Below are 56,233 nucleotides of genomic sequence, written 5' to 3'. Positions count from 1 at the left end.
GGAGGGCAAGACCCGTGATAAGCCAGATGGCAATCAGCGCCTGGACGATCAGCTTGGCCTTGTCCTGCGGGGTACGTTGTGCGTCTTCGTCGCGCTCGTAGGATTCCATGATGTGACGCACGGGCTCGGGCAAGCGGGCGCCATAACCGAACCAGCGGAATTTTTCGACCAGGATGCAGGTCAGCAGGCCGCAGATGAAGACCGGGATGGTGACTGGCGCCATGCGAATGGCAAATTCACCGAAGTGCCACCCCGCCTGTTCACCGATGATGAGGTTCTGGGGTTCACCGACCAGGGTGCAGACGCCCCCCAGGGCGGTACCGATGGCGGCGTGCATCATCAGGCTGCGCAGGAAGGCACGAAACTCGTTCAGATGCTGGCGGGAGAGCTCGTCAATCTCTTCGTCATCATGATGCAGATTGCCGGACTCATCCCGAGAGGCCACCTTGTGGTAGATGGCGTAGAAGCCGGTTGCGACGCTGATGACCACGGCGATCACGGTCAGGGCATCAAGGAACGCGGAGAGGAACGCAGACACCAGGCAGAAGGCGAGAGAAAGCAACGTCTTGGAGTGGATGCGCACCAGCATCTTGGTAAAGACGTAGAGCAGCAACTGCTTCATGAAGTAGATGCCGGCCACCATGAAGACCAGCAGCAGGAGTACTTCGATATTGGCCACCAGCTCATGTTTTATCTGGTTGGCGGAGGTCATGCCGATGAGCACGGCTTCGATGGCCAGGAGTCCGCCCGGTTGCAGCGGATAGCACTTGAGGGCCATGGCCAGGGTGAAAATGAACTCGACAACCAGCAGCCAGCCGGCCAGGAAGGGATCAACGTAGAAAATGACCGGGTTGATCAGCAGGAATAGAACGATGGCAATTTTGTACCATCGCGGAGCATTGCCCAAAAAGTTCTTTGTAAACGCGCGCCCTAGGCTGATTGGCATAATGATGGTTCTCTGTTCTGTTGTTGATATCTGCGTCTATGCAGTCGAGCCCGACCCGAGCCGAACATCCGGATATTCACCTGTATCAGATTGATTGCACATGATTTTAATCAAGGGAGCGATAACTATAAATAAGCTCGCTGAACTTGCCCAGCGAGCAAACGCTTATATCCCCATCATTTGGTGTTGGTTGACTCCCCACTTGTTGGCGCATACATATTTTTAACAAAAAGATCGGGGTAATGTGAGCAGAGGACCGACCTTCTGCTTGCCAGCATGACCGGCTTTGCTATTATTCGGGGGCCTTTTTACGCACTACAACAGAGTCATTACATGGTCATTAAAGCGCAAAGCCCTGCCGGGTTTGCCGAGGAATACATCATCGAGTCCATCTGGAACAATCGCTTTCCTCCTGGATCCATTCTGCCGGCGGAGCGCGAGCTGTCCGAATTGATCGGCGTGACTCGCACTACCTTGCGTGAAGTGTTGCAGCGCCTTGCCCGTGATGGCTGGCTCACCATCCAGCATGGCAAACCGACCAAGGTCAACAATTTCTGGGAAACCTCCGGTCTCAACATTCTGGAGACCCTGGCGCGTCTCGATCAGGACAAGGTGCCGGATCTGGTGGCACAGTTGCTCTCCGCCCGGACCAACATCTGCACCATCTTCATCCGTGGCGCCATTCGTAACAACCCGGAACAGGCCGCCGAGATACTGCGTGGTGCCGATGATGTGGAGAACACGGCCGAGGCCTATGCGGACTTCGACTACCGTTTGCATCACCAGCTTTCGTTTGCCTCGGGCAACCCCATCTATGCCTTGATCCTCAATGGTTTCAAGGGCTTGTACAGCCGGGTTGGCCGCTACTACTTCTCGGACAAGCAGGCGCGCGAAACCGCAGATGCCTACTACAAGACGCTGCGCAAGCTGGCCGAAACCAAGGATCACGAAGCCGTGTTCATGACGGTACGCCAGTACGGCATCGAGTCTGGCAAGCTTTGGACCCGTCTGCGTCAGGACATGCCAAGCAACCTGTGTGACAACTGATTGCCCTGACCCAAGAAAAACGCGCCTGATGGCGCGTTTTTTTATGCCCGGTACTGACGTCAGGTCATGCTCTTGCGGTCCGGACAACGGCCGATGATATCTGCGGATAGCTCGCCATTGTCCTGCTCCAGCACCACATCGAAGCCCCACAGCTGATGAAGATGCTTTAGCACCTCGTGGCGTGACTCGCCAAGGGGGATGCGGTTGTGGGGAACATAGCGCAGGGTCAGGGAGCGATCGCCTTTCACTGCCACGTTGTAGACCTGAATGTTGGGCTCCAGGTTGCTCAGGTTGTATTGAGCGGACAGGGTGCTACGCACCAGCCGGTAGCCCTCTTCATTGTGAATGGCGGACACTTTGAGGTAGTTCTTCAAATCGTCGTCATCGATGGCAAAGAGCTTCATGTCGCGCATCACCTTGGGACTGAGGAACTGGCTGATGAAGCTTTCGTCCTTGAAGTTCTGCATGGCGAAATGCAATGTCTCGACCCAGTTGGTGCCAGCGTAATCGGGGAACCAGTATCTGTCCTCCTCGGTCGGGTGCTCGCAGATGCGACGCAGGTCGGTGAACATGGCAAAGCCAAGGGCGTAGGGGTTGATCCCCGAGTAATACCGGCTGTTGTAGGGGGGCTGATAGACGACGTTGGTGTGGCTGTGCAGCACCTCCAGCATGAAGCGATCGCTGATTTTTCCCTCGTCATAGAGGTGGTTGAGAATGGTGTAGTGCCAGAAGGTGGCCCAGCCCTCGTTCATCACCTGCGTCTGCTTCTGCGGGTAGAAGTACTGACTGATCTTGCGCACGATACGTACCACCTCGCGCTGCCAGGGCTCGAGCAGGGGGGCATTCTTTTCGATGAAATAGAGGATGTTCTCCTGAGGCTCGGCAGGATAGCGCCTGTCTTCCACCCCGGCAATCTTGTGCTGCTTGGGCAGGGTACGCCACAGCTCATTGACCTGGGTTTGCAGATAATCTTCCCGCGCCTTCTGGCGTCGCTTCTCCTCGGCCAGAGAAATCTTCTGGGGCCGCTTGTAACGATCCACCCCGAAGTTCATCAGGGCATGGCAGGAGTCGAGCAGTTTCTCCACCGCATCGATGCCGTGTTTTTCCTCGCACTCGGTGATGTAGTTCTTGGCAAACAACAGGTAGTCGATGATGGAGGAGGCATCGGTCCAGGCCTTGAACAGATAGTTGTTCTTGAAGAAGGAGTTGTGACCATAGCAAGCGTGGGCCATGACCAGCGCCTGCATCGGCATGGTGTTCTCTTCCATCAGATAGGCGATGCAGGGGTCCGAGTTGATGACGATCTCGTAGGCCAGTCCCATTTGGCCGCGCTTGTAGTTGCGTTCGGTGTGGATAAAGCGCTTGCCGAATGACCAGTGTTGATAACCGATGGGCATGCCCACGCTGGAGTAGGCATCCATCATCTGCTCTGCAGTGATCACCTCGATCTGGTTGGGATAGGTGTCGAGCCGATAGAATTTGGCGACCCGGGCTATCTCCTGGTGATAAAGCTCCAGCAGATCGAAGTTCCAGTCAGGACCATCGTCCAGCGGCGCTATCTTTCTTGCGGTTTCTACCATATGTGATCCCTCAAGCCGCTTGCTTCTTGAACAATTCCCGGAACACCGGATAAATGTCCTCGACCTTGCGAATGTGCTCCATGGCGAAGTGGGCGTATTGCTCTGCCACCGCCTCATATTCGTGCCACAGGGTCTGGTGGGCGCGGGTAGTGATCTCGATGTAGGAGTAGTAACGCACCCGCGGCATGATGTCGCGCATCAGGATCTCCCTACACTGGGGTGAGTCATCGGCCCAGTTGTCACCATCAGAGGCCTGCGCCGCATAGATGTTCCACTGGTTGGCGGGATAACGTTCGTTGATGATGTCGTTCATCATCTTGAGCGCACTGGAGACGATGGTGCCGCCGGTCTCCTGGGAGTAGAAGAACTCGTGCTCGTCCACCTCCTTGGCCTGGGTGTGGTGGCGGATGTAGACCACCTCGACATTCTTGTAAGTCCGGCTCAGGAATAGATAAAGCAGGATATAGAAACGCTTGGCCATCTCCTTGGTAGCCTGATCCATGGAACCGGAGACGTCCATCAGGCAGAACATCACCGCCTGGCTCGAGGGGACGGGCCGTTTGACAAAGTTGTTGAATTTGAGGTCGAAGGTGTCGATAAAGGGGACCGCATCGATCCGCCGTTTCAGCTCCCTGATCTCTTTTTCAAGTTGCGCCATTTCGGCGAAATGGTCGTTGGGCTCGCAAGCCAGCTGGGCCAGGCGCTCCTCCAGTTCACGCAACTGACGTTTCTTGCCTGCCTGCAGCGCCATGCGCCGCGCTAGCGAATTTTGCAGGGAGCGCACCACGTTGATGTTGGCAGGCACCCCGTTGGAGGTGTAGCCGGCCCGGTAGGTCTTCATCTCCATCAGCTGGTTGAGCTGGGTCTTTTGCAGCCGTGGCAGTTCCAGATCCTCGAACAACAAGTCCAGATACTCGTCTTTGGAGATCTGGAAGACGAAATCATCGACGCCCTCTCCTTGATCCGAGGCCTGGCCCTCGCCACTCCCCTGGCCGCCGCCACCCCCTTTGGGCCGGTCAATCTTGTCACCGGAGACAAACTGGTCGTTGCCCGGATGCACCATCTCCCGTTTGCCGCCATGACCCTGATGAAAATGGGGTTCCCCGATGTCCTTGGTCGGGATGCTGATGCTCTCGCCCTTGTCCACGTCCTGAATGCTGCGCTTGGAGACAGCATCCGAGACCGCTTGTTTTATCTGCTTCTTGTAGCGGCGGATGAAGCGCTGCCGATTGACAGCGCTTTTGTTTTTGCCGTTGAGCCTGCGGTCGATAAAATGCGCCATAACTCCCCCTTGAACACGGCAGGGTCAGGATGACTTGCGTACCCTGAGATACCACTCGGAGAGCAGCCGCACCTGTTTACGTGTGTAGCCTTTCTCCATCATCCGTTCGACAAAGTTATCGTGCTTCTTCTGCTCCTCAGCCGAGGTTTTGCTGTTGAAGGAGATAACCGGCAGCAGCTCTTCCGTGTTGGAGAACATCTTCTTCTCGATCACGGTGCGCAGCTTCTCGTAACTGGTCCAGTTGGGGTTACGGCCTGCATTGTTGGCCCGGGCACGCAGCACGAAGTTGACGATTTCGTTGCGGAAATCTTTCGGGTTGCTGATCCCGGCAGGTTTTTCAATTTTCTCCAGCTCGCTGTTGAGAGACGCTCTGTCAAACAGCTGGCCGGTTTCTGGGTCACGATACTCCTGATCCTGGATCCAGAAGTCGGCGTAGGTGACGTAGCGATCGAAGATGTTCTGACCGTACTCTGAATACGACTCGAGGTAGGCGGTCTGGATCTCCTTGCCGATGAACTCGACGTAGCGCGGAGTCAGGTAACCCTTGATGAACTCCAGATAGCGATCGTGCAGCTCTTGCGGGAACTGCTCGCGCTCTATCTGCTGCTCCAGCACATAGAAGAGGTGCACCGGGTTGGCTGCCACTTCCGCGTGGTCGAAGTTGAAGACACGGGAGAGGATCTTGAACGCGAAACGGGTGGAAAGGCCGTTCATGCCCTCGTCAACCCCCGCATAATCCCGGTACTCCTGATAGCTTTTCGCCTTGGGATCCGTGTCTTTGAGACTCTCGCCGTCATAGACTCGCATCTTGGAATAGAGGCTGGAGTTTTCCGGCTCCTTGAGCCGCGACAGCACCGAGAACTGGCCCAGCAACTCCAGAGTACCCGGTGCGCATTTGGCCTCGGTCAGCTCGCTGTTGAACAGCAGTTTTTCATAGATCTTCACCTCTTCCGAGACGCGCAGGCAGTAGGGCACCTTGACGATGTAAACACGGTCGAGGAAGGCTTCGTTGTTCTTGTTGTTGCGGAACTGCTGCCACTCGGATTCGTTGGAGTGGGCCAGCAGGATGCCGTCGAAGGGGAGGGCGGAGAGCCCCTCGGTACCGTTGTAGTTCCCCTCTTGCGTCGCCGTCAGCAGCGGGTGCAGCACCTTGATGGGGGCCTTGAACATCTCGACGAACTCCATCATCCCCTGGTTTGCCTTGCATAGCGCACCGGAGTAGGAGTAAGCATCGGCATCATCCTGGGCGAAGTGTTCCAGCATGCGGATATCGACCTTGCCGACCAGGGAGGAGATGTCCTGGTTGTTGTCGTCCCCCGGTTCGGTTTTGGCGATGGCGATCTGATCGAGGATGGAGGGGTTCACCTTCTCCACCTTGAACTTGGTGATGTCGCCGCCAAACTCGTGAAGGCGCTTGGCGACCCAGGGAGACATGATGGGGCGCAGATAACGGCGAGGGATGCCGTACTCCTTCTCGAGGATTTCGCCATCTTCGTCGATGTCAAACAGGCAGAAGGGGTGATCATTCACTGGTGAGCCCTTGATGCGATAAATGGGCACTTTTTGCATCAGGGATTTGAGTTTCTCTGCCAGCGAGGATTTACCGCCGCCAACCGGTCCGAGCAGATAGAGGATCTGTTTCTTCTCTTCCAGACCCTGAGCGGAATGTTTGAGATAGGAGACAATCTGTTCGATGGCTTCTTCCATGCCATAGAAGTCTTTGAAAGCGGGATAACGCGCGACGACGCGGTTGGAAAAGAGACGGCTGAGACGTGGATTGGTCGAGGTGTCGATCATTTCCGGCTCGCCGATGGCGGTCAGCAGACGTTCGGCGGCAGAGGCGTAGCAGGATTTGTCCTGTTTGCACATATCCAGAAACTCCTGGATGCTGTACTCCTCCTCTCTGGCCTTCTCATACCGCTGTTGATAGTGCTCGAAGATGCCCATAACTTAGCCCTCGTTATAGTCGCTTGCCCTGAAAAAGAGTGGATCACTACTTTTGTTCTGTTTACCTCTTAAGCCTAGTCAACAGCCCCCAGTAATCCATCGCCATCATTGGTTTAAGTTTGTGCGGGAGCTTCCCGATCCTCGTGCGGGAAGAAGCAGTAAGTGACATACCTATGTTACTGACTGTTAAATTATTTTTGCCACGACAGTGATGCAAATGTCAAAGACATAAAAAATAAATCTTTGTGTGCCAGAGGGAGAAAATGGTGACGCTCTGTTTTGTCAGGGGGCGGTGCCAGCAAGGGCAAGGGCGGCAGGGAATAGAGGGTGAAAAGGCATATCGCTTACGTCAACGTAATGTCATTTGTTTGGTGTTTTTGCTCTAATTTTTACATTGACGCTACATTCTGACTGCTCTAGATTGGCCCTGTGTCGAGCAGTCATCGCTTTAGCAAGAGAGTGGGTGATTGTGCAGATACTAAGCTCTGTTTAAGCACGTTTCCGTTGGCTTGACCCTCGCATCCGCGAGGGTCTTATTTTTTCAGCGCCTGAACGGCGCCAAACCTGCAAGCTCAGGATCCGGCGGGATAGAGGGCTGACACCGCCGCCAGCACCTCGGCGAAGGGATGGTCCGCCAACTGGCCAAAACCGGCCAGATCCCTGGCCTTGAGACGGGTGGTCAGCGGGGTGGCGATGCCACACAGGAAACGGGTCAGGATCCTGGGATGGCGCTGATGGCACAGGGCGATCAGCGGATCGCACCAGGCGCGCAAACCGTGCTCGTTGGGCAAGCCCGGTGATGCAAGCGGCGGCAACACGGCGATCTCTCCCCGGCAGACGGAACAGTGCCCGCACCGCTCGGGGGCCGCGTCGTCGGCAAAATAGCGGGCAAGCTCATGGCTGAGGCAGGTGGTCGAGGTGAAAAAGGCCAGCAGCGCCTGAAGGCGGGCCAGCTCGCTCTGCTCTTTCTTTTCAAACAATTCATGCAGCTCTTCGGCCAGGGTCGCGGTATCGATTTGCTGGCTCAGCACCCGATAGACCTCGGTCATCTGCTTGCTTTCAAGCTCGATCCAACCCTGCTGCTGCAGGTAGTCCAGCGCCGTCGCGGCGCGCTGGCGTTCCCCCTGGTATCCCTGCCACAGCGCTTCGAAGTCCATGGTGCACCAGGTGCGCGCCTGTGGCGCGCAGGCAAAGACCTGCTCCAGGAACTGGCGGCGTTCGGAATTGAAACGAGCGAGGATCGCCTGTTTTTCCAGTACGAACCTGAAACGGTACTCGGCAAAGTAGCTGTAGGCCGGTGCAATGATCCCCGCCATCTCCAGATAGACCAGCAGGGTCTTGAGGGGCAGTTGGCGAATGTTGGTCTCGTTGGAGAGGCGCAGCAGGCTGAATTCCCACTCGGCGCCGCTCTGGCGCACGATATCGAGCAAGTGCGCGATGGCGTCCCTGTCCGGCGTATCCCCATAGACGAAGTTTTCCAGTACCGGCAACTGGGCGCGGCTCGCCAGCACGGTGCAGCGGGAGGGAAGCCCGTCACGTCCGGCGCGGCCTATCTCCTGGCTGTAGTTCTCGATGGATTTGGGCAGGTCGTAGTGAATGACCCGGCGAATGTCGGCCTTGTCGATGCCCATGCCAAAGGCGATGGTGGCCACGATGCAGTCGAGTCTGCCAGCCATGAAGTCGTGCTGGATCTGGCTGCGCAGGGCGGGATCGAGCCCCGCATGGTAGGCGCATGCCCGGATGCCGCTGGCCTGTAGCTGCGCGGCGCACTGCTCTGCGCTGTGTTGCAGAGTCACGTAGACGATGGTGGGGGCGGCCGGATCCCGGTGCAGCTCCTCGCGCAGCCAGGTATCGCGGGCACTGCCGGCCAGCGGGAGGACGGCCAGATCCAGATTGGGTCTGTAGAAACCGGTGACCACCAGATCGTCCCGGTCTATGGCAAATTTTGCCTGCATGTCCGCCATGACGGCCGGGGTGGCGGTGGCGGTCAGCAACAGCACCTGGGGAATGGCCAGTTCACGGCGATGATCCGGCAGCTTGAGGTAGTCGGGGCGAAAGTTGTGGCCCCACTCCGAGATGCAGTGGGCCTCGTCCACCACCAGCAGTGACAGGGGGATGTGGGCGATGAAGCGGCGAAAGCGCTCATTTTTGAGGCGCTCCACCGAAATCATCAGGATCTTGAGCTGGCCATCGCTGGCCTGCTGCATCACGCGCCGGCTCTCTTCCGCTGTCTGGCTGGAGTCCAGAGTGGCGGCGGCGATCCCCTTGCTGCGCAAAAAGGCGAGCTGATCGTGCATCAGGGCCAGCAGGGGAGAGATGACCAGGGTCAGGTGGGGCAGTGCGAGGGCGGGCAATTGATAACAGAGGGATTTCCCCGCGCCAGTCGGGAAGATGGCTGCGGCGCTCTTGCCAGCCAGCAGACGACTGATCACCGCTTCCTGCCCGGGCCGCAAGCGATCAAAGCCGAAGTGTCGGGTCAATAAAGAGGTGATCATGGCAAGGCTCCCTGAAAAAGGGCGTCATCATATCACTTCTGGCCCAGTGGTGGCCGATGATCGGACTGGTTTGGTGACATTTTGACCGTGGTTGATATTGTGTTATCACATTGTTGTAGATTTTTTGTGAGGTAACCCTGATATTTTTCAGTGATTATGTGGAAAAAAACCATGGCAGATGGGATATTCCTGTCCGCAACCCCACGCGAACGGGACAGATCCACCAGAAGAGCTGCCCACGGCGTCACCGTCAACGGACCGGTGCCAATGCGCGGGGCTGGTTGCCAACAGGACTAATGATTCACGCACCATGAGTGCACAGGGACTACTTGATGACACAACAACACCCCCTCATTCGACTGGTCAACAGCACCAGTCTGGTTAGCCAGATCCTGGTCGGTCTGGTATTCGGTATCCTTCTTGCGATGTTCATGCCCGAGTGGGCCAAGGCGGCGGGTCTGCTCGGCAGCCTGTTCGTCGGCGCCCTGAAGGCCGTGGCGCCGCTGCTGGTCTTCGTGCTGGTGATGTCGGCGATCATCGGCCACAAGCAGGGCCAGAAGACCAACATGAAACCGATCCTGCTGCTCTATGTGCTGGGTACCTTCCTGGCGGCTGCCGTGGCAGTGGTGGCGAGCTTCCTCTTCCCCTCCAACCTGCATCTGGTGGCAGGCGCTACCGAGATCACGCCGCCAGGGGGCATCACGGAAGTGCTGCAGACCCTGCTGTTCAACGTGGTGACCAACCCGGTGAAAGCACTGCTGGAAGCCAACTATATCGGCATCCTGGCCTGGGCCATCGGCCTTGGTATCGCCATGCGTCACGCCAATGAGAGCACCAAATCACTGATTTCCGATGTGTCTCACGGGGTTTCCGCCATCGTCAAGGCCGTGATCCGTTGCGCTCCGCTCGGCATCCTGGGCCTGGTTGCCTCCACCCTGGCTGAAACCGGCTTCGATGCGCTGTTTGGCTATGCCCAGCTGCTGGTGGTACTGATCGGCTGCATGCTGTTCATCGCCTTCGTGGTCAATCCGCTCATCGTCTTCTGGAAGATCAAGCGCAACCCCTATCCCCTGGTGCTGACCTGCCTGAAAGAGAGCGGTGTGACCGCCTTCTTCACCCGCAGTTCCGCCGCCAACATTCCGGTCAACATGGCCCTGGCCGAGAGGCTGCGCCTGCCGGAAGACACCTATGCGGTCTCCATCCCGCTGGGGGCCACCATCAACATGGCCGGCGCCGCCATCACCATTACCGTGCTCACCATGGCGGCGGTGCATACCCTGGGGATGGAAGTGGACATGGCGACCGCCATTCTGCTCTCCGTCGTCGCCACCATCAGTGCCTGTGGCGCTTCCGGTGTGGCGGGCGGCTCCCTGCTGCTGATCCCGCTGGCGTGCAGCCTGTTCGGTATCAGCAACGACATCGCCATGCAGGTGGTGGCCGTTGGCTTCATCATCGGGGTGTTGCAGGATTCCGCCGAAACGGCCCTCAACAGCTCCACCGACGTGCTGTTCACTGCGGCTGCCTGCATGGCCGAGGATGAGAGCCTGCTGGATGCCGCCCCGGTCCCCAGCCGCGAAGCTTGATCCCCTCAGACGTTCCGCTCTGCACAGGCGCCCTCTTTGGAGGGCGCTTTTTATTTGCGCGCGCGTCAGGCGCCCTGCACCTTCTCGCCGTGTCATGGCACTGACAGTGCTCGGATCCCCCTGTGTGATTTCCCGGGAGGGGCCCGTTGGCCGCCTTACGTGTTCTCGCCACCGCCAACAAGCCATTCCCTGTACCCGCGTGCCCGGCACTGCATTCGGCAGGGCATATCGGGCTGTTTGTGCTGTCAGCATGGCGGCCTGTGGCATCCCCTCTGGTGACCGAAGGGGTCATCTGCTCTTCGGACGCTGTACGGGAAGCCCAGTCAAGGTCCTCTTGGCGGTTTTTGCCTGCGCCCCTGTGGCCGGTGCTTTCCTTGAGTGCCTTGAAGGAAGGCCCCATTGGGTGGGGGCCTGGACTCTTTGGGCGAAACCCCGAAGAGCGGGCGTTCCTGGCAAGGACAAGGGCTCTGGTGTTCTGCCTGGCAAGGCCGATGGCGTGCGGCAGATGACGGGATAACGCAGCACGCCTTGGTCGTGTGCCATGGGGAAAGGAATATGAGCGGCAAGCTGTCACCAAGGAGAAAGAGAGTGGGTGAAAGGGCTGTCTCTGATCTGAGGACTCTGATCATCTTAGCTCAGTGCCTGATGATCATAACGAACACAGCCCGGCAGAGGAGATCTGCCGGGCTGTGGGAGGCGTCGGGCCAGATGCTGGTCCGACGGTATCGCAGGAAGGCTTAGCCGACCAGTTGATAGAGGATGGCGGAGATGGCGATGAGGCCCATGGTCGCCACGAAGACGTTGCTGATCTGGCCCTGGTATTTCGCCATGGCCGGAACGCGCTTGATGGCGTACATGGGCATGAGGAACAGGATGGTGGCGATGATGGGGCCACCCAGGGATTCGATCATCCCGAGGATGGAGGGGTTGATCACGGCCACGCCCCACAGGGTCAGAATGAAGAAGGCGATGATGAACAGCTCCACCTTCTTGTGGTTCGGTGCCTTGCCGGAGTTGCGCATGTTCTGGACGATCATCCCTTTCAGACCTTCACGGGCACCCAGATAGTGGCCGAAGAAGGAGGAGACGATGGCCACGAAGGCAACCAGCGGACCGAAGTAGGAGATGATGGGGCTCGCATGCTGGTTGGCCAGGTAGGAGAGCACGGCGATGTTCTGGGACTTGGCTTCTGCCAGCTGGGCCGGCGTCAGGCTCATCACGCAGGAGAAGACGAAGAACATCACGAAGCCCAGCAGAATGATGGCGGTGCGCTTGAGGATGGCGTCGGACTTGGCGACGGCATGCTCACCGTGATCACGGCGCTGAGCCAGGGCGAAGCTGGAGATGGCCGGGCTGTGGTTGAAGGAGAAGACCAGCACCGGGATGGTCAGCCACAGTGTGGTGGCGAAGTCCTTGGTGCTCGGCATTTCATTCAGGGCCGCACCGGTCCAGTCCGGGATCAGGTACAGGGAGATGCCCGCCAGAATGGCGATGAGCGGATAGACCAGGAACTCGGTCACTTTCAGCATCAGCTTCTCGCCAGCCAGCATCACGGACATCATGGCCATGATGAGCACGATGGAGAGGATCCAGCGCGGGGGCGGCGTCATCTGCAACTGGTTGACCAGGAAGCTTTCCACCGTGTTGGTGATGCCCACACCGTAGATCAGCACGATGGGGTAGATGGCGAAGAAGTAGAGCAGGGTGATCAATTTACCGGCACCCACGCCGAAGTGTTCTTCCACCACCTGGGTGATGTCGGCATTGGGTTGCTTGGAGGAAAGCACGAAGCGCGCCAGACCACGGTGGGCCAGGTAAGTCATGGGGCCGACCAGCAGCGCCATCACCACCAGCGGCCAGAAGCCACCCATACCGGCGTTGATGGGCAGGAACAGGATGCCTGCACCGACGGCGGTACCGAACAGGCTGATCACCCAGGTGGTGTCTTGTTTACTCCAACCGCGAGATTGGACCGAGCTGATTCCTTGCTCCTGTGCGGCTGCAACATCCTGTGCGCCAGTGACAGTATTGGACATGTGTCTCACCCCGAATGTGTGGTTTTAATTAGTCGGCGCAAGAATACTTTCTTTTTAATCAAAAATGTTGATCAAATTCACCTTTGTGCGGCCGAAACCCGTACTTTCTTGTAGAAATGTGATCAAAAGAATAAAAAATCAAAATTTATTTATCAAATGCAGTGTTATTTGAATGTTAACTGGATAATTTCCCACCTCATGATGTTGTCGAAATGTTATTTCGAGATGTGCTGGGCAAGCTGGCGGATCATGCTGGCAGTGGCTCCCCAGATGAAAGATCGCTCCCAAGGGATCCAATAGATGGTGTGACGTCCGTCCGCCCTTGGCAGGCTCAGGGCTATGTGCTGCCCCGGATCCAGCACGTGGGCGAGGGGGACTTCGAAGGCCTGGGCCACCTCGTCCTGGCTCAGGGTCAGCCCGTAGCCTGGGTCGAGCATGGCGAGGACCGGCAGCACATCGTAGCGTGAGACGGTATTGAGAGGGGTGAGGCTGCCGATGATCCGGATCTGGGAGGGGGGAATGCCAAGCTCCTCCTCGGTTTCCCTGAGCGCGGTGTGAATGAGGTCCCGGTCTTCCGGGTCCTGGCGCCCGCCGGGAAAGCTGATCTGCCCCGGGTGGTGGCGCAGGGCGGCGCTGCGGCGCGTCAGCAGCAGGTGCAGGCCCTCGGGGCGCTCCACCAGGGGGATCAACACGGCGGCAGGTTTGAGCCCGGCCAGTGCCAGGCGATGGGCGGGGGCGGGGCGCTGCAGCAAAAAGCGGGTCAGCAGCTCGGCACTCGTCATCTCCATGGGTCTCCTTGTGTCGGCCCCGCAGGGCCGGATGGGGTCAAAGGGCATCGAGCAGTGGCAGGATGCGGGCCACCTTGTCGTAGGTCTCCTGATATTCGGCGTCGGGATCGGAGTCGGCGATGATGCCGCCCCCCGCCCAGCAGTGCAGCTGACCGGCTTCGGCGATCAGGGTACGGATGCAGATGCTGGTATCCATCCTTCCGTGCTGACTCAGATAACCGATGCTGCCGCAGTAGGCATTGCGCCGCACCGGCTCCAGCTCCTCGATGATCTCCATCGCCCGGATCTTGGGAGCCCCTGTGATGGAGCCGCCGGGGAAGCAGGCCCGCAGCAGATCCACTTCTTGCCAGCGCGCATCCAGCTCTCCGTGAATGGTGGAAACCAGATGATGCACTGCCGGGAAGGATTCCACGGCAAAGAGGTGCGGGACCGTGACCGACCCCGGCCGGCTCACCCGGCCGATGTCGTTGCGCAGCAGATCGACGATCATCAGGTTCTCCGATCTGTCCTTGTCGGCGCTGGCGAGTGACTCGGCCACCCTGGCATCCTGGGCGGGATCCGGGTGGCGAGGCCGGGTGCCCTTGATGGGCTTGGTCTCGATATGGCGCTTGTCGAGCAGCAGGAAACGCTCCGGGGAGAGGCTCAGAATGGCGCTTTGCGGCAGGCGGACAAAGGCGGAGAACGGCGCCTTGTTGGCGGCGCTCAGGGCGAGATAGGCGGACCATTCATCCCCCTGATAAGGGGCGCTGAAGCGCTGGGTCAGGTTGATCTGGTAACAATCCCCCGCCGCCAGATAGGCCTGGATACGGGCAAACTTGTCGCCGTATTCGGCCCGCGTCATGTTGCTCTGCCAGGGGCCGGTCAGGTGAAGGGGGAGGGTGGTTCGTTCGCGCTGCGCCATCAGCCAGTCGAGCCTGCGGGCGAGGCCGGCTTCATCACCCCAGTGGGCCAGTTGCCAGTGTCCCGTCGCGACATTTCGCAGCAGCGCCCAGTCGTAGATCCCGACCGCCATGTCGGGCACCTGGATGTCCTGTTGAGCCACTGCGGGCAGACGCTCGAATCGTCGGCCCAGATCGTAGCCAAAGAGTCCCAGGGCTCCCCCGATGAACGGCAATCCCGAGTCATCCTCAACGCGCTCCCCGAGCAGGGCTCGCTGGGTCTTGGCGAGCAGGGCGAGGGGATCGCCGTCATGATGGTGCTGGTGGTTATCCTGGGTGAGGCAGGTGCTGGTACCCCGGGTTTCCAGGGTGGCAAGCGGATCGGCGCTGATGATGTCAAAACCGTTGTCAGCCCCCAGGGGGCCGGCGGATTCCAGCAGGATGGCCCAGGGTTGGTGTTGCAGGCAGGCGAACCAGGTGTGGAGCGAGGCCTGCGGGTCGAAATGGTGGATATGCAGTCTTGGTTTCATTTTTTGTTACATAGGCAACAGTTTGCGCCCGGCTCCCTAGCCGGTTCGGGTGGTCAAGCGTATCATGGCCGCCGGCATTTTTAAGAAAAACACCGTTATAAAAACACGCCGCAGTCTGCCGGCTCCAGGTGCATTTGCCACCTGCCGAAGGCCCGGCTCATATGGAAGCCCTTGCTCGCGCAAGCGATAACAAGGACCAGTGAGGATGATATGAGCATCATTAGAAAACAGGACTTTATCGATTCCATTGCTGACGCCCTGCAGTACATCTCCTTCTACCACCCCCTCGATTTCGTGCAGGCTGCCAAGGCCGCCTATGACCGCGAGATCAACCCGGCCGCCAAGGATGCCCTGGCCCAGATTCTGATCAACTCCCGCATGTCTGCCGAAGGTCATCGCCCGCTCTGTCAGGACACCGGTATCGTCACCTGCTTCGTCAAGATCGGCATGCAGGTACAGTGGGACAGCGACATGACGGTCCAGGAGATGGTGGATGAGGGCACCCGCCGCGCCTATACCAATCCGGACAACCCGCTGCGCGCCTCCGTGCTGGCGGATCCGGCCGGCAGCCGCAAGAACACCAAAGACAATGCCCCCGCTGTCGTGCACATCGACATGATCCCGGGCAACAAGGTGGAAGTGAGTATCGCGGCCAAGGGCGGCGGCTCCGAAAACAAATCGAAGATGGTGATGCTCAATCCCTCCGACGACATCGTGGAGTGGGTGCTCAAGACGGTGCCGACCATGGGGGCTGGCTGGTGCCCGCCCGGCATGCTCGGCATCGGCATCGGCGGCACCGCCGAGAAGGCGGCGGTGCTCGCCAAGGAAGCTCTGATGGAGCACATAGACATCCAGGAGCTGATTGCCCGTGGTCCCGAGACCACCGAAGAGAAGCTGAGGGTCGAGCTCTATGACAAGGTCAACAAGCTCGGGATCGGTGCCCAGGGGTTGGGCGGCCTGACCACGGTGCTGGATGTGAAGGTGAAATCCGCACCGACCCACGCCGCCTCCAAGCCCGTGGTGATGATCCCCAACTGCGCCGCCACCCGTCACGTGCATTTCGAACTCGATGGCTCCGGCCCGGCGGAGCTGACACCCCCCAGGCTGGAAGACTGGCCGGAGATCACCCGTGAGTCCGGTGGTAATGTGCGCCGGGTCAACGTGGATGGCATCACCAAGGCAGAGCTTGCCAGCTGGAAGAGCGGCGATACCGTGCTGCTCTCCGGCAAGATCCTGACCGGCCGCGACGCCGCCCACAAGCGCATCGCCGACATGCTGAAAAAAGGTGAAGGACTGCCCGAAGGGGTCGATTTCACCAACCGCTTCATCTATTACGTGGGCCCGGTCGATGCGGTGCGTGACGAGGTGGTCGGCCCGGCTGGCCCCACCACGTCCACCCGGATGGACAAATTCACCGACATGATGCTGGGAGAAACCGGCCTCATCGGCATGATCGGCAAGTCCGAGCGCGGCCCCAAGACGGTCGAGAGCATCAAGCAGCACCAGGCTGTCTACCTGATGGCGGTGGGCGGCGCCGCCTATCTGGTGGCGAAAGCCATCAAGAAGGCGCGCGTGGTGGCCTTTGCCGATCTGGGGATGGAGGCCATCTACGAGTTCGAGGTGGAAGACATGCCGGTCACCGTGGCGGTCGACTCCCAGGGCAACAACATCCACGAGACCGGCCCGGCCTACTGGTCCGCCAAGATTGCCGAGCTGGAGACCAAGCTGGCTTGATCAATCGGACTTCGATGCAAACGGAGAGCGATTAGCCCCCGTACAGAAGCATGTTGAAAGGCGACCCGAGGGTCGCCTTTTTTACGGGCCCCATTTGACGGTCTGGACCTGAGCAAATTTACTGCTGCTGTGCTGCTGTGCTGCTGTGCTGCTGTGCTGCTGTGCTGCTGTGCTGCTGTGCTGCTGTGCTGCTGTGCTGCTGTGCTGCTGTGCTGCTGTGCTGCTGTGCTGCTGTGCTGCTGTGCTGCTGTGCTGCTGTGCTGCTTTGTCTTTGTCGCCATGGCATCCCGGGTCGGAAGCCTGGATAACCCGGTGGGCAATGCCGGCGCATTGGCTGTCACGCCGAAGGGGCGATCAGTGGTTCAGGTAGATATCCTGGCCGCCGTAGCTCAGTGCCCCACCCAGAGGGGTTGCGGGCTCGAAGAAGCGGGTCAGGACACCGGCACGCTGGCCCAGGGTGCTCAATGTGCTCCGGTCCAGGGCGACCTGTTCGGGCAGCCAGGTCAGCACGGCGGCGCAGTGACCATTGATCAGGCTCTGCTCCAGCAGGCGCTGCCAATTCTTGATCTTGGGGGCGTGCACGACAAGCACCCTGGCAGGATTGATCCCTCTGGCCTGCAATTGCGCGGCGGCGGGCAGACCGGGCGGGGCGACGAGCAGGATCCAGCCACTGTCAGACTGACTCAGTTGCCCCAGGGCATCCAGCAGCGGCGCTTCCTGATGGAGAGGGCCGCGCCGCTGCTCTTGTCCCATCTTGCTCTGATGGCGAGTGGGCCAGGTGGTGATCAGACCGGCAGAGGAGGAGGGGGGGCAAAGATTCAGGGGCTGGCTCATATGTCGTTCCTGTATGAATAACCATGCTGTATACGCATACAGTAGTTCTGTTCGCAAGGAGTGACAAGTCATTTGTGGCTAAAAGTGTGAGCCGATTAACAGGGGATGATTTTAACTACATGATTAAAAAGGATATTTATATCTTCCTTATACAGGGTGTTTTTTAACCTGTAGACAAACTTCGGGTCGGCGCTCATGGTTATACAGTCCTGTATAGGGAGAGGAGGGAGCGAGATGGACGTCAGTACCTTGCAACGACTGGATGCGAACATTCTGCTCGGGATCATCAACGAGAAGCTGCGGCTGGAGTGTGATGGTCTGGAAGAGCTGCTGGCTTACTACGACATGACAGAAGATCAGCTGGCTACCCGTCTGCAACAGATCGGGTATCACTACGACCCTATGAGCAATCAGTTCAAGGCGCATGGTTAATTGAAATCAAAGGGTGCTCCGATTGGGGCATCCTTTTTATTACCTGACGAGGAGGTGCGAATTGAAAACGCTTTCAATTTCTCCCGTGTTGACGGTTATTTTCACGTATTTTCAGTCACAGGCAATCATTGAAAACCTATTCATGAAACTATCTTTTTTGTTTTCTTGTATCGCTATGATTTAAAACGAAATTTATATTTCATTCAGGCGGACTAAAGGAAAGGGTTTTCATGGTGAAACTGTCATTTTTATGCGTTAAAGTGTGACTCACGTTAACTTTTAAACCCTTGGCTTTAGCTAGTATGCCCCCGCCGGAGCATATTCTGAGATAACAACAGCGCCGGTCCCCCCGATGGGATGACATTTTTTATTTGTAACGAAGGAAAATGGTTTATGGCTACCAAGAAGAAGACAGACCAGGATCTCCAACTGGATAAAGATCAGCTCAAGGCGAGTATCGTGCGTCACCTGCGTTCTACCTTGGGTACAAGCGAACAGAAAGCCTCTCCGGATGCCTGGTGGAAAGCGACCGCTGCCGCCGTCAATGAACAGGTGTACGAGCGCCTGACCCGTACTCAGCAGACTCACTTCAAGAAAGATACTCGTGCGATTCACTATCTCTCTGCTGAATTTTTGATGGGGCGTTTGACCTCCAACAACCTGCACAACCTCTCCCTCTACAAAGTCTGTGAAGAGGCGCTGGGTGAACTCGGTCTGGAACTGACCGATCTTTGCGAACAAGAGCCTGACATGGCCCTTGGCAACGGCGGCCTGGGTCGTCTGGCTGCCTGCTTCATCGATTCCCTGGCCACCTTGAACTACCCGGCGGTGGGCTATGGCATCCACTACGAGCACGGCCTGTTCCGTCAGGAGATCCAGGATGGTCGCCAGATCGAGCGTCCGGACTCCTGGCGCGAATATGGCAACCCCTGGGAGATCTGCCGCCCGGAATCGGTGCAGGAGATCCCGCTCTACGGCTACGTGGAGACCGTCTTTGGTGACAAGGGTGGCCTGAAGAAGGTGTGGCACGCCGGTCGCAAGATCAAAGGGGTGCCCTGGGACATTCCGGTGGTCGGCTTCGGTGGTCACACCGTCAACATCCTGCGTCTGTGGGAATCCCGTGCCTCCGAGTTCTTCGACTGGGACGTGTTCAACGCCGGTGGTTATATCGACTCCCAGGCCGAGAAGGCCCAGGCCGAGACCATCTCCAAGGTGCTCTACCCGAACGATGAGACCGACGCCGGCAAGGAGCTGCGCCTGATCCAGCAGTACTTCTTCTGCGCCTGCTCCATCAAGGACATCATGCGTCGCTACAAGCGGGTGCATGGCAGTGACTTCAGCAACTTTGCCGCGCAAATCGCCATCCAGCTCAACGATACCCACCCCACCGTGGCCATCCCCGAGCTGATGCGCGTGCTGGTGGACGAAGAGGGGCTGAATTGGGATACCGCCTGGGGCATCTGCTATCAGGTCTTCTCCTACACCAACCACACCCTGCTGCCGGAAGCGCTGGAGAAGTGGTCCGTCAGCCTGTTCGAGAAGGTACTGCCGCGCCATCTCGAGATCATTTACGAAATCAACGCCCGCTTCCTGAACGAGCTGGTGGAGCCCAAGTGGCCGGGCAACGATGCCATCAAGGCCAAGCTCTCCATCATCGAAGAGGGTGACGTGCGCAAGGTGCGCATGGGCAACCTGTGTGTCATCGGCTCCTCCAAGGTGAACGGCGTGGCCGAGATCCACTCCAAGCTGGTGAAGGAAGATCTCTTCCCCGAGTATGCCGAGCTGTGGCCAGAGAAGATGTGCAACGTCACTAACGGTGTGACTCCCCGTCGCTGGCTGCTGGCCTGCAACCCGGAACTGGCCGAACTCTACAACGAGGTGGTGGGCAAGGAGTGGCCGCTGCAACTGGACAAGCTGCGCAGCGTGGTGAAGTTTGCCGATGACAAGGCGTTCCAGCAGCAGTTCATGACCATCAAGCGCCACAACAAGGAGAAGCTGGTCAAGGTCATCAAGGCGGAAACCGGCATCGACGTGAGCGCGGAGGCGATCTTCGACGTCCAGATCAAGCGTCTGCATGAGTACAAGCGCCAGCAACTGAACCTTATCCATATCATGGCGCTCTACCGTCGCCTGCTGGCGAACCCGGACTATGACATGCATCCGCGGGTGTTCATCTTCGGCTCCAAGGCGGCGCCCGGCTACAAGCTGGCCAAGGACATCATCTACGCCATCAACAAGCTGGCGGAGCGGGTCAACAACGACGCCCGTATTCAGGGCAAGCTGAAAGTGGTGTTCATGCCGAACTACCGCGTGAGCCTTGCCGAGAAGCTGATCCCGGCGGCGGATGTCTCCGAGCAGATCTCCACCGCAGGTTACGAAGCATCCGGTACCGGCAACATGAAGATGGCGCTGAACGGTGCCATCACCATCGGGACGCTGGATGGAGCCAACATCGAGATCGCCGAAGAGGCAGGTGCCGAGAACTGCGCCATCTTCGGTCTGAATGTGGACGAGGTGAAGTCCCTGAAGGCGCGCGGCTACAACCCGTATGACTTCTACTACGCTAACTCCGAACTGAAAGCCGTGCTGGACTGGTTTGATACCGACTACTTCACGCCGGGTCGCCCGGGGGAGCTGGCCTCCATCAAGCGCTCCTTGCTGGAAGGGGGAGACCCTTACCTGACCCTGGCGGATTTCGAGTCCTACTCCGAGGCGCACAAGCTGATCGATGCCTGGTACCGGGATCCGGCCCTGTGGGCGAAGAAAGCCATCATCAACTCGGCCACCATGGGCAAGTTCAACTCCGACCGCTCCATCCAGGATTACGTAGACCGGATCTGGAAACTGACGAGCTGCAGCGTCGGCTGATGTCTGCTCCTGTGAAAAACCCCGCGATGCGGGGTTTTTTTTCATCTGTCGGGTTGAGAGAGGCTCAGAGCCTGTCGACCACCCGGGTGTCCGCCGGCACCCGTTTCTTGCCGGTGATCATCGCCCTGACGAGATCACCCCGTACCAGACGATCCAGGGCGATGACGGCCAGTACATGGACGAAGATGGCCACCTGCAGCCCCTTGGCAAAGAACTCGTGGATCTCTTCCATGCGATGGGTGCCGGAGAGCGGCCCGTATTCGGTCATGATCCCGCTGGCGGCGGTGCCGACAAGGCAGGTCAACAGCAGCAGTATCATCAAGGACCCCAAAGGATTGTGACCGGCATAGTAGGGGTGGCGCCCCTTGATCGTCTCCTTGAGATAGGTGATGACGCCGGCCGGTGTCGGCAGCCACTGGGCGAAGCGGGCATGATAGGAGCCGATGAATCCCCATACGATGCGCAGTGCCAGCAGTCCGGCCAGCGCATATCCCGCATAGCGGTGGTTGCGCGCCCCCTCTTCAAGGATGAAGAGATTCAGCACGCACAACAGCACAGTGGCCCAGTGAAATCCCCTGACCACCGGATCCCATACCTTGATTTCACGGTAGTTCTGCATCGTCTTACCCATGAGGTGATCTCTTTGTCGTGATGTCCATGATCATCGCCATCGTCAGCCATGGCTGCGTGATGGCCGTTGTCAGCATCATGGAGGCGATTTCTTAAGTGCAAGTTAATGTCGCCGTGATGTCGCGGGTAGGGGAGAACGGTTGTTTCGGGGCGAGAAAAAGCCCCGGCGATGCGGGGCTTGGAGGGGCATTAGGGGGCGAACCTCAGTGGAGGATATCCCCCATGAAATAGGCCAGCATGGTCAGGATGACGGTGAACACCAGATTCAGTACCAGGCCGGCCCGCATCATCTCCCGCTGCTGGATATGGCCGCTGGCGAAGACGATGGCGTTGGGGGGCGTGGCCACCGGCAGCATGAAGGCACAGGAGGCGCCGACGGCGATCAGCACGGAGACCACGATGGGGGAGACCCCTAGTGCCTCGGCCACCCCGGCGAACAGCGGCACCAGCAGCGCGGCAGTGGCGGTGTTGGAGACCAGCTCGGTGAGGAACACCACGAAGGCGGCCAGGCAGAGCAGGATCACGAAGATGGGCATGGAGGAGAGGCCGCTGGAGAGGTGCTCCGCCAGGAAGGCGTTGGCCCCGGTCTGCTTGAGGATGGCGCTCAAGGTTAGACCACCCCCGAACAGCAGCAGCACGCCCCAGTCGGTGTTCTGGTTGATGTCATCCCAGCTGGCGACGCGGCTGACGGCGATGGCCAGGATGGCGCCCATGGCGATCAGGGTATCGAACTGGGGAATGCCGCCCAGCGCCTTGGCAAGAGGCTGGGATCCAATCCACAGCAGCACCGTGGTCAGGAAGATGGCCAGGGTCACTTTGCGCTGACCTGTCCACTCGATGGTGACCTGCTCGGTGCTGACCTGGTGGGAGAGATTGGGACGGGTCACCCAGTAGAGCAGGCCGATGCCTACCGGCATGAAGATGATCACCACGGGGATGCCGAACTCCAGCCAGTCGGTGAAGCCCAAGCCCATCTGGGCGGCGGCGATGGCATTGGGGGGGCTGCCCACCAGTGTGCCGATGCCACCGATGCTGGCGCTGTAGGCGACGCCAAGCAGCACGAAGACCAGGGTGCGGCGCTCCTTGTGAACGTCCAGCCCTTTCAGCATGCCGAGTGCCAGCGGCATCATCATGGCCGCGGTGGCGGTGTTGCTGATCCACATGGAGAGGGCGGCCGTGATGGTGAAGAGCACGATGGAAGCCCAGCCCAGGTGTCCCTTGGCGAGCTGCATCACCTTGCCGGCGATCTGGGTGTCGAGTCCCTGCTTGGAGAGGGCTGCCGCGAGGGCAAAGCCGCCAAAGAAGAGGAACAGGACGGGGTTGGCAAAGTCGGTCAGCGACTTGCTCATGTCGAACACCCCGAGCAGGGTGGCGAGCACCGGGATGGAGATGGCAGTGATGGTGATGTTCACCGCCTCGGTCAGCCAGAGGATGGCGATGAAGATCAGGATGGCCAGCCCCTTGTTGACCATGGGGTCAAACGGGAGCCATGCCAGCATGGCGCAGAGCAGGAGCAGATCCAGGATGACGATCCCGGACTTGATGTCCAGCCAGCGTGAGGGGGGAGTCGGAGGTACAGCCGATGTGTGCATAACGTTCTCTCGGTTAATTTATGGTTGTTGTTGTGATGCCGAGGTTACATATATCCCCCTGTTTGAAACAGGGGGATATGGTCAAATCATGTGGCGACTCACAGAGTCAAGTGAAAATGGATCTTCAATCAAACAGAAATGAAACATTTTATTTTCATTTGACGGGGGAGGTGAAGGAGAGCAGCCACTCCTTGAACAGGCTCTTGGGCAGGGAGCCGCTGCGCTGTGCCAGGATCTCCCCCCGCTGGAAGACCATCAGGGTAGGAATGCTGCGAATGCCATAGCGACCTGCGATGGCGGCCTCCTGCTCGGTGTCGAGTTTCACGAAGCGAAGGCGGGGCTCAAGCTCCCGGGCGACCTCCTGAAAGACGGGGGCAAACTGCAGGCAGGGGCCACACCAGCTTGCCCAAAAGTCCACCACCACCGGGATGTCGGACTGGATCAGGGCATCGAAGCTGGCCTGACGCCCCGCCACCGGGGTTTGTTCGAAGAGGGCGTGACGGCAGCGGCCGCACTTCGCGTTTGAGTCTGCTTTTTCGACAGGCAGGCGGTTGCGGGTAAAGCATTGGCTACAATAGGTGGTGACAAGTGACATAATTGCTTCCTTATTTCATGGCCCGGCAACATCTTTATTGCAATCAAAGCGCTGACTAACGGTAACATAGCACTCAGTGGTTTTTCACAGTTGGCCTCCGGCCGTGACCTGATGTCACCGGATGGCCGACCATGACATGAGAATCGAGACGGGATGAAGAGTGTTGCACGGGCCAATCGTGTTGTCTTTGGCCTTATCATCGTATCGCTGGTGGGCTTTTCTGCCTATTGCTGGCAGTTGCTCAGCCAGCAGCAGCGTGCCTTCGATTTGAGCGTGGCGGCTGAGATGGTGCTCAATCGGGTCAATACCGATACCGTCTATCTGCTGGGGCGCGAGAAGGCCAGCGATGGCAGCGTACAGCAGCGCCTGAGCCTGCTTTCCAGTCACCTGGACAGGTTCGTCAGGCTGGTGCACGAGGATCCGGAGTCGGTGGACGACCCCGGCTCCCAGGCGTTGCAGCGGGACATCGACGGTTATCTGCTGGATCTCGCCAGGCTCTACACCATGGAGATGACCATCGAGTATCTGGCTCCCCGCTTCCAGGGCCAGCTCAAGGCGTTGCAAGGCACCCTGCCGGTCGGTGAAGCGCAGTACCGCGACCTAACCGAACTCATGCGCCTGCACCACTACCTCAGACGCAGCTGGGATCAGAACGAGCAGCGGCAACTGTTGCAACTCCAGCAGCACCTGCTTGACCGCTATGGCGAGCAGCCGAGGGTCGCGGCCCTCGTCCGGCTGGGCCAGGAGTTCAATCAGCAGGTGATGGAGTACCATCGCCTGCGCAATCAGGTGGTGGAGATGAAGGGGCTGAGCTCGCTGCCCGCCTGGAAGCAGAGCAAGCTGGAGCGGGCCTCCTCCCTCAAGAGCCGCTTCTACCTGATGGTGCTGGGGGGGGCGCTGCTCTGCTTCTCGCTGGTGGCCGCGACCCTGTGGCGTCGCAACCAGAAGCTGAGCGAGCTCTCTCGCCATGCCGCGCTGCTGGCCCAGGCCAAGAGCGACTTTCTGGCCAACATGAGCCACGAGATCCGCACCCCCATGAATGCCATCATCGGCTTCAGCGCCCTGGCACTGCAAACCAGTCTGGATCCCCAGCAGCGGGATTATCTCAACAAGATCAAATCCTCGTCGGACACCTTGCTGCTGCTCATCAACGACATTCTGGATCTCACCAAGGTGGAGTCCGGCAAGTTGACCCTGGAGGAGATCGACTTCGATCTCAGCGAGCAGCTCGACTCCCTCGCCGCCATGTTCGCGGATCTGGCGGAGCGCAAGCACATCGAGGTCATCATCAACAAGTCTCCCGCCGTGCCCGACTTTCTGCGCGGGGATCCGCTGCGCCTCGGTCAGGTACTGGTCAACCTGGTGAACAATGCCATCAAGTTCACCGAGCGGGGCGAGGTGGAGGTGGCCATCACCCTCACCAGCCAGCATCCCATGCGGGTCTGTTTCAGCGTGCGGGATACCGGCATCGGCATCGCCCCGGAGAAGCAGGCCCAGCTGTTCCAGCCCTTTACCCAGCTGGAGGCGGGCAATACCCGCAAATATGGCGGCTCCGGGCTTGGCCTCAACATCTCCCAGCGCCTGGTGGGACTGATGGGCGGGGAGATCACCGTGCAGAGCAAACCCGGGGTGGGCTCCACCTTCCTGTTCGAGATCCCCATCTCCCAGGCGGTGTACGGGGTCTCGGGGCGCCGGGTCTTCTTCGATCACCAGCCCCTGATCCTGATGATGGATGACAATGAGCTGGTGCTGGAACTGGCCAAGGACATCCTGGGGCGGGCGGGGGCGTCCGTCATCACGGTCAACAGCCTCTCCCGCGCCCGTCAGGTGCTGCGGGAAGAGGGGCATCACATCCGCCTCGCCATCCTCGACTGGCGCATGGGTCAGGAGGATGGCCTGGACTTGGCCCTCGAGATGTACCAGCACAGCCAGTGGCGGCGCCTGCCTGTCCTGATGACCAGCGCCTGGTCCAGGGAGGGGCTGCACGGGCGGATGGAGAGCATGGGACTGACCCATTTCCTGGCCAAACCCATGACCGAAAACGCCTTGCTGGCCAAGGTGGACGAACTGCTCAACGGCAGCTCCCATGACTGCAAGGTCCGCCAGGCGGAGGCCCAGGGGGATCAGCAGCAGTTCCGGGAGCTGCTGCGCGGTACCCGGGTGCTGCTGGCCGAGGACAACCGGGTCAACCAGCAGCTCATTCTGGAGTACCTGCGCCGGGTGGAGGCCAAGGTTACCGTGGTGGACAACGGCCGCGAGGCGGTGGAGCAGGTGGCGGAGCAGCCGTTTGACGTGATCCTGATGGATCTGCAGATGCCGGTGCTGGACGGGCTGGATGCCACCCGCCAGATCCGCAAGATGGTGGACAAGCACGATGTGCCCATCATCGCCCTCACCGCCAGCGCCATGCCGGGGGACAGGGAGCGCTGCCTTGGCGTCGGCATGAACGGCTATGTCACCAAGCCGGTGAGCAAGCTCGATCTCTACAACAACCTGCTGCAATGGGTGAAGAGCAGCGGCGGGGAGCCCAAGGTGCCCATCGAGGTCAAGCCGCCGGCCCTCATGGGCGTGCTGGATCTGGAGGATGCCCTGCGCCGGCTGGAGCATGACAGGGAGGCGCTGCAGATCCTCTTCAAGCTGTTCCTCTCCGAGCACAAGGACGATCTGTGGGACATCCGCACCGCCCTGCGTCGCCAGCAGCCCGAAGTGGCGTGCCGCTTGCTGCATACCCTGAAGGGGGTCTCGGCCAACATCTCCGCTTCCCGCCTGCAACTGCTGGCCGGGGAACTGGAGTGGCGGCTGCGGCTGCAGGAGGAGCTGAGCGAGGGGGAGCTCAACCAGTTGCAGCAGGTCTTTACCCAGACCCGGGAGGAGGTCTCCCACTTCCTGCTCACCGGGGAGCAGCAGGAGTCGGTCGCCTTCCCGTTTTCGCCCCCCGACAAGCGGCTCTGAGGGAGGGCAAGATAGCAATCGTTCTCAAGTCACCCGCTTCAGGCTATGATGACCCACTCGTTCGCCCCCGCCAGGGGGCGATTGTATTGAGCTTCTCTTCACGATCACGCGGCAGCGCGCCGCGACCAAGGACTTCTCTGTGAGCGTATTTTTGCGGCTTGGCTGGTTTTTCAAGGATCAGTGGCGGCGTTATCTGGTGGCCATCTCCCTGCTGATGCTGGTGGCCCTGTTGACCGTGATCCCCCCCAAGGTGGTGGGCTGGGTGGTGGATGGCATCGCCAAGGGTGACCTGGACAGCGGCACCCTGACCGGCTATCTGGCGGGGCTTTTTGGCCTGGGACTGCTTATCTACCTGCTGCGCTATGTGTGGCGGGTCATGCTGTTCGGTGCCTCCTACCGGCTCGCCTACGTGCTGCGCAACCGGCTGTTCAGCCACTTCACCCGCATGAGCCCGGATTTCTACCAGCGCCACCGCACCGGTGATCTGATGGCCCACGCCACCAACGACATCCAGGCGGTGGAGATGACCGCAGGGGAAGGGGTGCTGACTCTGGTGGACTCCTTCATCGTCGGCATCCTGGTGCTCTCCATCATGTGCAGCCAGTACTCCTGGCAGCTGACCCTGCTCTCCCTGCTGCCCCTGCCGGTGATGGCTTTCTTCATGAACCGCTTCGGGACCCAGATCTACAAGGAGTTCAAGGCGGCTCAGGGGGCCTTCTCCCGCCTCAACAACAAGACCCAGGAGGCCCTCTCCGGGGTGCGGGTGCTCAAATCCTACGCGGTCGAATCCCTGGAGGACGAGGGCTTTGCCGAGCTGACCCGTCAGGCGGGGGAGCGCAACATGGCGGTGGCCCGCATCGACGCCAAGTTCGACCCCGTGATTTACCTGTGCATCGGCTGCTCCTATTTTCTGGCGGTCGCAGGGGGCAGCGCCCTGGTGCTGCAAGACAAGCTGACTCTGGGGGAGCTCACCAGCTTCACCATGTACCTCGGCCAGCTCATCTGGCCCATGTTCGCCATCGCCTGGCTGTTCAACATCATCGAGCGGGGCAGCGCCGCTTACTCGCGCATCGAAAGCCTGCTGGGGGAGCGCAGCGACATCGAGGAGCCGGCCCATCCCGTGGCGCTGGCTTCGGCCTTTCCCCTGCGGGTGCAGGGGCTGGGCTACCGGCTGGAGCAGCGCACCCTGTTGCAGGGGGTGGATGTCACCCTGCAGGCTGGCGCCATGCTGGGGATAGTGGGACGCACCGGGGCAGGCAAGAGCTCCCTGCTCAAGCTGCTGATGCGCCTGGCCAACCCCACGGCCGGGGAGATCCGCATGGGGGAGGTGCCCATCTCGCAACTGTCGCTGGGTGAACTGCGCAGCCAGTTTGCCTATGTGCCCCAGGAGCCGTTTCTGTTCTCCACCACCATCGCGGCCAACATCGCCCTGGGCCGCCCCGAGGCGAGCCGGGAGGAGATTGAGCGGGTGGCGCGCATCGCCTGCGTGCACGACGACATCAGTCGCTTCCCCAAAGGGTATGAAACCGAGGTGGGGGAGAAGGGGGTGACCCTCTCCGGCGGTCAGAAGCAGCGTCTGGCCATCGCCCGCGCCCTGCTGCTGGATGCCCCTATCCTGGTGCTGGATGACGCCCTCTCGGCGGTGGATGCCCACACCGAGCAGCAGATCCTGTTGGCCCTCAAGGTCCACAAGCGCACCCTGGTGCTGGTGAGCCACCGCATGACGGCGGTGGAGCAGGCGGACGAGATCCTGGTGCTGGAGCAGGGAGCGATCAGCGAGCGGGGCCGTCATGAGACCCTGATGGCCAGGAACGGCTGGTACGCGGACATGGTCCGCTACCAGCGCCTGGAGCAGGACGTGGAGGAGAGCCTGTGAACAGGATGACAAGACCCCTGGTTTCCTTCACCCCCCGCCCGGCTTCCGCGAGCAGAGAGGGGAGCAAAGAGAGTCAATTCCCGTGGAACGTTGCGCAGGAGGCAAGTCTGTGAATCCAACCATCAAACGGCTGCTCGCCTACTGCGCCAGCTACCCCCGCTGGCTGGTGCAGGCGGGCATCTGCCTGCTGCTCGCCACCGGCGCCGAGGTGGCGGGCCCCTTGCTCATCAAGCTCTTCATCGATGACTACCTGGCGCCGCGCCGGCTGGAGTGGGGCATCATTGCCGCCCTTGCCGCCGGTTATCTGGGGTTGCAGGTGTTGTCGGCGGCCGGCTTCTATCTGCAATCCCTGCGCTTCAACCGCATCGCCCAGGCGGTGGTGCAGCGCCTGCGCGAGCAGGTGTTCGCCACCGCCATCCGCCTGCCTGCCCGCTATTTCGACAAGCACCGCTCGGGCTCCCTCATCTCCCGCATCACCAACGACACCGAGGCGATCATGAACCTCTATGTCCAGGTGATAGGGCTCCTGGTGCAAAAAGTGGTGCTCCTGTGCGGCATTCTGCTCTCCATGGTGCTGCTGGACTTGCGCCTGATGCTGGTGTGCGCCACCCTGCTGCCGGCGGTGGGAGCCGTGATGTGGCTCTACCAGAAACTGAGCGTGCCCGTGGTGCGGGCGACCCGATCCTTGCTCTCCGACATCAACAGCCGTCTCAACGAGTCGTTGCAGGGGATGCCGGTGATCCAGGCCATGGTGCAGGAGCGCCACTTCGCCAACGCCTTTGCGGGGGTGAACCAGCAGCACTGGCAGGCGCGGATCAAGAGCCTCAAGATCAACGGCATCCTGCTGCGCCCCCTCATCGATCTCTTCTACATGATGGTGCTCATCGGTCTGCTGGCCCTGTTTGCCCACGAGGGGCTGAGCACGGCGGGGGCCATCCAGGTGGGGGTGCTTTACGCCTTCATCAGCTATCTGGGGCGGATGATCGAGCCCCTCATCGAGATGACCAACCAGCTCAACCAGTTGCAGCAGGCCATGGTGGCGGGGGAGCGGGTGTTCGCCCTGCTCGATGAAACCCGCGAGAGCACCGACGGGGAGGTGCGCTCCCTGGAGGGACGGGTACGCTTCGACGGGGTGGGCTTCTCCTACGACGGGGAGCAGCAGGTGCTGCAAGATGTGAGCTTTGCCACCCGGCCGGGCCAGATGCTGGCGCTGGTGGGCCACACCGGCAGCGGCAAGTCCACCATCATCAGCCTGCTGATGGGCTTCTACCCCCTTGATCGGGGGAGCATCCACTTCGATGATCACCCCATGAGCGAGTTGGCTCTCTCGGCGGTGCGCCGCAGCATCGGTCTGGTGCAGCAGGATCCTTTCATCTTCGTCGGCACCCTGGCCGAGAACCTGCGCCTTGGGCGTGACGGCATCGAGGATGGGCGGCTCTGGCAGGCTCTGGAGGAGGTGCAGCTAGCCGATTTCGTGCGCCGCCTGCCCGATGGCCTGGCCACCCTGATGGAGGAGGGGGGCAAGAACCTCTCCGCCGGCCAGCGCCAGCTGCTCTCCTTTGCCCGCGCCCTGGTGGGGGATCCGCGCATCCTCATCCTGGACGAGGCGACCGCGAGCGTGGACTCCCAGACCGAGCTCGCCCTCTCCCAGGCGCTCTCGGCGGCGCGCCGTGGCCGCACCACCATCGCCATCGCCCACCGTCTCTCCACCATTGTGGATGCCGATGAAATCCTGCTGCTCTCCCGCGGGTGGGTGAGCGAGCGCGGTACTCACGGCGAGCTGATGGCGCTGGGGGGGCATTATGCCCAACTGTTCGAGATGCAGAGCCAGGGGGCCTGGCTTGAAGAGAAACGGGCCTGAGGCCCACCTAAAAAAAACAGCCGGCATCTGCCGGCTGTTTTTTTGACTGGCGGGGTTACACCGTGGCCTTGCTGCGGCTGACCAGCTTGGGCTCCAGGGGCGGGAAGTCATCGTTGAAGAAGGTATCCGCTTCTTCAATTTGTGCCTTGCGCTGCTTCTGGATGAAGTTGTCGAAGTCGCGCTTGATCTCGGGGTCCTTGAGGGCCTCGTAGTCGAACACGTTGGCGGCATAGAGGTAGTTGAAGTAGATGTCGACGAACTCGGCGCTGGCACAGGCGGAGGTGAACTTGCTGTTCTGGCGGTCGAAGTTGACGCGGTACTGCTTGATCTTCGGCACATAGACCAGCTCGTTGCCCACCTTGAACACTTCCACCGTGACCCCCACCGTGATGGTCTTGTAGAAGTCCTTGTTGTTCTCCACCCCGAAGCGGATGGCATCCCCCTGCTTTTGCAGGAACTTGTTGAAGCTGGCCAGCGCCGTGGTGCCCTGGCTCACCACCACGTCCATGATGAAGTTGATGAAGTCGGTGGCGATGCTGAGCCCCTTGATGTGGCGGCTGTAGCTCTGCTGATCGATCTTGCTCGGCCCCATCAGGGGGATCTTGGAGAGGGCCCTGGCCCAGAGATCCGCGTCCGTCTTGTACTGCTCGCCATAGGCTTCGGCGTAACGGTTGATGTAGGCGGTGACCACGGAGGTGATGGCGATGAGATAGGCCTTCTGTTCCGCCAGCTTGGCCATGACGGCGGGATCGTCCAGCAGCTCGTTGGCCACGATGAACTCCACCAGGCCGTCCTTGTCGGCATAGGGATCATTGCCCACCGCCCGGACGGTGTCGGGCAGATTGACGTCGTTGAAGAAGGCCTCGGCCTCGGCGAACTGATCATGGTTGCTCAGGCGGTTGGCCGGTGCCTCGCGCACCAGCTGGCAGAGCACCAGCTCGGCCTCGTAGTCCGACTCGCGCCACAGGGGGGCCTGCAACTGGTTGCCGAAGGTCTTCTTGTAGGCGAGGTTGAAGTCAAACAGCACCGAACTGCAGCCGCAATCCATGGCGAAGTCGACGGTGTAGCTCAGCGGCCCGGTGGGCAGTGGCTTGCTCATCTTCCCCTTGGCACTGAGGTTGGCATAGCACTTGAGGTACTCCCGGCCAAACAGCTCGTAGGCACGGTTGTTGTTGAAGTTGAGCTGGAAAGTACCGGCGCTCTCGCCCCCGTTGAACAACTGTTGCACGTGACTCATCTCTCTATCCTTATGGTGAGATTGGTAGACGGGTTGACCCGGTGCCGAGTGGCTACTTCCGGGCCAGCAACAGCCTAGCGAGGGAGAGGGGGTTTGGTTACTGCGAATAATCCCAGTGGCGGGGGCGGGATCCTGGGCTAGCCCCCTGACGGGGAGTATTTCTCGTTGTGTTTCATTCGGATATGGCTGTCATGGTCCCGTCATCCGGGGCGGGACCTTGAAAAAAATCGGAAAAGGGAAAGAGAGGGGGCGACCCGGGGTCACGAAAGGCCGGTTTTATCATTTGCCAGACAAATAGAACCTGGCCATTGCATGAATTTTGCAAATACCCTTTGGGGGCCCGCTCACAGGGATGGCACGGGAGGCTTGTCTATCGGGAAGCAGGCTGGCAACATTTGCGTCACATTCACTCATCGGATCAGTTTGCAATGGACCTGCAACGCCTCAAAGCCAACCTCGCCCTGCGTCTGTTCGCCTGGCGCTACATTCCTGTCATTGGTTTCTGTGCCCCCGTCATCGAGCAGATGGACGCCAGGGCGCTGCGCATCCGCATTCCGCTGGGCTGGCGCACCCGCAACCACCTGGGCAGCATGTATTTCGGGGCGCTCGCCACCGGTGCCGATCTGGTGGGAGGGCTCCTGGTCATGGAGAAGGGGCGGGCGCGGCGCAAGAAGGTGCATTTTGCCTTCAAGGATGTGCAGGGGGAGTTTTTGAAGCGCCCGGAGGGGGACGTGCAGTTTGATTGCGCGGCGGGGGAGCTTATCGACGCCATGATCGACGAGTCCCTGGCGAGCGGCCAGCGCATCAACCGCCCCATCCAGGTGGTGGCCACCTGCCCGTCTCGCAACGGCGACGAGGCCATGGCCCGCTTCGTGCTGACCCTCTCCATCAAGGCCAGCTGAAGGCCAGAGGGCGCTTGGCGCCCTTGTTCAAGCCGGGATCAGAGGATCTCGGGACTGACGCCTTCTTTCACGACCACCTTCATGCCGTTGAAGTTGACCACCTGCTCGGCCACTGTGCTGGGTAGCGCTTGCGTGGCAGGGCGTCAGGATCAGAGGATCTCGGGGCTGACGCCTTCCTTCACCACGACCTTCATGCCGTTGAAGTTGACCACCTGCTCGGCGACTATCTTGCAGCGTTTGCGGGTCTCGACCTGACCGTCCACTTCCACCAGGCCCTCGGCGACCAGCGCCTTGGCGGCACCGCCACAATCGGCCCAACCCTGATGCTTGATCAGGTCACACAAGGCAACGAAGGGGTGACCTTCGAGCAGAAACGTCTCCATGGGAAATCCTCTAGCTGGATGAATGGCTGAAACAGCGGGGGCTCATTCTAGGCAGTTAGGCGGGGCAGGGAAAGGGCCCGGGCCGAATTGCCCCGAAAAAGGGGCGAGCACAGGCAAAAAAACCAGCCCGACCGGGCTGGTTGTGTCTCTGGGGGCCACTGGCGCTCAAGGGAGTTTCACCACCGCTTCCCCCGTCACGGCGAGAGCGCCGCCCTGGGTGAAGATGCGGGTGGCCAGGGTGGCGATGGGCTTGTCGCTTCGAAGGGCAATCACCTCCACCTCCGCCGTCACCTCGTCCCCCACGAACACAGGGAGCGTGAAGGAGAGGCTCTGGCCCAGATAGATGCTCCCTTTCCCGGGCAGTTGCTGCCCGAGGAGCCCGGAGAAGAGGCTCGCCAGCAGCATGCCGTGGACGATGGGGCGCTCGAACATCGTCCTGGCGGCGAAGTCCGGGTCCAGGTGCAGGGGATTGAAATCATCTGAGAGGCCGGCGAAGGCCGCCACCTCGGCCGGGCCGAAGCGCTTGGTCAGGCTGGCTTTCATGCCCACGGCAAGGGGTTGTGTACTCATGCGGGTTCCTCTTCTTGCTTCCTGACGCCAGCAAACACCGGATTGAGTCGTACCTTGACGTAGCTGCCGGGGGCCGCCTCCAGCCCCTCGGCAGGCTGCCGTGCAGGGACGGGCTCTGCCTCGTCACGGTCTTTGATAAAGCGCATCATCTCGGGCCACCAGGAGCCGCTCTGGTGGGTCGCCCCGTCCAGCCAGCTCTCCGGGCTCTCGGCCTCGGCACCGTTTTGCCAGAAGCCGTATTTGTTGGCATCCGGCGGATTGATGATGCCGGCGATGTGCCCGGATTCGGCCAGAATGAAGCGCCGCTCGCCCCCGAACAGCGCCATGCCCTGCCAGGTTCCCTGCCAGAGGGCGATGTGATCGTCCACGGCGGACACCAGCAGCACCGGGGTCTTCACCTTGGCGAGATCGATGCGGGTGTGGCGGATCTTGAGCTCCCCCTTCACCAGCTGGTTTTCCAGGTAGAGTCGGCGCAGCAGGCTGTTGTGGGTCTTGCCCGCCACGTTGGTGCTGTCGCTGTTCCAGTGCAGCAGATCGAACGCCACCGGGCTCTGGCCCTTGAGGTAGCTGTCGATGTAGTAGTTCCAGTAGAGGCTGTTCTCCCGCAGCAGACTGAAGGAGACCGCCAGCTGGCGCCCGTCCATGATGCCCCTGGCCTCGTTCTGCGCCTCGAGCGCCGCGATGATGGGCTCGTGGATGAAGATGCCAAGCTCCCCGGGCTGGGAGAAGTCCAGCAGGGTGGTGAACAGGGTGGCGCTGCGTACCCGCTGCTTCTGGCGCCGCGCTGCCAGCCAGCCCATGGCGAGTGACAATGCAGTGCCACCGATGCAGTAGCCGATGCCGTGCACCTCCCGCTCGCTGGTGGCCGCCTCCACGGCGTCCAGGGCGGCGATGACCCCGTCCACCACGTAGTCGTCGAGATCGACCTGCCCCTGGGCCACCCCCGGGTTGCGCCAGGAGATCATGAAGACCGTCTGTCCCTGGGCGACCAGCCAGGCCACCAGGGAGTTCTGGGGGCGCATGTCCATGATGTAGTACTTGTTGATGAAGGGGGGCACGACCAGCACCGGGATCTTGCCCACCGTCGCCGTGGTCGGGCTGTACTGGATGAGCTCAAAGAGCTCGGTGCGCAGCACTACCCGGCCCGGGGTGGTCGCCAGATCCCGGCCGAGCTCGAAGGCGGACTCGTCGGTCAGGCGGATGTTGAGGTGATCGGCGCTGCGCTCCAGATCTTCGGCCAGGAGCGAGAGGCCGCGCACCAGATTCTGGCCGTCGGACTCCAGGGTGAGCTTGAGCAGTTCCGGGTTGGTGGCCAGGAAGTTGCTGGGAGCCATGGCGTTGACGTACTGGCGGGTGAAAAAGCGCAGTCGCTCCCGGCTCTTCTCGGGCACGCCCTCCAGGGCATCCACCGCCGCCAGCAGGTGTCTTGCGGTCAGCAGATAGGATTGCTTGAGGTAGTCATAGAGGGGTTGCTCGCTCCAGGCGTCGGCCTTGAAGCGGCGATCGCTGCGATCCGGGGTGATCACCGGCTCGCTCGGCTGGCCTGCACTCTTGAGCAGGGTGTGCTGCATCAGCTTGAGCTGATCCTGCCACCAGTTCATCTGGGACTGGATCAGCTGCCAGGGCTGCTGGCTGCCCTGCTCCAGCACCTTGCCCAGATCGTCCAGACTGGTCTGCAGCAGGGCCTGGGCCGTGCGCTCTGTCTGGGCTCTGGCCATAGCCAGCAGCTTGTCGTTGTAGTGGGCCAGGGCCTCGAACAGCGGGCCGTAAGATGATTGGCTCATGTGTTCTCCTTCACCCACGCCCGGGGCGGGCACTTGCCCGTTCTGTCGAGTCGTGGGGAGATGTGGCTGCCCGCAAGACGGGCAGCCAGGGGTTGTCAGGCCTTGCCCGTGCTCTTCTTGATGCCATCTGCGGTCAGGGCATCCAGCTCTTCCTTGAACTGCTGGCCGAGGGCGCTGAGCTTCTGGATGTCAGCCAGCATCTGGCGGGAGAGCTGGCTGGCGCTCTCCAGCTGCACGGTGCCGAGGGCCGCCAGGCTCTGGGCATCCTGCACCTTGCCGACGGCCTGCAACTGGTTGAGCCCCAGTTCGGCGTAGGCATTGGCGGACGCCAGTTGCAACCGGGTCAGCTGTTCGATGTTGCTGGCGAGCAGCTGGTTGTAGCGGGTGAGGGGAGCGGCAAAGCCTTGCATCTGCTCGGTAAAGCTCTTGATCACGTCCATATTCATCATGGGTCTCCGGTTCGGCAGAACACTGTTTTTGCGGGTCAATCGACCCTTCTTGCGGGTACAGCACGTCATCCCTGTGTTACGTGTTGTTTGCTCTGTTCAAACACACGTTTGAGCATTCTGCAACCAATCCACCTTTGGTGTAAATGACATAAATGTTAGTTTCTGTTTGAATTTTCCATTCCGCCGAGAGAGCCATCCCCGGATTCAGACGAGAGGTGACGCAGGGAAAGGGCCGAGACCTCGTCCCCCGGGGCCTGCGCTGGTACCCTTGAGCCACACCCTCTTCACAAGGAATCCCCGATGAAACCGTTCGCCCTGCTGCTCGGCTGTGGTGCCCTGACCCTCGCCGGTGTCGCCCAGGCCAGCACGCCGGTCCAGATCTCCCTGCCCGGTGTCAACCTGCCCTCGTCCAATCAGGTGGAAGGGGCACGGGCTTCCTTCCTCTACGGCCGCACCGGCCAGGTGAAGGGGATCGATCTGCCGGTGTTCGCCCTCTCCGACGTGGATCAGTTCACCGGCCTGCAGCTTGGTGTGTTCTTTGGCGCGAGCCGGGTGCGCCACCAGTTTGGCGGGGTCGCCATCAACGCCGTCAACTGGCACGAAGGGCAGGATACCGGCCTCAATCTGGGCTTCGTCAACCTGACCAACAATGTGAAGGGGCTCAACTGGGGGGCGGTCAACATCGCCCAGGGCAATGCCCTGGCCAACGTCGGCTTCGTCAACTATGCCGAACGCACCACGTTCCAGCTGGGATTCGTCAATGCCACCAAGCACCTGGACGGCTTGCAGATTGGCCTGGCCAACTACGCCGAGAACGGCATCTTCCCCATTCTGCCCCTGATCAACTTCAAGAAATCCTTCTAGGGACCAACTTGCCCTTGCTTTAGGAGGGGCAGCCATTACCCTGTGCTCCATCAAGGTTGCACAGAGGTAACAGGGGCATGACAACGGAACACATGGACGCCATCGGCATCGGCTGGGATGTGAGGGGCTGGCAGGGCAATGCCCAGGCGGTGGCGGTGGTGGGTTGGCAGGCCCGGGAGTCGCGTCTGCACTGGCTCGGGATCTCCCCCCTGTTTCGCCTGAGCTCCCGGGTCGCGCCGGATCTGGATGCCCTGCTGCGCCCGGCCCTGCAAGACGAGGTGGCGCTGATGCAGGTGCTGGCCTGCCCGTGCCTTGCTCTCGGCATCGATGCGCCCCTGGCCTTTCCCCGCGCCCTCGCCGATCTGCTGGCGGGGCGGGGGAGCGGCTTTCCCGTGCCCCAGCGGGAGATTGACAACCCTTACGCCTACCGGGATTGCGAGCGCTGGCTCCATCAGCACTATGGCAAGAAGCCCCTCTCCGCCACCTTCGACAGGCTCGGCAACAACGCCACCCTGGCCCTCTCCATGCTGCCGCGCCTCGGGGATCTGCAACTGGTGCCAAAACAGGCGAGGGCTGCCGGGCGCGCGGTGCTGGAGGTCTATCCCGCCCTGGCCAAAATGGGGGGCAAAGCCTCTGCGGTGCGGCCCGAGCTGCAACCCCACCTGCCGGCGTCTCTCATCCCTGGAACGGATCCCTATGATGCTGCGCTCTGCGCCCTGATGGCCCTGCAATTTGCGGCCGAAGGGGCCGTCACCTCGCTGCCTGCCCTGGTGGACCTGCCGGACGAGATGGCACCGGACGAAGGCTGGGTCTACCACTTCGCCCGGGATTGAGACGCCCAAGGGCACCGCGCTCCCTCTGATGACTGCTGGCGACTTGCTGCAGCCACGGCACTGGTGACGTGACTTGCTGTCGCCACTGCGTATGGCTTGCCGTTGCCACGGTGTCAGGCAAGGGCAGGCCGCCTTTGTCCTGTGATCTTCCGACGCCTCCTTGACCCTTGCCCTTGTTGCCTTATTTTGCGACTGCCGACTGCCGACTGCCGACTGCCGACTGCCGACTGCCGACTGCCGACTGCCGACTGCCGACTGCCGACTGCCGACTGCCGACTGCCGACTGGCGCCTTTCCATCGGACCTCATCCTTGATCCCGACTGTTTATGGTTGGTTGAAAAATCACCTTGTATGCCATCAGACAAGAGGCGTCCAAATACATTTATCACCCCGCAGCAGCGGGGGAGATGGCTCCAGGGTTGTACAGAAACAGGGTTGCGGCGGTCAAATATGCGGCAGGTTAAGCCTGCGGAAGCATAAATAGGGAGTCAGGGCGTTAATTGCTGGAAGAGCCGTCTCTTCATCCGATATATTGCCTCTTTTCCTCAGGCTTCTTGTCCGGTGGTGTCGATGAAACGCATTCTCTCTATCCAGTCCCACGTGGTGTTTGGCTGTGCCGGCAACAGCGCCGCCGTGTTCCCCATGCGCCGTCTCGGCATGGAGGTGTGGCCCATCAATACGGTGCAGTTCTCCAACCACACCCAGTACGAGGCGGGTTGGCAGGGAATGGCGATGCCGGCGGGCCACATTGCCGCCTTGTGCCAGGGGCTTTGCAATATCGAGGTGCTGGCGCGCTGCGATGCGGTGCTGAGCGGCTATCTGGGCTCGGCGGAGCAGGGGGACGAGATCCTGGCGGTGGTGGCGGCGGTGAAGCGAGCCAATCCGGCGGCCCTCTATTTCTGCGATCCCGTGATGGGGCATCCGGAGAAGGGGTGCATCGTCGCCCCGGGCGTCACCCGCTTTCTCACTGAGCAGGCCCTGCCGGTGGCGGACATCATGGCCCCCAATCTGCTGGAGCTGGAGACCCTGTGCGATGTCCATCTGACAACCCTGGCCCAGACCCGGGTCGCCGCACGCCAGTTGCTGGAGAAGGGGGTGAAGATGGTGCTTGTCAAGCACCTGGGTCGCGCCGCCAGCGTCCCCGGCCGCTTCGAGATGCTGCTTGCCACCCCCGAGGGAGACTATCTGATCGCCCGTCCCCTTTACGATTTCGCGCGCCAACCGGTGGGCGTGGGGGATCTCATCAGTGCCCTGATGCTGGCCAACCTGCAGGCGGGATATGATGGGGTGAGCGCCTTCGAGCGCACCAACGCCGCGGTGGATGCGGTGCTGCGACAGACCTGGGAGGCGAATGCCTACGAGCTGCAGCTCATCACGGCCCAGAGCGCCTTTGCCGAGCCGCAGATTGCCCACAGGGCCGAGCGACTGGCCTGACGCCATTGATCAGCCCGTGACGGGACTGGCTGATCAAGGTTCAGCTTGCGGCACTGATCGGTGTTGCATCCTGAAAATGTTCGACCCTGGGGAAGGGGTCGTAGAAGTGGTGCAGCAGGGCCTTCCACTCCTGGTACTGGGGGGAGCCCCTGAACCCCCGGGTGTGATCTTCCAACCGTTCCCACTGCACCAGCAGCAGGTAGTGATGGGGATCGTCCAGGGCACGCTGCAACTGGTGGCCCAGGTAGCCGGGCATGGCGCTGATGATGTGCTGGGCCTGGGCGAAGGCCTGCTCGAAGTCAGTGGCCTTGTCGGGAATGATCTGCAGATGGGCGACTTCCAATATCATGATGGCTCCTTGCCGATGAGTCTGATTGAACCAAAAACCTATGTGCGCCGAGCCTTGGAGGGGCAAGACCGGTACGCTGTCCGATCTGCCAGGTCGTCTGCCTCAGAGCTGCTTGTAGAAGAACTGGGTGGCGGCGAGGGTGCCGTCCCCATTGCGGGCGAAGTCCGGGATCTGGCCGGCCTCCTGATAGCCGAGCTGGCGATAGAGGCTGGAGGCCACGTCGCCGACCCGGGTATCCAGCACCAGCAAGGTACGCCTGGCGTCCCGGGCCCCTTGCTCCATGGCGTTCATTAGGGCGCGGCCCACCCCCTTGCCACGGGCTTGGCTGTGGACCATCAGCTTTTCCACTTCGGCCCTGTGGCCCCCGTTGGCCTTGGTGCACAGGGAGAGCTGCAGGGCGCCCACCAGATGGTGCTGATCAAACGCCACCCAGAGCTTGCGCACTCCATCCGCCAGCTCCCCCTCGATGCCTTGCCAGTACGCCAGCCCCTGCTCTTCCTGCAGGGGAGGCAGAAAGCCCACCGAGGCACCGCTGGCCACGCAATCTTGCAGCAGGGCGATCAGCGCCGGTTTGATGCCTCTGGTGCTCTCGACCTCAAGGATCTCCATTGAATGTCCTCATCTTCTCTCTTGGCCCACGTGGGGGATTAACGTCTCGGGCGCGGACTCTCCTGCCGGTGCCATTATCATCCGGTCAGGTGCGCCGTCTCTTAATGGATCAGTCCCTGCGCTGCCAGCCACTGGAACAGCAGGCGGGAGACGGGGGAAACTTCGGCCAGGTGGCGGCTGTCCAGCCAGCGCAGCTCTGCGATCTCCGCCGAGGCGACGGGCGTGCCGTCGGTGTCCCCCGTGTAGCAACGCAGATTGACATTCACTCCTTGCGGCTTGCCGTCCGCCTGGGCGCTGAACTCGCAGGCGAACACCAGGGTGTCGGGTTTCAGGGTGACCGCGAGCTCTTCCTCGATTTCACGAACGAGGGCCGCCTCGTCGTTCTCGCCCGGCTCGCGCTTGCCCCCCGGAATGTAGTAGATGTCCTTGCCGTGGGAGCGGGCGCACAGCAGTTGTCCCTCCTTGAAGGTCAGCCAGGCGAGTTTGTCGATCATGGGCAGATTCCTCTTGTTGCCGCTTGTCAAAGGGGGGCTCGCTGCTCGCACAGGGTGCGATAGGAGCGGGTTTCACGCATCTCGGGCGCCAGTCCCAGCCGGCTAGCCAGCGCCAGCAACTGCGCGCGGTAGGCGGGCAGGGCGGCCTCGTCGTCAGTCATGATGGCGAGCTCGGCAAAATCACCGACGCCTGCCAGGTGATCCACCGTGACGTGGAAGGCCCCCAGAAAATAGATGCTGCGCCGCTTGTCGATGGTCAGCACCGGCTGGTAGCCCAGGGTGCGCACCATGCTGGCCGCCTTGTCCGCATCGGTGATGTTGACCGCCTCGCAGCGATCGGGTCCGGGCCCTTTGACTATCCAGAGCCGGATGCCGCTGGGGGCCATGGTGCGGATGATCAGGCTCTTCTCTGCCCGGGCCAGGGCGCCATCTGCCGTGTCGAAGTAGCAGTCCTGCTCATGATTGTCCGCCACCATCACCTCGGGGCCGAGGGCCGTGAGGGTATGCACAAAGGCGGCGCTGTCCGTCAGGCGGTATTTGAACTCCACCTCGAAGCGCCCCTGAAAGTGGGTGGTCATGGCCTTGCGACGGCTCCCGAACGGCAAATCAATAGGGCAGCCTAGCAAAAGTGCCGTGCTCTCCCAAGCATCGGGATCACAGCTTCGCATCGACTGCTGGCTTTATGACCAGATGGTGAGGGAAAATCCGCCCTGGTGCACAGCTTGTGGCCCGGTGGCTGGGCGCCGTACGGGGGCTGTGCTCTAATAAGCTCCCTCTTTGGCGGTATTTCCGCCCTGAACAACGACAACGAGGCGGCGGCCCCGGCCGCGCCAGTGGAGCCACAGATGCAGATCACCTCACAGACCCCCTTTATCGGACTGGGCGTGGCGGGCAACTTCGCCGGTCACCTGGAACAGGCAGGGGAGGCGGCGGACTTCGTCGCCGTCAAGGTTGACGACAAGGTCGCCCCCAAGGCGCTGTTCCCCTTCTATGTGCCGAACCATCCCGGCCAGCTCGGGGTCTTCCCGTTGAGCGGCGAGGCCATCTTCCTGCCGGAGGCGGCGGTGAGCGGGGACGAGAAGGTGCAGATTGAACCCGAGGTGGCACTGTGGTGCGAGCTGGAGTACGCGGGGGAGCAGGTGGTGGCCATCCATCCCAAGGCGTTTGGCGCCTACAACGACTGCTCCATCCGTCGCCCCAATGCCAACAAGATCAGCGAGAAGAAGAACTGGGGTGAAGAGAGCAAGGGGCTGGCCGCGAACCTGCTGCCCCTGACCCACTTTGCCGCAGGATGCGAGCTCGATGACTACCGCATCGCCTGCTATCTGGAGCGGGACGGGGAGCTGCACCCCTACGGGATCGACAGCGCGGCGGTGGATTACAGTTACTTCCACGATCAGTTGCTGGCGTGGGCCATCGACAAGTTCAACCATCAGCAGGACGAAGGCCCGGCCGAGCATATCCAGGGGCTGCTGGCCCAGGCGGGGCGCCCGGCCCATGCGCTCATCAGCATTGGCGCCACCCGCTACACCCCCTTTGGCGAGACCCACTTCCTCGCTCCCGGTGACACCGCCTGCGTGGTGGTCTACCCCGCCAGTCGCTACGACGAGCAGGATATCCAGGAGGCCATCCGAGCCCGCCGCTTCGGGCCGGATGTCTCCGTGCTGCTGCAGGCGGTCAAGACACGCTAATCCTGTCGTCAGGCCCGCTTCGGCGGGCCTGACTGTTTTTAAGCACAGCGCAGCCCGTTCCCTGTCGGCTTTCTACCCCCTGTTTGCATACCCTCTATACCTACCGCACGCCATGCCAAGCGCATGATGTTCCTCGATCCTGTTCGCGCTCCGCCATCTGCCTCCCGTGCCCTGAACCGTGCACCTCGAAAGCCGATTGCAGTGGCTGGATATAACAGTATGATTTGCCACAAGAAGTCCATTCTGCCTGCAAGGATTCCGAGTATTCATGGTTGAACTCAAGACCCTGGCCCTGTTTCTGGTGACTGCGGTTGCCGAGATCCTGGGCTGTTATCTCCCTTATCTCTGGCTGACCCAGGGCAAGAGCGCCTGGCTGCTGCTGCCCGCGGCCCTGAGCCTGGCCCTGTTCGCCTGGCTGCTCTCATTGCACCCGACCGCCGCTGGCCGCGTCTATGCCGCCTATGGCGGCGTCTACATCTTCGTGGCCATTCTCTGGCTCTGGGCCGTAGATGGCATCAAACCCAGCCTGTGGGATCTGGTGGGGGCCGGGGTGGCCCTGATCGGCATGGCCATCATCATGTTTGCCCCAAGACCCGCCTGATATCGATGCCAAGGGAGATCAGCATGATGACGACAGTGGTGATAAGAGAGTGTGAGGCGCAGGACTTGGCCGGGCTGCTGGCCCTTTATCAGGAACTCAGGCCTCAGGACCCCGTGCTCGACGAGCAAGGGGCCCGCGAGGGATTGGCGGCGATGCTTGATCTGCCCCATACCCGCATCATGGTGGCCCTGGTGGAGGGCCAGCTGGCCTCCAGCTGCCAGCTCGGGGTGATCCCGACCCTCACCAACGGCGGCCGACCCTTCGGCATCATAGAGCATGTGATCACGGGCGCCGCGTTTCGCCGCCAGGGGCTCAGCCATCAGTTGCTGGAGCATACCCTGGCGCTGGCCTGGGAGCTGGATTGCTACAAGGTGATGCTGCTCTCGGGGGAGGGGCGTGATGAAGCCCACCGCCTCTATGAGAAGCTGGGCTTCAAGGCCGGCATCGAGAAAGGGTTTGTTATCAAGGCGCCGCAATAAGTCCCATGGACTGCTGCATCATCAAAGGCGTGGGCTGTTATCCGCAACATATTGAGGTAGCGATGAAAATTGACGCCGCACAAAAGTGCGATCACCCAACCCTTATCACCATCTGGGAGGCCTCGGTGCGCGCCAGCCACCACTTCCTGCAAGAAGCCGACATAGCGGCCCTGAGGCCCTTGATCCTGGAGCACTATTTTGATGCCGTGACGCTGAACTGTGCCAGAGTAGACAATGGCGAGATCGTCGGTTTTATCGGGGTGGCCGAGGGCAATATCGAGATGCTGTTCGTCGCCCCCGCCGGGATGGGGCAGGGGGTGGGTCGCCAACTGGTGGCCCATGCCATCGCCAATCTCGGGGCGCGCCGGGTGGATGTGAACGAGCAAAACGAAGGGGCCTGTGGGTTTTACCGACGGATGGGCTTCGAGGTGACGGGGCGCTCCCCCCTGGATGGCCAGGGCAAGCCCTATCCGCTGCTGCACATGGCCTTGGCCGCCGGTTAAGGGCGCCAGAGCATAAAAAAACCGCCCGAGGGCGGTTTTTTGTTGTTCAGGAGGTTTGGCTCGCGCCCCCTCACTCCTCGCTGGAGTTGTCCTGATAGTCGCCCCGCTGGGCCTTGGGTAGACGGCGCATGGGGGCGAAACCGATGTCCTCGCCTACCACTTCCCGCTTGCGGGACTTGTTTTGCGCAGGCTGGGCAGGCTTCTTGGCGCCATCCCCTTTGCCTTTCCCGGCGGCGGGCTTGCCCTTGGCGTTGGCATGGCCACGGGCGCGGGGCGGGTTTTGCACCGGCTTGCTGCCCGGCAGGGTCTGGCGGCTCGGCTTGCCGCTCGGCTCGTATCCTTCCAGGATCTCCACGGTCAGGGATTGGCCGATCAGCGCCTCGATCTCCTTGAGCTGACCCAGCTCGTCCTGGCTCACCAGAGAGATGGCCTCGCCGCCACGGCCGGCGCGGCCGGTGCGGCCGATGCGGTGGATGTAATCCTCCGCCATCTGGGGCAGCTCGAAGTTGATCACGTGGGGCAGTTGATCGATGTCGAGGCCCCGTGCGGCGATATCGGTGGCAACCAGCACCCGCACCTTGCCTTCACGAAAATCCGCCAGCGCCCGGTTGCGCGCCCCCTGGCTCTTGTCACCGTGGATGGCGACCGTATCCAGGCCATCTTTCTGCATTTGCTGGGCGAGCCTGTCGGCAATCTGCTTGGTGCGCACGAACACCAGCACCCGCTGCCAGTTGCCACGGCCAATCATGTGGGAGAGCATCTCCCGGCGGCGCTCCCGATCGACCTGGATGATGCGCTGGCTTACCTGCTCTGCGGCGGTGTTGCTGGGATCCACCTCGATGAGGGTGGGATCCTTGAGCAGATCGTCCGCCAGCGCCTTGATGTCATTGGAGAAGGTGGCGGAGAAGAGCAGGGTCTGACGCTCCTCCGGCAGGGCCTTCATGATGCGGCGAATGTCGGTGATGAACCCCATGTCGAGCATTCTGTCCGCTTCATCCAGCACCAGTACCTCGAGGGCGCTCAGGGTCAGGGCGCCCTGGGTCAGCAGATCCAGCAGGCGGCCCGGGGTGGCGACCAGGATGTCGACCCCGAGCTTGATGGCGTCCAGGTTCGGCTTGATGCTGACGCCGCCATAGGCGATCAGGGTACGAAACGGCAGGTGGTGGGCATATTTGATGATGCTCTCACCCACCTGGGCGGCCAGCTCCCGGGTCGGGGTCAGCACCAGGGCTCGCACCTGGCGACGACCGCCACGGCCGTGGTTGGCCAGCAGTCGATGAAGCATGGGCAGGGTGAAACCGGCCGTCTTGCCCGTGCCTGTCTGGGCGCCGCCCAGCACGTCCTGCCCGGCCAGGATGGCGGGAATGGCTTGCTGCTGGATGGGGGTGGGTTGTTCGTAACCCAGCTCCTTGACGGCCCGCAGGATGTGCGGTGACAGACCCAGTTCATTGAATGACATGTTCGAGGGACACTCCGAGCCTTGGGCTCAACGGGTGACGGCAGCCTTGGTCCGTCACGACATGGAAAATAGGGTGGGTCGCCATCAAGGCTGGGCCTGAGCCCGGCAAAGCGACCGCACAAGAGAACAGTGGGCGCGTAATATAGCAGATGCGAGGCGTACGCGCAGCAGCCGTGTCGCGAGCGGCGCACGCCCGTCAGAGCAGTCCCTCGATGGCCTGCACCAGATCCTCCGGCCTGGTCTGGGGGGCGAAGCGGTCCACCACCCGGCCTTCACGGTCAATCAGGAACTTGGTGAAGTTCCACTTGATGGCCTCGCTGCCAAGGAGTCCGGGCTTTTGCTCCTTGAGCCAGCGATAGAGGGGGTGGGCACCGACGCCGTTGACCTCGCACTTGGCCATCAGGGGGAAGCTGACCGGGTAGTCGAGAGAGCAGAAGCGGGCGATCTCCTCGGCATCGCCCGGCTCCTGATGGCCGAACTGATCGCAGGGAAAACCCAGGATCTCGAAGCCTTGGGGGCTGAACTGGCGATAGAGGGCCTCAAGCCCGGTGTATTGGGGGGTAAAACCGCAGCGGCTTGCCACGTTGACCACCAGCACGACACGGCCCTGCAGATCGGCGGTGGACCAGGCCGTGCCATCGAGTCGTTGCAGGGGGATGAGGGGCAGGGGCATGGTGTCTCCTGATGCAAGAGGGGCGACAAGGCGCCCGGGGGACAATCCTTGCACGTTAACGGGCCGAGGGCCGGGGAGCAAGGGGGAGGGCGTCTGTGCCCCCCAGACTCCTATTGATGGCGGGACTTCTCAAGAGAAGCAATCCGGTTTGTGCCGATGGTCCGAAGTCGCTACAAAGCGCACTCTCTCCCCTCGCTGCGAGCCTATCTTGGACTATCAAGCCGTCATGGATGCCATCTACACCCGGGGTTGGGTGATAGTGGATGATTTTTTAACCGCCGCCGAGGTGGATGCCCTCAAGGCTTGCCTGCCGGACGAGTGGCGACCGGCGGGGATCGGGCGCGAGACCCTGCATCAGGGCAACCGCGATATCCGTCGGGATCAGATCCACTGGCTCGACGCCTCCCTCGGCGCGCCGGTGGCCGACTATCTGGCCCGGATGGAGTCCCTGCGTCTGGCCGCCAATCGCAGCCTGATGTTGGGGCTGTTCGACTACGAGGCCCACTTTGCCCGCTACCGTCAGGGGGACTTCTACGCCACCCATCGCGACGCCTTCGCCGGGCGATCCAACCGCCGCCTCACCTCGGTGTTCTACCTGAACAACGACTGGCAGCCAGAGGCGGGGGGAATATTGCGGGTCTATGACGACAGCGAGCAGTTTCTGATGGATGTTTCCCCCCGGGGCGGGCGGCTGGTGCTCTTCCTGTCTGAAGAGTTTCCCCACGAGGTGCTGCCCGCAAGCCGGGAGCGCTACAGCATTGCCGGCTGGTTTCGGGTCAACGGCAATGGCGCCGGGCGGGTCGATCCCCCCCGCTGAGCGCATTTCATCCTGTTTCTGACACAGGAAGAGACTTTTATCTGCCCGGGCAGGGGGAGGTGCGCCCCATCGGCTGACAAGGCTTCCCCTCCCTTGCTACACTGCCCGCACTTATGTTCGTTTCTGGCTTCGTCCGGTTTTCATGCGGTTGGGTTTGACATGGTGATGACGAAGCCGCTTCTCCCAAGGGATCACATCTAATGAAGAACATGCATGTCTTGCTGCTGTGCGGCGGTGGCGGCTCCGAGCACGAAGTCTCGCTGCGCAGCGCCAATTTCCTCGAAAAACAGCTCGGGCTCCTGCCCGGTATCGAAGTGACCCGGGTCGAGATGTTTGCCGACCGCTGGCTCTCCGCCGACGGTCGCGAGTGCAAGCTGGGGCTGGACAAGCTGCTCTCGTTCGACAGCGTGGCCCGTCCGGTGGACTACGTGGTGCCCTGCATCCACGGCTATCCCGGTGAGACCGGCGATCTGCAATCCTTCCTCGAGCTGGCCGGCCTGCCTTATCTGGGTTGTGACGCCGAGGCGAGCAAGGTGTGCTTCAACAAGATCACCACCAAGCTGTGGCTCACCGCCATCGGCATCCCCAATACCCCCTACCTGTTCCTGACCGAGCAAGGCGAGGCGAGCCTGATCGAGGCGAAAGCGGCGCTGGCCAAGTGGGGCAAGGTCTTCATCAAGGCGGCCTCCCAGGGCTCTTCCGTGGGTTGCTACTCCGCCAGCAACGAGGCAGACCTGGTGAAGGGCATTGCCGATGCCTTCGGTTACTCCGAGCAGGTATTGATCGAAAAAGCGGTCAAGCCCCGCGAGCTGGAAGTGGCGGTCTACCAGTATGGTGACGAGCTGGTGGCCACCTATCCGGGGGAGATCTGCGTACCCCAGGACAAGTTCTACACCTATGAAGAGAAGTACAGCAGCGCCAGTCACACCGAGACCGCGCTCAAGGCCGAGGGACTGACTCAGGCGCAGGCTGACGCCATTCACGAGTACGCGCTCAAGGCGTTCCGTCAGCTCAAGCTGACCCACCTGTCGCGCATCGACTTCTTCCTGACCGAAGAGGGGGAGATTTTGCTCAACGAGATCAACACCTTCCCGGGCATGACCTCCATCTCCATGTTCCCGAAACTGCTGGAGCACCACGGCCACAGCTTCGCGCACTATCTGGAGCAGATCCTGCGAAAGGCGGTCTGACATCGCCAGACCCGGTTGCAACGGATGGTGAGTAGGGGCCTCAGGGCCCTTTTTTCATGGGGGCGAGGCGGGCAGAACGCGGGGAGGGAAGGGGGCAGGGCGCCGCCCGGCAAGCCTTGCCGCCAGGAGGGCGCGCCGTTACAATCAGCCCCCTTTTGTCCCGCCACAGGCACCGTCAGAGCCGCGTTCCATGAAGCCCATCCCCGATCACGCCGTCAACCGCCTGCGCATCTGGCGCAAGAGCGTCTCGACCCGACCCTTTCTTGCCCGTGGCGGCAGCGTACCACGCTGCGATGCCTGCCAGCTGCGCCACGACTGGTGTGCCTGCGACTGGCGCCCGGCGCTCAAGGCCGAGGCCGGTTTCTGCCTCATGATGTATGACAGCGAGCCCATGAAGCCCTCCAACACCGGGCGCCTCATCGCCGACGTGCTGCCGGATTCCACCTGGGCCTTTCTCTGGTCACGTACCGAACCCCATCCCGAGCTGCTGGCCCTGCTGGCGGATCCCGCCTGGCAGCCCTACGTGGTCTTTCCCGCCTGCGAGAAAGCGCCCGACCGCCTGACCGGCGAGGTGGTACTGGCCCCCGGCAAGAAGCCGCTGTTCATCCTGCTGGACGGCACCTGGCCCGAGGCGCGCAAGATGTTCAACAAGAGTCCCTATCTGGACGGCTTCCCGGTGCTCGCCATCAAGCCGGATGCGCTCTCCACCTACGGCATGCGGGTCGCCCACAGCGACGAGCACCTGTGCACCGCCGAGGTGGCGGCCTGCGTGCTGGAAGTGGCCGGGGAGCTGCGGGCGGGACAGGCGCTGCAGCTCTGGTTCAATCTCTTCAGCCGCCGCTACATGGCTGGCCGGGTGAGCCGTGCGCCCGGTGCGGATGAAGCGCCCCTGCTGGAGGGACTGGAGACCATCAAGGGCCAGAGCCGCGCTCTGGATTAATCCTCATCAGCAGCCGCTACATGGCCGGCCGGGTAAGCCGTGCGCCCGGTGAGGATGAAGCGCCCCTGCTGGAGGGACTGGAGACCATCAAGGGCCAGAGCCGCGCTCTGGATTAATCCTCATCAGCAGCCGCTACATGGCTGGCCGGTTATGCCGTGCCCCCGGTGAGGATGAAGCGCCCCTGCTGGAGGGGCTGGAGGCCATCAAGGGCCAGAGCCGCGCTCTGGTTCAATCTCTTTAGCAGCCGCTACATGGCTGGCCGGGTAAGCCGTGCGCCCGGTGAGGATGAAGCAGCCCCTGCTGCAGGGGCTGGCGGTTATCAAAGCACAGGCCTTCTCGCACGCTGATTGATGAAAATAAGGAATTAGTTGGCTGCCATTGTTTCGTTGGCTTCATGAGCCCGCCCTCGCTAGGATAGCGACCTGTTGACTCCTTCAGGCTCCTGGCCATGCCGGGCGCCGCCAATCACATGAGGTCTATGGATGGAACTGGAACTGCTCACCCTGGTCGCCCTGTTCGGGGTGGCCCTCATCGCCGGCTTTATCGACGCCATCGCCGGGGGCGGGGGGCTCTTGACGGTGCCGGCCCTGCTGGCCACCGGCATGCCGCCAGCCCTGGTGCTTGGCACCAACAAGTTGCAGAGCAGTTTCGGTTCTTTCTCCGCCACCTGGTTTTATGCCCGCAAGGGGCTCCTTGAGTGGGCAATCATCTGGCCGGCGGTCATCTGCACCTTCATCGGGGCGGCCATCGGCACCCTGGCGGTGCAGACCATCGATGCCGCCATCCTGGAGCGGCTGCTCCCCTTCCTGCTGATGGCGTTTGCCTGCTACTTCTACTTCTCCCCCAGGGTGAGCGATGCGGAGAGCCAGCGCCGCCTCACCCCCATGGCGTTCGCCCTGCTGGTGGGCGGGGGCGTGGGCTTTTATGACGGCTTCTTCGGGCCGGGCACGGGGTCGTTTTTTGCCATCGGTTTCGTGGCCCTGGCGGGCTTTGGCATGGCGCGGGCCACCGCCCACACCAAGCTGCTCAACTTCACCTCCAACATCGCTTCCCTGCTCTTCTTCACCCTGGGGGGCAAGGTGGTGTGGAGCGTGGGGCTGTGCATGGCGCTGGGGCAGTTCATCGGGGCGCGCATGGGCTCCAAGCTGGTGCTCAAAAAAGGGGTGAAGCTCATCAAGCCGCTGCTGGTGACCGTCTCCCTGGTGATGTCCGCCAAGCTGGTGTGGAGCCAGTACCCCGAGCTCTTTGCCTGGCTGGGCTGAGCCGGTACCCCCCATGACGAGGGCCCGATCGCAGATCGGGCCCTCTTGCGTTTCAGCCCTGTGCCGTCAGTTGCCGGAAATGGGCTTGCAGCGCCTGCACCAGGCGGGCAATGCGATCGCGCTTGAGGCTGTTTGGCCGATAGACCAGGTGGAGCGGGCGGCCCAGTCCCGGCAGGGGGCGTGCCTGTGTCCCCTGCTCACCCACCAGTGCCAGCAGGCCGGCGGGCAGGAGTACGGGGCCAATGCCTGCCTTGGCCAGCTCGATCAGCGCCAGGTAGGAATCGAGCTCCATGGCGGGGATAAGCCCGAGGGCGGCCAGGGGCTCGCGCAGATAGCGGTTGGAGGGGTTCTCCAGATCCATGGTCAGGATCTTGCGCACCTTGCCCTGCATCCCCTGACTCACGTCGCCTTCAGCCAGTTGCTTGCTGGTCACAGTTTCTGGCAAGGCGCTCTGGTGATCCGGCTGCGCCGCCTCATCCAGAGCGTCCCCCACCAGATAGAAGGGCTCCTCCAGCAGCCGTTCGGCACACAGCCCATGGCCCGGCGGCAGGCGGCCGGCGCAGATCCCGAGCAGGGCATCCCCGCCGCGCACCCGGGCCAGAATGACCGGGGTGTGGTGGGTAGAGAGGGCAATGTGGGGATCCCGTTCAAGGTAGGCGTGCATGAAGCGGGCGAGGTAGCCCGCCAGCAGGGTTTCGGAGCAGGCGATGGACAGAGGGGTCTGATCCGTGAGGATCTGGCTGTCCGCCAGCACCCCCTTCATTTCGGCGAGGCTCGGGGCTACCCGGGCGAGCAGCTCACGGGCCTGGGGAGTGAGGCGGATATGACGGCCATCCGGCTCGATGAGCTTCTTGCCAAGGCGCTGCTCCAGCTGGGCGATGCGCTTGCTGACCGCCGACTGACTGATATAGAGGCGGCTTGCAACCTTGGCCATGGTGCCCTCGCTTGCCAGCAGGCAGAGTGTCTCCAGCCCTTCCAGTAACATGCGTCCTCCCTCCTCGTGTGTTGGACGCGGTTACCTTAGGGGCTGGTGGCATCAGGGGCAAGTACCGTTTGCGGCCCTTGATAGCGGCCAGCGCCATGCCTTGACGGGGGGCGCGAAGATCACCAGGTTGCCGATGAGGCTCACCACCACGCCGACGATGGAGACCGTCTGCCAGACAAAGCCTTCATAGAAGGTGGAGAGGGTGAGGGCCACCAGGGGGAAGAGCACGGTGGCGTAGGCCGCCTTGCTGGCACCGATGCGCCCCACCAGGGTGAGGTAGGCGGTGAAGGCGATGACGGAGCCGAAGATGGCCAGATAGACCATGGCGGCGAGGTAGCGCGGGTCGGTGGGCAGGGTGAGTGACTGACCTAGTACCGTGACCCAGCCCAGCAGCAGCGCCACGCCGTAGACCATGCCCCAGGGTACCATCTGCAATACGTGATAGCCCTGGCGCTGTCCCCGGGCGGAGACCAGGTTGCCCAGGGAGAAGCAGAGGGTGCCGGCGCAGGCAAAGAGCAAGCCCTTCCAGCCGTTTGCACCCAGTTGCGCATCCGCCAGCACCGGCCAGAAGAGCAGCAGGGTGCCAAGCAGCCCCAGCAACGATCCTTGCAGCCAGCGCAGGCCCGGTCGTTTACCTTCGAACAGCCAGAGATTGAGGCCGTTGAAGATGCTGGCGCTGGCGAAAATCACCGCCGACAGGCCGCTCGGAATATAGAGGGTGGCGTGGTAGAAACAGAGGAAGTTGGTGGAAAAGAGCAACGCGCCGAGCAGGGCAGCATATCGCTGGCCCGCCCAGGGCAGGCGCGGAAACTTGCCGCTCACCGTGAGCAGGGCGAACAGGGCCAGGGCTGCCAGGGCGAAACGATAGAGCACCGAGACCTCGATGGGGATGGGGCCGAGCTGCCAGGCGATGGCAATCCAGGTGCTGCCCCAGATGAGGACGGTGGAAACATAGAGCATCAGATTCATGGTGCGATCCCATCAAGAGAAGATGATGTGATCAGCATGAACCGTGAGGCGGGGTGCCGGCTTGCACCATCTTGCGGTTTTTTCAACGGAGGCGCAGCCTTTGACCATGAGGCGCGATAAGATGGCGACAGGAAAGGGGCGGCAAGTGCCAAAGAGGGAGACAAGCGTGCAGCATGCCATGCAGCAGACAAGACAGGCGGGGGTCTTTGATGCCCTGGTGAGCACCGGTGCCAGGCTGGAGGACTCCTGCTGGCTGGAGCCCGGGCTCGGGGTGGCGAGCTGGTGCAACCGCTACGATCAGACCCGCTACCACAAGCCGGGCAACCACACCATCAGCGTCTACCTGCAGGGGGGCGAGCAGACCGAGCGGCTGGACGGCCCCGGTGGCCATGGCGGTGCGGGCAAGGTGTGCATCATGCCGGATCACCACAGGTCCGAGTGGCTGGTGCGCGAGGAGTTTCGCTTCTTCCACCTCTACTTCACCCCCGGCCACTTCACCCGTATCGCCGAGCAGGCGTGCGACAAGGAGGGGCGTCATCTGCAACTGGAAGACAAGACCTTCATCGACGATCCCCAGGCGGCGGCCCTGGTGCAGGGGCAATTGATGAAGCTCGACTGGCAGCACGGCATCGATCGCATGGCGCTCTCCCACGGTGCCTGGATGCTGATGCTGCACGCCTATCGCCATCACACCCGCGAGGCCCCGGCGCTGCCGGAGGTGCGCGGCGGCCTGGCCCCGGCCGTGGTGCGCCGGGTACAGGAGTATCTGCAGGCTCACCTGGCCGAGCCGGTCACCCTGGGAGAGCTCGCCCGGGAGGCGGGTCTGAGCGAATACCACTTCGCCCGGATGTTCGGGCAGAGTCTGGGCTGTCCGCCCCACCGCTACCTGCTCGGGCTGCGGCTCAAGCGGGCCAAGCAGTTGCTGGCGGGAAGCGAGCCTCTGGCCAGCATCGCCGCCCAGTGCGGCTTCTCCTCCCAGGCCCATTTTGGCAACCGCTTTCGGGAGGCGTTCGGCCTGAGCCCGGGCCAGTGGCGAGCCCAGTTGTCATTCTCCTGTCACAGATAACCCTGAGACTCTGGACAAAAGAGGTGTACCCTCTGTCTCTTGTCCATTGAAAGGAATGCCCATTGAATCATCGCAAACGTCAGACCCGTACTCGCCATCTCTGGTTCAACCACTGGAATGCTCCCCTCTATCGCGCCACCCAGCCGACGCCGCCCGAACCGCTCGTTCCTCACAGTTCCCGCTGAAAACGCCGTAACCCGATAGGATTTTTCCGGCAACTTTGCCACTATTGCGCCATCAGGATGGACTGGATATGGCCGCATGTTTCTGGAACGCATTGAAGTCAAAGGTTTTCGCGGAATAAATCGCCTCTCCCTCGGGCTGGACAACACCACTGTGCTCATCGGCGAAAACGCCTGGGGCAAATCCAGCCTGCTGCGGGCCCTCTGGTGCCTGCTGGGGGATGCCGAGCCCTATCAATTTGGTCAGGATGATTTTCACCGGCCCGAAGATCCCGAGCTCGAACCCTCGCGCACGCTGCAACTGGTGCTCACCTTCAGCGAGTATCGTCCCCAGATGTGCCAGCACTCCCGCCGTCTGGCCCGCCTCGGGGCGGCCTGGATCCCCCACAAGGACAAGTTCCACCGGGTGCATTATCGTGCCAGTGCCGAGTTGCAGGACGATGGCAGCGTGCTCACCACCCACGACTTTCTCGACGGCATCGGCAAGAGCCTGACCATCGACAACAACGAGGCGCTGGTGCGTCTGCTCATTACCATGAACCCGGTGTTCAGGCTGCGGGATGCCCGTACCGCCCGGGAGGGCATCGAGCGGCTGCCCTGGGGGGATCTGTGCGAGCAGCGGCTGGACGAGCTGGCCGGCAAGCTCACCGACGAGCCCCAGCGCATCGGCGAGCCTGAACTCAAGGAGGCGCTGCAGGCGGTGCAGCAGTTGATGGAGCACTACTTCAGCGCCCTGGCGCCCATCAAGCACAAGCCTCGCAGCCAGCGGGATATCGTCAATCGCCCCATGACCCTGCGCAATCCCGGCAACCTGCAGGTGCTGCTGCGCAATGCAGACAACCGGGCGCTGCAACTGGCCATGGCGGGTATGGCGGCCATGCTGCTCCACGCCCGGGGCAATCGGGAGCTGGAGGAGGGGGCCAGACCCATACTGATGCTGGAAGACCCAGAGAGCCGCCTGCATCCCACCATGCTGGCCCTGGCCTGGGGTCTGCTGGAGCAGTTGCCCGGCCAGAAGCTGCTCACCACCAACTCGGGGGACCTGCTCTCCTCCTTGCCCCTCAATCAGGTGCGCCGTCTGGTGCGCCGCCAGCAGGACATCCTCTGCCATCAGTTGGGAGGGGAGCGCTACAGCAGCGACGATCTGCGCAAGATTGCCTTCCATGTGCGCATCAACAGGCCCATGTCGATGTTTGCCCGCTGCTGGTTGCTGGTGGAAGGGGAGACCGAGATCTGGCTGCTCTCGGAGCTGGCCCAGATCTGCGGCTACAGCCTGCGGGCGGAGGGGGTGCGCATCATCGAGTTCGCCCAGTGCGGCCAGGCTCCCCTCATCAAGGTGGCCCGGGACTTTGGCATAGAGTGGCACCTGCTCACCGACGGTGACGAGGCGGGCGCCAAGTATGCAAGCTCCGCCCGCTCCCTGCTCAAGGGGGAGCGCGAGCGGGATCGGCTGACCCAGTTGCCGGCGGCAGACATAGAGCACTACCTCTACCAGAACGGGTTCGAGGGGGTGTTCCGGCGTGAGGCGGGGGTCGGGGGGCGCTCCACCCTCAACGCCGGGCGCATCATCGCCAAGGCGATCCACCATCGTAGCAAGCCAGGCATGGCCCTGGCGGTGGTGGAGGAGGCGGAGCGCCTCGGCAGCGAGCACATTCCCCCTGTGCTCAAGCAGATGTTTGCCCGGGTGGTCGCCCTTGCCCGTGGACAAAGCTGACCGGCGGCGTTGGGAAGACGGGGGAGTTTGGATATACTCCCTGCCTCTTGTCCTTCCTTACCCTGTGACGGGTGCACCCGCACCCGGACTGCTGCCGGAGACCCTATGTTCGTCCAACTTCCTTTTTGGCTCTTTCCCCTGACCGGTTTGATGGCCCTGGGGGCCCTGATCGCCGTGGGCCTCGTCCTGTGGCGCGGGGATCTCTGCCCGGGCCAGCGCTCGCGGATCACTACCCAGCTCTTCTCGGTCTGGGTGATCACCGGGCTCTCTCTGATGCTGGCGGTGGAGGCCAAGGTTGCGGGCTGGCTCATCTGGAGTGGGGGGGCCGCCCTGGTGCTCGGTATCGTGCTCTCCCTGGTCCAGTCTCGCCTGGAGGGCAAGCGCGCCATCCCCGCCACCCTGCTGTGGTTGCCCGCCATGCCGCTCGCCCTCTACGGGCTGGGTCTGATGCAGATCCAGGGCTGGCTCGGCGGCCTGCTGCAGATGGTGCTGCTGGGGTCGGCCTTTGCCCACCTGATGCTGCTGCGTGCCCGCCACCGCCTGCAAGCCTTCAATCTACTGCTACCCCTGGCGGGGCTGGTCTCCGCCATCCTGAGTCTTATCTGGCTGGCGGTGCTGGTGGGTTGGCAGGGGAGCAGCGCAGGGCTCGACCCGCTGATCCCCGGGGTAGTGACCCAGGCCGGCCTGCTGGTCGCAGCCCTGCTGCTCTGGTTCAGCCCCATCTACCGTCAGCAGGAGACGGCCCCCGTGGTGGTCTCCGTGACCCTGTGCGGCCTCATCATCGCCCAGATTGCGGCGACCAGCGTGTTGCACCAGCTGGCCTGATCCCGGCGCATCCTCCCGCCCGCACCTTGTCGTGCGGGCTTTTTTTATGGCAAAGAGGGGCAAGGCGGGGAGGGGCCTGAGGGGCGAGAGATCGCTAGCTGCCTGAAAAAACTGCGATTTGTTGCAAAAGAGCGCAGTATGTGACGGTTTAATCCCCGAATAAACTTTTTTTAGGATATTTACTTGCAATCTCAGCGTTGGCGCCTATTATGGGCGACCTCGGACGCGGGGTGGAGCAGCTCGGTAGCTCGTCGGGCTCATAACCCGAAGGTCGTCGGTTCAAATCCGGCCCCCGCAACCAACTATTTGTATCCATGGCAAGCGCATAGCGCTGCGGTGGAGACGAAGACAGCAAGAAGCAACTGCTCTGCTTTTTGTGGTGGCAATACAATTCGGACGCGGGGTGGAGCAGCTCGGTAGCTCGTCGGGCTCATAACCCGAAGGTCGTCGGTTCAAATCCGGCCCCCGCAACCAACTATTTGT

At 61.6% G+C, this 56,233-nt stretch carries 49 protein-coding genes, 2 tRNA genes and 2 pseudogenes (1 of these 53 cut by a window edge); 27 read left to right on the top strand and 26 right to left on the bottom strand.

Annotated features, from left to right (window positions below):
* Nucleotides 1-946, bottom strand: the 5' portion of a protein-coding gene (gene nhaB / locus AB5Y93_RS04850) for a Na(+)/H(+) antiporter NhaB (protein WP_368228885.1). Its footprint begins 629 nt before the window's first position; the window shows 946 of its 1,575 coding nt (coding positions 1-946); it begins with the start codon at nucleotides 944-946; its stop codon lies beyond the left edge, outside the window.
* A gap of 333 nt (nucleotides 947-1,279) precedes the next feature.
* On the opposite strand from nhaB, the gene fadR reads away from it, so the two are divergent.
* Nucleotides 1,280-1,993, top strand: a complete 714-nt coding sequence (gene fadR / locus AB5Y93_RS04845) for a fatty acid metabolism transcriptional regulator FadR (protein ID WP_010674906.1) — start codon at nucleotides 1,280-1,282, stop codon at nucleotides 1,991-1,993.
* Nucleotides 1,994-2,052: 59 nt separating this feature from the next.
* On the opposite strand, the gene AB5Y93_RS04840 is transcribed toward fadR, so the two are convergent.
* From AB5Y93_RS04840 to AB5Y93_RS04825, 4 genes are all read right to left on the bottom strand, one after another.
* Nucleotides 2,053-3,573, bottom strand: a complete 1,521-nt coding sequence (locus AB5Y93_RS04840) for a SpoVR family protein (RefSeq protein WP_039040868.1) — start codon at nucleotides 3,571-3,573, stop codon at nucleotides 2,053-2,055.
* A 10-nt stretch (nucleotides 3,574-3,583) separates the two neighbouring features.
* Nucleotides 3,584-4,855: a YeaH/YhbH family protein gene (locus AB5Y93_RS04835; protein ID WP_010674904.1), complete on the bottom strand. Its 1,272-nt coding sequence runs from the start codon at nucleotides 4,853-4,855 to the stop codon at nucleotides 3,584-3,586.
* A gap of 24 nt (nucleotides 4,856-4,879) precedes the next feature.
* On the bottom strand, nucleotides 4,880-6,802 hold the full coding sequence (locus AB5Y93_RS04830; protein ID WP_010674903.1) for a PrkA family serine protein kinase: 1,923 nt from the start codon (nucleotides 6,800-6,802) through the stop codon (nucleotides 4,880-4,882).
* Between the two features lie 572 nt (nucleotides 6,803-7,374).
* Nucleotides 7,375-9,297 (bottom strand): ATP-dependent DNA helicase RecQ, encoded by a 1,923-nt coding sequence (locus tag AB5Y93_RS04825; protein WP_368228884.1) that lies wholly within the window; start codon nucleotides 9,295-9,297, stop codon nucleotides 7,375-7,377.
* A gap of 332 nt (nucleotides 9,298-9,629) precedes the next feature.
* Here AB5Y93_RS04825 and sstT point away from each other — a divergent pair, with 332 nt between their 5' ends.
* Nucleotides 9,630-10,880: a serine/threonine transporter SstT gene (gene sstT, locus AB5Y93_RS04820; protein ID WP_139737961.1), complete on the top strand. Its 1,251-nt coding sequence runs from the start codon at nucleotides 9,630-9,632 to the stop codon at nucleotides 10,878-10,880.
* A gap of 737 nt (nucleotides 10,881-11,617) precedes the next feature.
* Here the strand turns inward: sstT and AB5Y93_RS04815 are convergent.
* The 3 genes from AB5Y93_RS04815 to pabB form a co-directional block, all read right to left on the bottom strand.
* Complete coding sequence (locus AB5Y93_RS04815) at nucleotides 11,618-12,916, bottom strand: serine/threonine transporter (RefSeq protein WP_045524555.1); 1,299 nt, start codon at nucleotides 12,914-12,916, stop codon at nucleotides 11,618-11,620.
* 215 nt (nucleotides 12,917-13,131) lie between these two features.
* A complete protein-coding gene (locus tag AB5Y93_RS04810; RefSeq protein ID WP_368228893.1) occupies nucleotides 13,132-13,698 on the bottom strand; it encodes a CoA pyrophosphatase in 567 nt (188 codons plus the stop codon).
* A gap of 43 nt (nucleotides 13,699-13,741) precedes the next feature.
* Nucleotides 13,742-15,112: an aminodeoxychorismate synthase component I gene (pabB, locus tag AB5Y93_RS04805; protein ID WP_368228883.1), complete on the bottom strand. Its 1,371-nt coding sequence runs from the start codon at nucleotides 15,110-15,112 to the stop codon at nucleotides 13,742-13,744.
* 210 nt (nucleotides 15,113-15,322) lie between these two features.
* Here pabB and AB5Y93_RS04800 point away from each other — a divergent pair, with 210 nt between their 5' ends.
* The gene (locus AB5Y93_RS04800; RefSeq protein WP_010674897.1) at nucleotides 15,323-16,846 is read left to right on the top strand and encodes a fumarate hydratase; all 1,524 of its coding nucleotides are present in this window, start codon (nucleotides 15,323-15,325) and stop codon (nucleotides 16,844-16,846) included.
* 354 nt (nucleotides 16,847-17,200) lie between these two features.
* Here AB5Y93_RS04800 and AB5Y93_RS04795 read toward each other — a convergent pair whose 3' ends face one another.
* Nucleotides 17,201-17,680 carry a cell division inhibitor gene (locus AB5Y93_RS04795; protein ID WP_010674896.1) on the bottom strand — a complete coding sequence of 160 codons (480 nt, stop codon included), beginning with the start codon at nucleotides 17,678-17,680 and terminating at the stop codon, nucleotides 17,201-17,203.
* 234 nt (nucleotides 17,681-17,914) lie between these two features.
* Between AB5Y93_RS04795 and AB5Y93_RS04790 the strand changes: the two genes are divergently transcribed.
* Nucleotides 17,915-18,112 carry a DUF4250 domain-containing protein gene (locus tag AB5Y93_RS04790; RefSeq protein ID WP_005323525.1) on the top strand — a complete coding sequence of 66 codons (198 nt, stop codon included), beginning with the start codon at nucleotides 17,915-17,917 and terminating at the stop codon, nucleotides 18,110-18,112.
* Nucleotides 18,113-18,505: 393 nt separating this feature from the next.
* The gene (locus AB5Y93_RS04785; RefSeq protein WP_045524561.1) at nucleotides 18,506-20,980 is read left to right on the top strand and encodes a glycogen/starch/alpha-glucan phosphorylase; all 2,475 of its coding nucleotides are present in this window, start codon (nucleotides 18,506-18,508) and stop codon (nucleotides 20,978-20,980) included.
* 64 nt (nucleotides 20,981-21,044) lie between these two features.
* Here the strand turns inward: AB5Y93_RS04785 and AB5Y93_RS04780 are convergent, their stop codons facing one another.
* From AB5Y93_RS04780 to trxC, 3 genes are all read right to left on the bottom strand, one after another.
* Nucleotides 21,045-21,611, bottom strand: a complete 567-nt coding sequence (locus AB5Y93_RS04780) for a cytochrome b/b6 domain-containing protein (protein WP_319893742.1) — start codon at nucleotides 21,609-21,611, stop codon at nucleotides 21,045-21,047.
* Nucleotides 21,612-21,813: 202 nt separating this feature from the next.
* Nucleotides 21,814-23,202, bottom strand: a complete 1,389-nt coding sequence (locus tag AB5Y93_RS04775) for a DASS family sodium-coupled anion symporter (protein WP_010674893.1) — start codon at nucleotides 23,200-23,202, stop codon at nucleotides 21,814-21,816.
* Nucleotides 23,203-23,356: 154 nt separating this feature from the next.
* Nucleotides 23,357-23,797, bottom strand: coding sequence for a thioredoxin TrxC (gene trxC, locus AB5Y93_RS04770; RefSeq protein ID WP_010674892.1), 441 nt, complete (start codon nucleotides 23,795-23,797; stop codon nucleotides 23,357-23,359).
* A gap of 153 nt (nucleotides 23,798-23,950) precedes the next feature.
* Between trxC and AB5Y93_RS04765 the strand changes: the two genes are divergently transcribed.
* From AB5Y93_RS04765 to AB5Y93_RS04755, 3 genes are all read left to right on the top strand, one after another.
* On the top strand, nucleotides 23,951-26,749 hold the full coding sequence (locus AB5Y93_RS04765) for a response regulator (RefSeq protein ID WP_368228882.1): 2,799 nt from the start codon (nucleotides 23,951-23,953) through the stop codon (nucleotides 26,747-26,749).
* Nucleotides 26,750-26,888: 139 nt separating this feature from the next.
* Nucleotides 26,889-28,625, top strand: coding sequence for an ABC transporter transmembrane domain-containing protein (locus AB5Y93_RS04760; RefSeq protein WP_041211502.1), 1,737 nt, complete (start codon nucleotides 26,889-26,891; stop codon nucleotides 28,623-28,625).
* Nucleotides 28,626-28,734: 109 nt separating this feature from the next.
* On the top strand, nucleotides 28,735-30,486 hold the full coding sequence (locus AB5Y93_RS04755) for an ABC transporter transmembrane domain-containing protein (RefSeq protein WP_368228881.1): 1,752 nt from the start codon (nucleotides 28,735-28,737) through the stop codon (nucleotides 30,484-30,486).
* Between the two features lie 55 nt (nucleotides 30,487-30,541).
* On the opposite strand, the gene AB5Y93_RS04750 is transcribed toward AB5Y93_RS04755, so the two are convergent.
* Nucleotides 30,542-31,723, bottom strand: coding sequence for a hypothetical protein (locus AB5Y93_RS04750; RefSeq protein ID WP_045524570.1), 1,182 nt, complete (start codon nucleotides 31,721-31,723; stop codon nucleotides 30,542-30,544).
* Nucleotides 31,724-32,151: 428 nt separating this feature from the next.
* Between AB5Y93_RS04750 and AB5Y93_RS04745 the strand changes: the two genes are divergently transcribed.
* Nucleotides 32,152-32,625 carry a DUF4442 domain-containing protein gene (locus AB5Y93_RS04745; protein ID WP_010674883.1) on the top strand — a complete coding sequence of 158 codons (474 nt, stop codon included), beginning with the start codon at nucleotides 32,152-32,154 and terminating at the stop codon, nucleotides 32,623-32,625.
* A 38-nt stretch (nucleotides 32,626-32,663) separates the two neighbouring features.
* On the opposite strand, the pseudogene AB5Y93_RS04740 reads toward AB5Y93_RS04745, so the two are convergent.
* The 5 genes and pseudogenes from AB5Y93_RS04740 to AB5Y93_RS04720 form a co-directional block, all read right to left on the bottom strand.
* Nucleotides 32,664-32,738 (bottom strand): annotated as a pseudogene (locus AB5Y93_RS04740) (ribosome-associated protein); the annotation flags it as partial.
* A gap of 36 nt (nucleotides 32,739-32,774) precedes the next feature.
* Nucleotides 32,775-33,008, bottom strand: coding sequence for a ribosome-associated protein YbcJ (gene ybcJ / locus AB5Y93_RS04735; protein ID WP_010674882.1), 234 nt, complete (start codon nucleotides 33,006-33,008; stop codon nucleotides 32,775-32,777).
* A gap of 165 nt (nucleotides 33,009-33,173) precedes the next feature.
* The gene (locus tag AB5Y93_RS04730; protein ID WP_368228880.1) at nucleotides 33,174-33,578 is read right to left on the bottom strand and encodes a MaoC family dehydratase; all 405 of its coding nucleotides are present in this window, start codon (nucleotides 33,576-33,578) and stop codon (nucleotides 33,174-33,176) included.
* Entirely contained in the window at nucleotides 33,575-35,362 is a 1,788-nt protein-coding gene (locus tag AB5Y93_RS04725; protein ID WP_368228879.1) for a class I poly(R)-hydroxyalkanoic acid synthase, read from the bottom strand. Before AB5Y93_RS04725 ends, AB5Y93_RS04730 begins: the two co-directional genes overlap by 4 nt.
* A gap of 95 nt (nucleotides 35,363-35,457) precedes the next feature.
* Nucleotides 35,458-35,808, bottom strand: coding sequence for a phasin family protein (locus AB5Y93_RS04720; RefSeq protein WP_319862622.1), 351 nt, complete (start codon nucleotides 35,806-35,808; stop codon nucleotides 35,458-35,460).
* 303 nt (nucleotides 35,809-36,111) lie between these two features.
* On the opposite strand from AB5Y93_RS04720, the gene AB5Y93_RS04715 reads away from it, so the two are divergent.
* The 3 genes from AB5Y93_RS04715 to pdxY all read left to right on the top strand — a co-directional run bounded on the left by AB5Y93_RS04715 (nucleotide 36,112) and on the right by pdxY (nucleotide 38,942).
* Nucleotides 36,112-36,675, top strand: a complete 564-nt coding sequence (locus tag AB5Y93_RS04715; RefSeq protein WP_010674879.1) for a hypothetical protein — start codon at nucleotides 36,112-36,114, stop codon at nucleotides 36,673-36,675.
* A 77-nt stretch (nucleotides 36,676-36,752) separates the two neighbouring features.
* The gene (locus tag AB5Y93_RS04710) at nucleotides 36,753-37,508 is read left to right on the top strand and encodes a DUF429 domain-containing protein (protein ID WP_368228878.1); all 756 of its coding nucleotides are present in this window, start codon (nucleotides 36,753-36,755) and stop codon (nucleotides 37,506-37,508) included.
* Between the two features lie 570 nt (nucleotides 37,509-38,078).
* The gene (pdxY, locus tag AB5Y93_RS04705; RefSeq protein ID WP_069651330.1) at nucleotides 38,079-38,942 is read left to right on the top strand and encodes a pyridoxal kinase PdxY; all 864 of its coding nucleotides are present in this window, start codon (nucleotides 38,079-38,081) and stop codon (nucleotides 38,940-38,942) included.
* A 40-nt stretch (nucleotides 38,943-38,982) separates the two neighbouring features.
* Here the strand turns inward: pdxY and AB5Y93_RS04700 are convergent, their stop codons facing one another.
* The 4 genes from AB5Y93_RS04700 to AB5Y93_RS04685 form a co-directional block, all read right to left on the bottom strand.
* Nucleotides 38,983-39,291: an antibiotic biosynthesis monooxygenase gene (locus AB5Y93_RS04700; protein WP_368228877.1), complete on the bottom strand. Its 309-nt coding sequence runs from the start codon at nucleotides 39,289-39,291 to the stop codon at nucleotides 38,983-38,985.
* A gap of 102 nt (nucleotides 39,292-39,393) precedes the next feature.
* A complete protein-coding gene (locus tag AB5Y93_RS04695; RefSeq protein ID WP_010674875.1) occupies nucleotides 39,394-39,900 on the bottom strand; it encodes a GNAT family N-acetyltransferase in 507 nt (168 codons plus the stop codon).
* 101 nt (nucleotides 39,901-40,001) lie between these two features.
* Nucleotides 40,002-40,394, bottom strand: a complete 393-nt coding sequence (locus tag AB5Y93_RS04690; protein WP_368228876.1) for an NUDIX domain-containing protein — start codon at nucleotides 40,392-40,394, stop codon at nucleotides 40,002-40,004.
* 26 nt (nucleotides 40,395-40,420) lie between these two features.
* On the bottom strand, nucleotides 40,421-40,972 hold the full coding sequence (locus AB5Y93_RS04685) for a class IV adenylate cyclase (protein ID WP_201901120.1): 552 nt from the start codon (nucleotides 40,970-40,972) through the stop codon (nucleotides 40,421-40,423).
* A 267-nt stretch (nucleotides 40,973-41,239) separates the two neighbouring features.
* Between AB5Y93_RS04685 and AB5Y93_RS04680 the strand changes: the two genes are divergently transcribed.
* The 4 genes from AB5Y93_RS04680 (at nucleotide 41,240) to AB5Y93_RS04665 (ending at nucleotide 43,668) form a co-directional block, all read left to right on the top strand.
* Nucleotides 41,240-42,085 (top strand): DUF5718 family protein, encoded by an 846-nt coding sequence (locus AB5Y93_RS04680; RefSeq protein WP_368228875.1) that lies wholly within the window; start codon nucleotides 41,240-41,242, stop codon nucleotides 42,083-42,085.
* A 268-nt stretch (nucleotides 42,086-42,353) separates the two neighbouring features.
* Nucleotides 42,354-42,686: a YnfA family protein gene (locus AB5Y93_RS04675; protein WP_041211490.1), complete on the top strand. Its 333-nt coding sequence runs from the start codon at nucleotides 42,354-42,356 to the stop codon at nucleotides 42,684-42,686.
* 23 nt (nucleotides 42,687-42,709) lie between these two features.
* Nucleotides 42,710-43,165, top strand: coding sequence for a GNAT family N-acetyltransferase (locus tag AB5Y93_RS04670; protein ID WP_233462883.1), 456 nt, complete (start codon nucleotides 42,710-42,712; stop codon nucleotides 43,163-43,165).
* Between the two features lie 62 nt (nucleotides 43,166-43,227).
* The gene (locus AB5Y93_RS04665; RefSeq protein ID WP_167826382.1) at nucleotides 43,228-43,668 is read left to right on the top strand and encodes an acetyltransferase; all 441 of its coding nucleotides are present in this window, start codon (nucleotides 43,228-43,230) and stop codon (nucleotides 43,666-43,668) included.
* A 70-nt stretch (nucleotides 43,669-43,738) separates the two neighbouring features.
* On the opposite strand, the gene AB5Y93_RS04660 is transcribed toward AB5Y93_RS04665, so the two are convergent.
* Nucleotides 43,739-45,127, bottom strand: a complete 1,389-nt coding sequence (locus AB5Y93_RS04660; RefSeq protein WP_104452968.1) for a DEAD/DEAH box helicase — start codon at nucleotides 45,125-45,127, stop codon at nucleotides 43,739-43,741.
* A 196-nt stretch (nucleotides 45,128-45,323) separates the two neighbouring features.
* Nucleotides 45,324-45,800 (bottom strand): glutathione peroxidase, encoded by a 477-nt coding sequence (locus tag AB5Y93_RS04655; protein ID WP_323948203.1) that lies wholly within the window; start codon nucleotides 45,798-45,800, stop codon nucleotides 45,324-45,326.
* A gap of 208 nt (nucleotides 45,801-46,008) precedes the next feature.
* On the opposite strand from AB5Y93_RS04655, the gene AB5Y93_RS04650 reads away from it, so the two are divergent.
* From AB5Y93_RS04650 to AB5Y93_RS04630, 5 genes and pseudogenes are all read left to right on the top strand, one after another.
* Nucleotides 46,009-46,617 carry a 2OG-Fe(II) oxygenase gene (locus AB5Y93_RS04650; protein WP_151027667.1) on the top strand — a complete coding sequence of 203 codons (609 nt, stop codon included), beginning with the start codon at nucleotides 46,009-46,011 and terminating at the stop codon, nucleotides 46,615-46,617.
* A 200-nt stretch (nucleotides 46,618-46,817) separates the two neighbouring features.
* Nucleotides 46,818-47,807: a D-alanine--D-alanine ligase gene (locus AB5Y93_RS04645; RefSeq protein ID WP_010674866.1), complete on the top strand. Its 990-nt coding sequence runs from the start codon at nucleotides 46,818-46,820 to the stop codon at nucleotides 47,805-47,807.
* A 190-nt stretch (nucleotides 47,808-47,997) separates the two neighbouring features.
* Complete coding sequence (locus tag AB5Y93_RS04640) at nucleotides 47,998-48,747, top strand: tRNA-uridine aminocarboxypropyltransferase (RefSeq protein ID WP_216987328.1); 750 nt, start codon at nucleotides 47,998-48,000, stop codon at nucleotides 48,745-48,747.
* A 2-nt stretch (nucleotides 48,748-48,749) separates the two neighbouring features.
* Nucleotides 48,750-48,863: pseudogene (locus AB5Y93_RS04635) on the top strand (DTW domain-containing protein); the annotation flags it as partial.
* A 366-nt stretch (nucleotides 48,864-49,229) separates the two neighbouring features.
* A complete protein-coding gene (locus AB5Y93_RS04630) occupies nucleotides 49,230-50,009 on the top strand; it encodes a TSUP family transporter (protein WP_010674863.1) in 780 nt (259 codons plus the stop codon).
* 52 nt (nucleotides 50,010-50,061) lie between these two features.
* Here AB5Y93_RS04630 and AB5Y93_RS04625 read toward each other — a convergent pair whose 3' ends face one another.
* Together AB5Y93_RS04625 and AB5Y93_RS04620 are read right to left on the bottom strand one after the other, a co-directional pair.
* Nucleotides 50,062-50,994 (bottom strand): LysR family transcriptional regulator, encoded by a 933-nt coding sequence (locus AB5Y93_RS04625; RefSeq protein WP_128274385.1) that lies wholly within the window; start codon nucleotides 50,992-50,994, stop codon nucleotides 50,062-50,064.
* 51 nt (nucleotides 50,995-51,045) lie between these two features.
* A complete protein-coding gene (locus AB5Y93_RS04620) occupies nucleotides 51,046-51,963 on the bottom strand; it encodes a DMT family transporter (protein ID WP_041215090.1) in 918 nt (305 codons plus the stop codon).
* A gap of 178 nt (nucleotides 51,964-52,141) precedes the next feature.
* Between AB5Y93_RS04620 and AB5Y93_RS04615 the strand changes: the two genes are divergently transcribed.
* The 6 genes from AB5Y93_RS04615 (at nucleotide 52,142) to AB5Y93_RS04590 (ending at nucleotide 56,224) form a co-directional block, all read left to right on the top strand.
* Entirely contained in the window at nucleotides 52,142-53,029 is an 888-nt protein-coding gene (locus tag AB5Y93_RS04615; RefSeq protein WP_041215897.1) for a helix-turn-helix domain-containing protein, read from the top strand.
* Nucleotides 53,030-53,091: 62 nt separating this feature from the next.
* A complete protein-coding gene (locus AB5Y93_RS04610) occupies nucleotides 53,092-53,214 on the top strand; it encodes a hypothetical protein (protein ID WP_256094327.1) in 123 nt (40 codons plus the stop codon).
* 76 nt (nucleotides 53,215-53,290) lie between these two features.
* Nucleotides 53,291-54,925, top strand: a complete 1,635-nt coding sequence (locus AB5Y93_RS04605) for an ATP-dependent endonuclease (RefSeq protein WP_113978493.1) — start codon at nucleotides 53,291-53,293, stop codon at nucleotides 54,923-54,925.
* Nucleotides 54,926-55,030: 105 nt separating this feature from the next.
* A complete protein-coding gene (locus tag AB5Y93_RS04600; protein WP_010674858.1) occupies nucleotides 55,031-55,750 on the top strand; it encodes a hypothetical protein in 720 nt (239 codons plus the stop codon).
* 224 nt (nucleotides 55,751-55,974) lie between these two features.
* A tRNA-Met gene (locus AB5Y93_RS04595) sits at nucleotides 55,975-56,051 on the top strand.
* Nucleotides 56,052-56,147: 96 nt separating this feature from the next.
* Nucleotides 56,148-56,224 (top strand) — tRNA-Met (locus AB5Y93_RS04590).
* Nucleotides 56,225-56,233: the final 9 nt, after the last annotated feature.

Source organism: Aeromonas sp. R10-1, assembly GCF_040908465.1.
GTDB lineage: Bacteria > Pseudomonadota > Gammaproteobacteria > Enterobacterales > Aeromonadaceae > Aeromonas > Aeromonas caviae.
Note: the sequence above shows the minus strand (reverse complement) of the source record. Positions and strands in the feature narration are given on the sequence as shown.

Coding starts and splice junctions, on each gene's coding strand:
- AB5Y93_RS04605 (WP_113978493.1), top strand. CDS start 53,291: ATGTTTCTGGAACGCATTGAAGTCAAAGGTTTTCGCGGAATAAATCGC.
- AB5Y93_RS04715 (WP_010674879.1), top strand. CDS start 36,112: ATGAAACCGTTCGCCCTGCTGCTCGGCTGTGGTGCCCTGACCCTCGCC.
- AB5Y93_RS04800 (WP_010674897.1), top strand. CDS start 15,323: ATGAGCATCATTAGAAAACAGGACTTTATCGATTCCATTGCTGACGCC.
- AB5Y93_RS04795 (WP_010674896.1), bottom strand. CDS start 17,680: ATGAGCCAGCCCCTGAATCTTTGCCCCCCCTCCTCCTCTGCCGGTCTG.
- AB5Y93_RS04730 (WP_368228880.1), bottom strand. CDS start 33,578: ATGAGTACACAACCCCTTGCCGTGGGCATGAAAGCCAGCCTGACCAAG.
- AB5Y93_RS04710 (WP_368228878.1), top strand. CDS start 36,753: ATGACAACGGAACACATGGACGCCATCGGCATCGGCTGGGATGTGAGG.
- AB5Y93_RS04615 (WP_041215897.1), top strand. CDS start 52,142: ATGCAGCAGACAAGACAGGCGGGGGTCTTTGATGCCCTGGTGAGCACC.
- AB5Y93_RS04765 (WP_368228882.1), top strand. CDS start 23,951: ATGAAGAGTGTTGCACGGGCCAATCGTGTTGTCTTTGGCCTTATCATC.
- ybcJ (WP_010674882.1), bottom strand. CDS start 33,008: ATGGAGACGTTTCTGCTCGAAGGTCACCCCTTCGTTGCCTTGTGTGAC.
- AB5Y93_RS04665 (WP_167826382.1), top strand. CDS start 43,228: ATGAAAATTGACGCCGCACAAAAGTGCGATCACCCAACCCTTATCACC.
- fadR (WP_010674906.1), top strand. CDS start 1,280: ATGGTCATTAAAGCGCAAAGCCCTGCCGGGTTTGCCGAGGAATACATC.
- AB5Y93_RS04815 (WP_045524555.1), bottom strand. CDS start 12,916: ATGTCCAATACTGTCACTGGCGCACAGGATGTTGCAGCCGCACAGGAG.
- pabB (WP_368228883.1), bottom strand. CDS start 15,112: ATGAAACCAAGACTGCATATCCACCATTTCGACCCGCAGGCCTCGCTC.
- AB5Y93_RS04700 (WP_368228877.1), bottom strand. CDS start 39,291: ATGATATTGGAAGTCGCCCATCTGCAGATCATTCCCGACAAGGCCACT.
- AB5Y93_RS04600 (WP_010674858.1), top strand. CDS start 55,031: ATGTTCGTCCAACTTCCTTTTTGGCTCTTTCCCCTGACCGGTTTGATG.
- AB5Y93_RS04780 (WP_319893742.1), bottom strand. CDS start 21,611: ATGGGTAAGACGATGCAGAACTACCGTGAAATCAAGGTATGGGATCCG.
- AB5Y93_RS04785 (WP_045524561.1), top strand. CDS start 18,506: ATGGCTACCAAGAAGAAGACAGACCAGGATCTCCAACTGGATAAAGAT.
- AB5Y93_RS04810 (WP_368228893.1), bottom strand. CDS start 13,698: ATGACGAGTGCCGAGCTGCTGACCCGCTTTTTGCTGCAGCGCCCCGCC.
- AB5Y93_RS04840 (WP_039040868.1), bottom strand. CDS start 3,573: ATGGTAGAAACCGCAAGAAAGATAGCGCCGCTGGACGATGGTCCTGAC.
- sstT (WP_139737961.1), top strand. CDS start 9,630: ATGACACAACAACACCCCCTCATTCGACTGGTCAACAGCACCAGTCTG.
- AB5Y93_RS04645 (WP_010674866.1), top strand. CDS start 46,818: ATGAAGAACATGCATGTCTTGCTGCTGTGCGGCGGTGGCGGCTCCGAG.
- AB5Y93_RS04660 (WP_104452968.1), bottom strand. CDS start 45,127: ATGTCATTCAATGAACTGGGTCTGTCACCGCACATCCTGCGGGCCGTC.
- AB5Y93_RS04695 (WP_010674875.1), bottom strand. CDS start 39,900: ATGGAGATCCTTGAGGTCGAGAGCACCAGAGGCATCAAACCGGCGCTG.
- AB5Y93_RS04750 (WP_045524570.1), bottom strand. CDS start 31,723: ATGAGTCACGTGCAACAGTTGTTCAACGGGGGCGAGAGCGCCGGTACT.
- AB5Y93_RS04835 (WP_010674904.1), bottom strand. CDS start 4,855: ATGGCGCATTTTATCGACCGCAGGCTCAACGGCAAAAACAAAAGCGCT.
- trxC (WP_010674892.1), bottom strand. CDS start 23,797: ATGTCACTTGTCACCACCTATTGTAGCCAATGCTTTACCCGCAACCGC.
- AB5Y93_RS04775 (WP_010674893.1), bottom strand. CDS start 23,202: ATGCACACATCGGCTGTACCTCCGACTCCCCCCTCACGCTGGCTGGAC.
- AB5Y93_RS04670 (WP_233462883.1), top strand. CDS start 42,710: ATGATGACGACAGTGGTGATAAGAGAGTGTGAGGCGCAGGACTTGGCC.
- AB5Y93_RS04675 (WP_041211490.1), top strand. CDS start 42,354: ATGGTTGAACTCAAGACCCTGGCCCTGTTTCTGGTGACTGCGGTTGCC.
- AB5Y93_RS04745 (WP_010674883.1), top strand. CDS start 32,152: ATGGACCTGCAACGCCTCAAAGCCAACCTCGCCCTGCGTCTGTTCGCC.
- AB5Y93_RS04830 (WP_010674903.1), bottom strand. CDS start 6,802: ATGGGCATCTTCGAGCACTATCAACAGCGGTATGAGAAGGCCAGAGAG.
- AB5Y93_RS04640 (WP_216987328.1), top strand. CDS start 47,998: ATGAAGCCCATCCCCGATCACGCCGTCAACCGCCTGCGCATCTGGCGC.
- AB5Y93_RS04680 (WP_368228875.1), top strand. CDS start 41,240: ATGCAGATCACCTCACAGACCCCCTTTATCGGACTGGGCGTGGCGGGC.
- AB5Y93_RS04725 (WP_368228879.1), bottom strand. CDS start 35,362: ATGAGCCAATCATCTTACGGCCCGCTGTTCGAGGCCCTGGCCCACTAC.
- AB5Y93_RS04720 (WP_319862622.1), bottom strand. CDS start 35,808: ATGAATATGGACGTGATCAAGAGCTTTACCGAGCAGATGCAAGGCTTT.
- pdxY (WP_069651330.1), top strand. CDS start 38,079: ATGAAACGCATTCTCTCTATCCAGTCCCACGTGGTGTTTGGCTGTGCC.
- AB5Y93_RS04825 (WP_368228884.1), bottom strand. CDS start 9,297: ATGATCACCTCTTTATTGACCCGACACTTCGGCTTTGATCGCTTGCGG.
- AB5Y93_RS04790 (WP_005323525.1), top strand. CDS start 17,915: ATGGACGTCAGTACCTTGCAACGACTGGATGCGAACATTCTGCTCGGG.
- AB5Y93_RS04655 (WP_323948203.1), bottom strand. CDS start 45,800: ATGCCCCTGCCCCTCATCCCCCTGCAACGACTCGATGGCACGGCCTGG.
- AB5Y93_RS04690 (WP_368228876.1), bottom strand. CDS start 40,394: ATGATCGACAAACTCGCCTGGCTGACCTTCAAGGAGGGACAACTGCTG.
- AB5Y93_RS04630 (WP_010674863.1), top strand. CDS start 49,230: ATGGAACTGGAACTGCTCACCCTGGTCGCCCTGTTCGGGGTGGCCCTC.
- AB5Y93_RS04625 (WP_128274385.1), bottom strand. CDS start 50,994: ATGTTACTGGAAGGGCTGGAGACACTCTGCCTGCTGGCAAGCGAGGGC.
- AB5Y93_RS04685 (WP_201901120.1), bottom strand. CDS start 40,972: ATGACCACCCACTTTCAGGGGCGCTTCGAGGTGGAGTTCAAATACCGC.
- AB5Y93_RS04620 (WP_041215090.1), bottom strand. CDS start 51,963: ATGAATCTGATGCTCTATGTTTCCACCGTCCTCATCTGGGGCAGCACC.